The organism is Streptomyces buecherae (assembly GCF_014295035.1).
GTDB classification, from domain to species: domain Bacteria; phylum Actinomycetota; class Actinomycetes; order Streptomycetales; family Streptomycetaceae; genus Streptomyces; species Streptomyces youssoufiensis.
In genome coordinates, this window is record NZ_CP060404.1 from 113,839 (window position 1) to 171,509 (window position 57,671).

A 57,671-nucleotide genomic window follows, 5' to 3' on the forward strand; every position below is an offset into this window, starting at 1 on the left:
CCGATGATCGGCGACATCGTGCCGGCGGGGGTCGCCGTGGCGGACTCCTTCGGCGACCTCCCGGACGCCCGACTGTTTCCGGAGGAGGAGGCGGGGGTGCGCAGCGCCATCGACAGGCGACGTCGCGAGTACGCCACCGTTCGCCACCTCGCCCGGCAGGCCATGAAGGACCTGGGGATACCGGCCGTCGCCATCCTGTCCGGCGCTCGGCGTGAGCCGCTGTGGCCGTCCGGGGTCGTGGGCAGCATGACGCACTGCGCGGGCTACCGGGCCGCCGCGTTGAGCTTCGACGCCCACCACGCCTCGATCGGCATCGACGCCGAGCCGCATGCTCCGCTCCCCGAGGGGCTGCTCACGAAGGTCGCCCACCCCGACGAGGTGCCGCATCTGGCACAGCTCACGGCCGCGCGCCCCGAAGTCCACTGGGACCGACTGCTCTTCAGCGCCAAGGAGGCCGTCTACAAGGCGTGGTATCCGCTGGCGCGGCGCTGGCTCGGGTTCCAGGAGGCGCGGCTCGCGTTCGACCCGGCCTCCGACGGCTTCACCGCGGAGTTGCGGCAGGTCGGCCCCGTGGTAGCGGGCGTTCCACTCTCCCGGATGGCCGGGCGGTGGCACGTACGCGGCGGGCTGGTCGTCGCGGCCGTCACCATCAGCCAGGCGCTCGGCGAACCCGGGGCCGCCGCGCGCGGTCGGTAGCGCGCGCGACTGGCGGGCTCCTGGCCCGCCGCCACCACCTGGCGGGGCCTCACCACACCTCGCCACGTCGCCACGCCGCGAGAGCACCCTGCGCACTGTGCGTGCCCCCTGACGACACAATGCGGGCATGTCGCGTTCTTTTGAGGATCTTGTGGCCGAGGCGGCGACCGTGTCCGTGGACGGGTGGGACTTCTCCTGGTTGACGGGGCGGGCCAGCGAGGAGCGCCCGTCGTGGGGGTACCAGCGGTTGATGAGCCGGCGGCTGGCGACCGTGGCGGCGGGGTTGGACGTGCAGACCGGCGGCGGCGAAGTCCTGGCCGAGGCGGAGACGTTGCCACCCACGATGGCCGCCACGGAGTCCTGGCCTCCCAACGCGGTCAAGGCGACCAGGCTGCTGCACCCGCGCGGGGTGGTGGTCGTCGCCGGCCCGGACGAACCGCCGCTGCCGTTCGCCGACGACGCGTTCGACCTGGTGACCAGCCGCCATCCCACCACCGTTTGGTGGGAGGAGATCGCCCGGGTGCTGCGACCGGGCGGCACGTACCTCGCCCAGCACGTCGGGCCCGCCAGCGTGTGGGAGCTGGTGGAGTACTTCCTGGGGCCGCACCCCGAGGCGCGCCGCAAGCGTCATCCCGATGACGAGAGCGCCGCGGCCCGGGCCGCCGGCCTGGAGATCGTGGACGTGCGCGCGGAGCGGCTGCGGATGGAGTTCCTCGACGTCGGCGCCGTCGTCTACTTCCTCCGCAAGGTGGTCTGGACGGTGCCCGGCTTCACCGTCGACCGCTACCGCGACCAGTTGCGCGCCCTGCACGAGCGGATCGAGGCCGACGGCCCGTTCGTCGCCCACTCCTCCCGGACCCTCATCGAGGCCCGCAAGCCCGACCACGTCTGAGGCCCCGGGCCGACCACCTCGGGACCGGGAACGACGACGCAACCGGCGGGCCCCCGGGCCGAACGGGCACGTCGTGGCACTCCGGCCGTGATCCGTGTGGATCGGTACGGCAGGGTGGGGGCATGACGACGTACCAGACGATGCCGTTCCACCTGGAGACCGAGCGGCTGATACTGCGGCCGTGGGACGAGTCGGACGCCGCCGGACTCCGCGCCCTGCACTCCGAACGCGGCACGGGGACGCACACGGTGAAGTACGTGCGGGCGGACATCGCCGAGCAACTCGCCGCGACGACGACCACGGGCATCGCCCTGTTGCCCATCCAGCGCCGCGCCGAGGGCGACTTCATCGGCTACTGCGGGCTGATCATCGGCCGCACCACGCTGGAGGAGCCCGAGATCGCGTACGAGTTGTTCCAGCGGGTGCACGGGCACGGTTACGCCACCGAGGCGGCACGGGCGGTGCTCGACGCCGCAGCGGCGACCGGGCGGACAAGGCTCTGGGCGACCGTCGGCACGTGGAACACCCCCTCGCTCCGCGTGCTGGAGAAGCTCGGGTTCGCGCGGGACCGCGTCACCGTGGAGAAGAACGGCGAAGTGGCCTGGCTGACCCGCACGTTGCCGTGAGGGGGCCTGGGGCTCGGGGTGGCGGCTTGGCGGGTGGGCGCGTCGATGAGTTGCTGGGTTGGCGGGTTGGCGGGTTGGCCGTGGGGCGCGCCGCGCGCGGGGCCGACGCGGACACACCGCGTCGGCCCCGTGAGTCACCGACCACCCGGGCTCAGGCGCGGCCCGGTACCCGGCCCAGGGTGCGGATCGGGCGGGCCGCCAGCAGGGCCGCCGCGGTGAGGAGGGCGACCACGACGCCGACCAGGAGCACCTCGTCGGTGCCGAACGCCCCCACGGCCGGGCCGGCCAACGCGCTGCCGACCGGGAACATGCCGACGGAGCCCGCGACCTCGTAGGCGTGCACCCGGTTGAGCACCTCGCCCGGCACCTGGGTCTGCACGCTGGTGGCCCACATGACGCCCCAGAAGGTGATGCCGACACCGACCACGACCTGGGCGACGGCCAACAGCCAGACCGGCCAGTCGAGCACGATGCCGAGCGGGTAGAGCGGGTAGGCCAGCATCGCCACGGCGCCGGCGGCCAGCGGCCGGTCGGGCTTGTACCGCATCGCCAGCACGCCGCCGGCCACGGTGCCCGCGCCGAACGCGCAGTTGAGCAGGCCGAAGGCGGTGGCGCCGTGCTCGGGCACGATCACGCCGGCGGCGATGGAGAGTTGCGGGCCCCAGGAGAGCACGGCGAAGACCATCCAGATCGCGATCACGCCCCACAGCCAGTTACGCGAGCGGAACTCCTGCCAGCCGACCACCAGGTTGCGGACGAAGCTCTCGTCGGCCGGCGGGGCGGGCACCGCCCCGAGCCGTAGCGCGAACAGGCAGCAGGCGCTGGTGCCGTAGGAGACGGCGGAGATCACCATCACCCACTCGGTCGCGGCGGTGCCCACCAGCACGCCGGCCAGCGCCGGGCCGCCGAGTGCGGTGAACGCCTCGGATATGCGCAGCACGCCGTTGGCGCCCTGCACGTCGCGGGAGACCAGCGGGACGGTCGACGAGGCGCCCGGTTGGAACATCGCGTTGGCGACGCCGGCCACCACCAGCAGCGTGTACAGGTGCCACAGGTGGTCGATGCCGTAGGCGAAGAGGAGGGCGAGCAGCACGTGGGCGGTCAGGTTGAACAGGTCGGCGGCGATCATCATGCGGCGCGCGGTGAAGCGGTCGGCCAGCACCCCGCCGAAGATCACCAGGCCGGCGAACGGGCCGACCAGGAAGGCCATCGCGTATCCGGCGGTGCTCAGGCTGTAGCCGGAGCTGAGCAGCCCGGCCGTGACCGCGACGGGGAGCATGGCCCAGCCGAGGAGGCCCGCGCTGCGGGCGGTGAAGTAGAACTGGAAGTTACGGGTCCAGATCGCCGGTTCGCCGGCCTGCGGCGCCTCGGCGGGCCGGTCCTGGGTCTGCGAGGACGTAACCGCCGCAGTGTGGTCTGCCGAGCGATCTTCCATGGCTCTTCGGTTCTCCAGCCGTAGTTCGTGTCTCGTGGTCTTCGGGGTCGGGTGGGGCGGGCCGTCGGGCGGCGCTCCGGGGCGTGGTCGCCGTACGTCAGGCGCCGGCGGCCGCCGACGGGCGGCTGGCCTCGGCCTGGGTGGGCGGTGCGAGCAGGTCGTGCAGGGTGACCGGTTCCAGGCCGCGCTCCAGCAGGCCCTCGATGATCGACGGAAGGGCCCGTACGGTCTGGCTGCGGTCGCCGGCGCCCTCGTGCATGAGCACCACCGAGCCCGGCCGGGCGGTCGCCAGGACGGACGCGGCGATCCGCTCCGGCCCGGGCCTGGACCAGTCGCGGGAGTCCACGTCCCACAGCGTGAGGGTGGTCGGGTGGTCGGCCAGGGTGGCCAGCACCTCGGGGCTGAGGCCGCCGTACGGGGGTCGGAAGCGGGTGGGGGCCTCGCCGGTCACCCGGGCCACCTCGGTCGCCGTCCGGTCGAGTTGCTCGCGCAGTTGGTCCGGTGTGAGGTCCGGGAGGAAGGGGTGCGACCAGGAGTGGTTGCCCACCTCGTGGCCGGCCGCGGCGATGCGGCGCACCTCGTCGGGCAGCGCCGCGACGTGGTGCCCCACGCAGAAGAAGGTCGCCCGGGCGTCATAGCGGGCCAGGATCTCCAGGACCTGGCGGGTGTAGACCGGGTCGGGGCCGTCGTCGAAGGTGAGCGCGACCCGTGGGGCGTCCCGGCGGCCGTGCTCGACGCAGCGTCCGGAGGCCACCAGCGCCGCCCGCGTCGGCTCGCTGCGCCGCACGCCGTCGTCGTACTCCTCGGCGCGGCCGGTCAGGCTGCCGCCCTCCGCGGTCACCCGGGCCAGCGCGTCGGGTGCGCTGCGCGCCCGCTCGGCCAGTTCGCCGGCCGTGACGGAGCCGAACGGCGGCCGGGCCGGGAGCAGCCAGGGGTCGGCGCGGTAGACGTCGAGGCCGGCCGCCGTCATGGGCCCGTCGAGCAGGCCGTTGGTGCTCTCCAGGACCACGGCCACGGGCGCTTCCTCGCCCAGTTCCGTCAGCCAGGCCATGAGCCGCGCGACCTGGGCGGCTCCCCAGTCGCTCGGCTCCACCACCCGCTGCCCGGCCCCGTCCAGGACCTCGACCTGGTACCCCGTGCCCGTCCAGGCGATCCCCGCGTACCGCGTGCTCATCCCTCACCCCGCGCTGTCGCCTTGGCGACCACCAGTTCCTCGACCCCGCGCAGGAAGCGTTCCATGCCCTCGCGGGAGATGACCGCCGGGTCGGCGGTCATGGCGAGTTCCAGGGCGCCGGGGGCGGTCAGCGCGTCCACGGCGATCGAGACGTTCGCCCGGGGCAGGAACTCGGTCGGCCAGGTCAGTTCGGTCTGGTCGAGCAGTTCGCGCGGCGGGGCCGACGGGTGTTCCACCGTGTCGAACGGCCCGTCGCTCGGGTCCCGGGTGTCGTTCCACCAGCACGAGTGGTCGGCCGCCTCGCCCCGCTCGACCAGTCGCGCCACCTCGCGGTCCAGCGCCCACTTGTCGTACCCGGCGTGCCGGAACGCGCTGAACGAGACGGACCGCGTCCGCCGTACCGCCTCCTCGAAGTCCTTGTCCGCGTCGGTCAGCAGGAACACGGCCTCCTGTGCCATCGTGCTGACCGACTCGGCGGCGGCCGGCTGGAAGCGGTTGCTCACCACCACCTGGAACAGCACGTCGCTGCTCCCGGACATCCTGGCCAACTGGTGGGATGCCGCTCCCAGCAGCACGGCGGCGTCGCTCACGCCCAGCTCCGTCGCGACCCGCTCGGCGGCGACCGCCAGCGCGGGCGAGCGCAGCAGCGCGTTGGGGAACAGCCGGCCGGGTTCGGTCTCCGCCAGTTCCGGCGCCGCGGGGTTACGGAAGATTCGTCGGGGGCCGGCGGCCAGGCGCTCGCACCAGTAACGTCGGGCTCCCGCGTCCTTGCGCCGGCCGAGCGCGGACGTCTGGTGTGCCGCGGCCTCCAGCGGCTGGAGCGCGGGGCGGGCCTTGAGCAGGGCCTCGGCGGTCTCGCCCGCCGAGATCAGCTCCAGGTCGCGCAGCATGCGCCCCTCGCCCCACAGGTCCATCGCGGTGTGCGAGGCCGCCAGTACGAGCCGGTGGACCTGGTTCTCGCACTCCACGAGGCCGACCCGGAACGGCCACTCCCGCGCGTGGTCGAAGGAGCGTCCAGCCAACTCCTCCATCAGCGCCGCACCGACCGCGGGCGCCTGCTCCACCTGGCACGTCCGCACCGCCATGGGCAGTTCGCCGGCCCCGTCCACGACCTGTTCCAGGCCGTCCGCGCCGTCGGGCAGCAGCCTGGTGTGCAGGCTGTCGTGCATCCGCAGCAGCTCCGTCAGGTCCGCGAGGACCCGGGCGGCGGGGCGCGGCGGGTTGAGGGGGAGGTCGAGCCGCAGGTTGTACCGGGGGGCGTCGTCGCCGAGCCGGGTGACGACCCCCCAGATCGCCCGCTGCCCCCAGGTGGCCGGGCCCGTCCCCGCCCGCGCGGACTCCAGTGTGATGGTCCGCTCCTCGACCGTGGTCATCGTGTTCCCCACTTTCCCTTCGGTTGCCTCGTACGACGCCCGCGGCGATTCACCCTGCTGCCGCGGCGGATTGGCTAGTCCAGTCCCTGTGAGATGACCAGGCGTTGGATCTGGTTGGTGCCCTCGACGATCTGCAACAGCTTGGCCTCACGCATCCAGCGCTCGACCGGGTGGTCGGCGACGTAGCCGGCGCCGCCGAGCACCTGCACCGCGTCGGTGGTCACCTTCATCGCCATGTCGGTGGCGAACAGCTTGGCCTTCGCCGCCTCCAGCGAGTACGGCAGGCCGGCGTCCTTGAGCCGGGCGGCTGCCAGGGTGAGCGCACGGGCCGCGGCGATCTGGGTGGCCATGTCGGCCAGCAGGAAGCCGACGCCCTGGAAGGAGATGATCCGCTGGCCGAACTGACGGCGTTCCTTCGCGTACCGCACCGCGTAGTCGGCGGCGGCCTGGGCGATGCCGACCGCGCAGGCGGCGATGCCGAGCCGGCCGCAGTCGAGGGCGCCCATGGCGATCAGGAAGCCCTTGCCCTCGCGGCCGATCAGCCGCTCGGCCGGCACCCGGGCGTCCTCGAAGCCGACCTGCGCGGTGGGGTTGGACCAGACACCCAGTTTGCGCTCCGGCTCGTGCACCACCATGCCCGGCGTGCCGCTGGGGACCACCAGGCAGGACAGCCCGCGGGCGCCGGGCCCGCCGGTGCGGCTGAACACGTTGTAGAAGTCGGCGTGGCCGGCGTGGGTGACCCAGGACTTGGTGCCCGTGATGCGGTAGTCGTCGCCCTCGCGCACCGCGCGGGTGGTCAACGAGGCCGCGTCCGAGCCGGCCTCCGCCTCGGAGAGGCAGTACGCGCCGAGGAGTTCGCCACCCAGCATGCCCGGCAGCAACTCCTCGCGCTGGGCCGGGGTGCCGTAGGTGGCGGTCCCGAAGCAGGCCAGGTTGTGCACGTTGACGGCCTCGGCCACCGCGAACCAGTGGTAGGCGATCTCCTCCAGCGCCTGGAGGTAGACCTCGTACGGCTGGCCACCGCCGCCGTACTCCTCGGGGTAGGGCAGGCTCAGCAGCCCGGCCTTGCCCAGGGTGCGCACGACCTCCCGGGGGAACTCGTGGTCCGCCTCGAACTGGGCGACCCGGGGCGCGAGTTCGCCGGTCGCGATCTCGCGGACCAGGCCGAGCAGCTCGGCCGCCTCCTCCGTGGGCAGGATGCGCTGGACCTTCATCGGACGACCTCCGTGAGTGCGGTGGGGCTGGGTGGCGAGGGGTGTTCCGGTGCGCTGACCGCGCGGTGGGCGCGGTCAGCCGCGTCCCCACTCGGCGGCCTGCGGCCAGTTCCTCTCCACCCGGCGGACGGCGTAGTCCCAGTACGAGCGGACGGAGAGGTCGGCGTAGATGAAGTCCTGCTTGGCCGCCACGTCCTGGTCGGTGGACCAGGTGTACGGGACGCCGGTGCCCTCGGCCATGAGCTGGAGCCGGCAGGCCCGCTCCAGGACCTGGGCGAAGACGGCGGCGTGCCGCACGCTCTTGCCGACGATGACGCCGCCGTGGTTGCGCAGCAGGACGGCCGGGTGCTCGCCGAGGTCCTTGGCGATGTGCTCGCCGGTCTCGATGTCCAGCACGGTGTTGCTGGTCTCGGTGAACAGGCCGATCCGGTCGCGGAAGTAGGCGCCGTCGTGCGAGATCGGGCGCATCGGCAGGTCGGTGGCGCCGAACAGCAGGGTGTGCGGGGCGTGGCTGTGCACGATGCCGTTGACGTCCGGGCGGGCCCGGTAGATGGCCTGGTGCAGCGGCAGCTCCGGCGGCGCGAGCGACGGCGCGGGCAGGGTGTGGTCCACCGAGCAGCGGACCACGTCCGCCGGGGTCGCCTCGTCGAAGCCGACCAGCGCGCCCTTGATGAAGAACTCGTCGCGGCCGGGTATCCGGGCGGAGATCTGGCCCTGGTTGAAGTCGTCGTGCCCGTCGAGGGACAGCATCCGGGCGCCGATCGCCACCTGGAGCACGAGCCGGCGCTCGGCCGGGTTCAGCGGCTGCGCTTCGTCGGTACTCATGTCACTCTCCTCACAGTCAGGTCGTCGTAGACGGTCCGCATGGTGACCAGTCCGGGTGCCGCGGTACGGGCCCACTCGGCGGCTGCCAGCGCGCCACGGGCCGGCACCGCCCAACTGCCGACGTGGTGACGCACGTGCAGTGCCTCGCCGTCCCAGGTGTGGGTCACCTCGTGTTCGCTGACCGGCAGCCCGGCCCGCTCGTCGGCGATGTCGGCCACCGCCCGGCCGCTCGCCCGGTGCCAGGTGTCCGCCAGCGCCAGCGCGGTGGCGCTCGGGCGGTGTGCCTTGCCGAGCGGGTGCCGTTCGCGGACGGTGGTGGTCGCGTCGAACCGGCCGGTGGCGTGGGCGGCGGTGAACTCGGCGATGCGCACCTGGAGGTAGTGGGCGAAGGAGAGGTTGGTGGCGCGGACCACCGGCACCCCTTCCGCCAACTCTTCCAACGCCTTCCACTGGGTGTCCGACAGGTTGGAGACGCAGGCGACCAGCGGCAGCCGGTGTGTGGCGCAGTAGTCGAGGACGGCGGGGTGTGCCTCGGGCGCGCTGGTGTCGACGAGCACGTCGGGGACGGTGTCGACGGACCAGCCGCCGCGGCGGGAGGCGGTGAGGGTGACCTGCGTCCCGCTCGCCTGGCAGGCCGCCCGCACCGCCGAACCGAGGCGCCCGAGGCCGACGATCCCGATCGTCGGGCCGCCGCTGGTCGGCGCCTCAGGCATCGGCACCTATTCCGCTGGCGACCACCAGGGCCGTGACGGAGTCGATGGTCTCGTAGTGCTCGGTGGGGGCCTCCGGGTCCAGGTAGACGCCGACCTCGTTCTCGATGCTGTCGATCAGGCGCATGTAGGAGAGCGAGGAGTAGCCGACGTCGCGCAGCGAGTAGTTGGCGCCGGCGAGTTCGTCGGCCGTGACGCTGCCGTCGCCCGCCGCGATGGCCAGGTCGAGGATCTTGGTACGGAGTGCGCTGCTGTCCATGGGGAGTCCTGTGTCTCGAAGAGGGTCAGTTGCTCTGGGGGTCGCTGGTGCTCTGGGGCTCGCTGAGCAGGCGCCGCAGGCGTTCGATGGACGGCTTGCCGATCGAGTTCGCCGGAATCCGGTCCACCAGGCGGAGGATGCCGGGCACCTTGAACGACGGGAGTGTCGCCGCGCAGTGGGTGCGCAGGGACTGCGCGCTGACGCCGGCCTCGACGGCGACGACGGCGGCCAGGGTGGGATCGCCGTGTTGGTTGTCGGCCTCGAAGGCGACCGCGTCCAGCACTCCCGGGGCCGTGCGCAGCACGTCCGCGATCTCGATCGGGTCGATCTTGCGCCCGCCCACGTTGACCAGCCGGCTGGTGCGCCCGGTCAGGTGGAGCACGCCGTCGCGCAGGTGGCCCTGGTCACCGGTGTGGTAGTAGCCCTCGGCGTCGACGCGCTCCTCGAACACGCCGGGGGCGTTGAGGTAGCGCGAGCCCATCGACTCGCTCCGCACCCGGATGCCCTGCTCCGTGGCGAGCAGACGCACACCGGGCAGGGGGGCGCCGAGCCCGCTGCCGGCCCCTTCGGCGGCGTACGTCAGGGGTCCGGCCTCGGCGACGCCGTAGTAGTTGTGGATCGGCACGCCGGTGAGCCGGGTGAACTCCTCGCGCACCGTCTCGCGCAGGGGGGCGCCGGACGAGATGGCGGTCCGGACGGCGGCGAACCCTTCCTTCGGGGCGCGTCGCACGATCGACTCGTAGAGCGCCGGGAACGCCACGAGGCGGGTGGCTTCGGTGCTCTCCAGGAGCCGCACCACGCGGGTGGCGGTGGGCAGCCCGCTCGACAGGTGCAGGGACGCGCCGGGCAGGAAGGCGGCGAGCAGGGAGGTGTTGAAGGCCAGCCCGTTGGAGAGCGCGGCGAAGCAGGCGATGCGGTCGTCCGCCGAGAGCCCGGTGCCCTTGGCCCAGTTGGCAGCCGCGGCCGAGACGGCCGCGCCGGAGAACTCGATGCAGTTGGGCCGGCCGGTGGAGCCGGAGGTGAAGCGGCACACCTCGGTGGCGTCCAACAGGTGCGGGCGGGGTGGGTCGAACGGCCTTACCCGGCTGACGGCGAGGACGCCGAACTCGCCGCCCGCCGCGTGGACCTCGTCCGCGATGGCGTGCACCTCGGCGCCCGGGGCGTGGACCAGCAGGTCCAGCCCGCAGTCCTCGGCGATGCGGGAGAGGTCGAACGGGCTGAAGGCCGAGTCGACCAGGAAGGGCACCCCGCCGGCGAACAGCGTGGCCAGGTAACTGACGACGTAGTCCACGGAGTTGGTGGCGTACAGGGCCACCCGCGGCCGTTCGCCCGGCACCTCGTGGCGGGCCAGGGTGTCCGACGCGGCGCGGGCTCGCTGGAGGAGTTCGGCGTACCCGAGCGAACCGGCCGCGTCGCTGACCGCGAGGCGCTCGCCGTGTCGGGTGAGCACGTCGGTGAAGAGGTCGGGGAGGACAGCGCGCATCGGGCTCACCGCTCGTTCTGGGCGTGCGCCATGGCAAGCCGGTCGAACTTGATGCCCGAGTCGTCCGGGCGGCCGAGCAGCAGGGCGTACAGGGTCTCGTCACCCTCCGGCAGCCCTGCCAGCGTGCGCCACAGCGGCGAGTCGAAGCCGCCGATGGCGGTCACCCCGATGCCCGCGCGGTTCGCCCCCAGGTAGAGGAGTTGACCTAACGCGCCGCAGCGGAAGGCGAGTTCGCGCAGGCTCTCGGCGTCGCCGGCCGAGCCGGCCCCGGCGAGCGAGGCGCGCGGCACGTGCAGCAGCACGATGGCGGCGGCCCCGGCGAGGGGGCGCTGCTGCATGCAGGCACGGGCCACCTCGTCGGTGGACGGCAGTGGCACCGGTTGCCGTTCGCCGGTGCGCAGGCGGTAGACCGCGTCCTGTGCGGGCTCGGTGGTCGAGCGCAGGACCAGGGTGGCGGCCAGGGGCGAGGCGGCGGGGAGGTCGGTCTCCAGCGGTGTGCACAGGGCCGCGACCGCCTTCCAGACGGCGGCGGCGGGAACGGGTTCGCCCGTGAACGCCTTGCTGGACACGCGCGTCCCGATCAGCTCCGGCCAGCCGGACGGGTCTCCCAACCCCGCGCCTGCGGAGCCGATTTGGCGGTTGGCGTGCACGTGGGCGAGCGGCGCAGGCGCGGCCGGCAGGAAGGGTGAGCCGGAGGTGGCGGACCAGCCGGCGAGCGAGTCCCAGCAGGCGCCTTCCAGCCACGATCGCCAGGTGGCCCCGCGCCGCTCCCGGTCGGTGTCGTCGTGCACGGTCCAGCGGGCCCACGACTCGCCTGTCGAACTGGCCGGCACCTGGACGGCGGAGTGAATTTCCCGGCAATTCTCGCCGGCCTCCAGCAATTCTGACAGGGATTCCCGTGGGAAGCGCAGCCGTAGCGCCCCCGTGGCGCCACGGCCGGCGACGGCCAGCATGAGGTTCCCGGCCGCGTGTCCCGCGTCGAGCTGGGTGTAGAGATAGCCGCGGTCGCCGTACTTGCGCATCGAAAGCCAGGGGCGGGTGAGCGTGACCACGAGCGCTCCGCCGTCTTCCGGAATGGCCAACAGGGACGCGGTGAGGGCGGCGGCGACGCGGGGCCCGACGGCCAGTCGGGCGCAGGTGCGGCGATCGGCGTCGATGCGAAACGCCGTCGGCTGGCCGTCCTCCAGGGCGAGGACGGCGAATTCGTACGGGTACACGGCCCCGGCCGACGGCACCGCCCGCGCGGCGTACGACCCGCAGGACCGGTTGGCGCGGCTGGTCAGCACGCCCTCGTCCAGCAGGGACAGCGCGAGGCGGAGGCCGGGCGCGACCACGGGTCCGGCGGGCGGCTCGGGTAACGCCGCGGGCAGGGCCACGCGGGCCCACAGATCAACGGTGCGGCCCGAGGATTCGCGCTCGGGCGCGTATGCGACGGATGCGGCTTTCTGTTTTATCAGGTTTCCTGGCACGTCTGACGCAAACCTCCTATTCTCTGACAGCCCATGGAATACGCACGAAAGCAGGCAGCGCCCTCCGCACTGATGTTGCGGACCTTCATGCACCATGGGGGGAATGTGAGGGCACACCATGGGTGGTGATAAAGCTCCCCATACGGGGTTTGGAGCTTCCCTACAACCAGGGTTGATGCGTTCTCGTATCGCGAGACAAATGACGTGAACTACCGGCGCCAAGATGTGACACATACCCGGTGGAACGCCTCGCTCTACGAGAGCGCATTACCGGTTACGGCCATTGGAAGCATGCCAAGCCCGTTGGGCATTGGTCAAGACCATTAATGCAAAACCATTGGATAAACCCCAACCAACCGAGTGAATGCAATAAATCGGACATCAATCCGGAATGACCGATTCGGAGATCCGCGCGCACCGGCGCTACTAAGCGTCTCGTTAAGTGGACGCATTATTTACATGGTTATGGAGTGCCGCGAGGTTTGAGAGTGCCGACGGTTGCGATAAGGGCATACCTCTCCCCGGCCACCGGAGAGGAGGGCCGGAAGGCGGCGACCCCGACATTCCTCGCACCGCCCTCTCGGCGGACGCGCGCATCCCCTCCGGAGGGTGGGCGGGCGCCCCTGGCGCCGCTCCCCCAACGGCGTTCACCGCACGGCCACTTGACGCCGGAGGCACGGCGGGCCCGGCGTGACCGCGGTGGCGCGGGCGTCGCGGCCGGCGGCACCCAGGCCGCCACCCACCCCCGACGCCGGGCTCCGGACGAGCCCAGCGCGGCCGGGCAGTCGGGCCCCGGGCGGGCGGGCGAGCACCCCGGCCGACCGGCCGGGACCCCGGAGAACCCGACCGCGCACCGGCGGTCACACGAGAGAGCGCGCCACCCATCGCCGGAGAGAGCGGGACGGCGAAACGACGGACCCGGCAACCTTTACGGATCTTGAAGTGCGGAGAACTCCATGATCCAGAAGCCTGCCACCCGCCTCACATCAGAGCACCCACGCCACCCGATGAGCCCACGCAAGGCGCTCGCCCGCTCCCGAGCAGCCCGCCCGGAAAGACAGGGTTTTCCCGCATAAGGGAATGCGGGGCGAGAATTCGCGGCGTACCGGGAATCACATTCTGCTCACCTGAATCAACGGAGAACCCGACTCGCGGTCCCAGTGGTTCTGGCACGCGCATTACTGGGGAGGGGTCCCGAAGCGCCGGGTGTAGCCTGGTTTCCCGTCACTGCGAGTGGCGCATTCGGTTCGGGGGGACGCCATGACCGATTCGACATTTCCCGACGATCTGGGAGCCGACGAATTCGCCCGTGAATATCCGGTGGCTCTCGTTCCCGCCGGGCGAGGACAGTTGGCGATCGGGCTTCCGCTGCTGTTGCTCCAGGTGCCGGGGCGGCGACAGGGCACGGCCACGGTGGCGACCTACCGCGCGCAGGTCAAGCGCGTGGTGGCGGCGTTGCGGGCGCCGCTGGAGGGCCAAGGCGAGAAACTCATCCCCCACGCGGTGGCACACCCCACCGCCGACGACGACCTCGTCGCCGAGCAGGCGAGCCAGGAACTCGCCTTCGGTATCCCGTCCCGGATGACCCCGGACCGGTTCGCCGACGTCGCGCTCATGCTCGACCTGGTGACCGCGATCCGGGCGCGCGCCGAGTCGACGCCCGCCGACGGGCCATCGGCCGGGGCCCGTACGGAGGCCGCCGCCGCGGAGCCGGCGCCCCAGGGCCCGGCGGGCATGTCCGTACCCGTGCCCGACGACGCGGTGGGCCTGCGGAACCACGCGTACGAGCGGCGGGTGCACCGGGGTGGGTTGCCGAAGCTGCTGTGGGCGTTGGGTGGCAAGGGCGTGCCGGACAACGCGGGGTTCGGCGGCTGGCTGCTGCGCACGTTCTGGCTGTCCTTCACGCACACGCTGCCGCGCTGGTGGTGGTCCCGCCGGGTCACGCGCAGACTGATCCGGCGCTCGCGTCGGCGCGCCGGCGACCGACGAGGCTGGCTCGGTGCCGAGCTGAACGTCGCCCGGGGGCGGGAGGACCTGTTCCAGGTGATGGACGGGGTCGCGGACCGGCAGGTCAGCCGGCTCCGGCTGCGGGAGGGCAAGCAGCAGCGCGAGGACGCCCGCACGGTCCTGGAACAACTGCTGACCCTGGCCCTGCTGGCCGACCTCGCGCTGCCACGGGTGGGCGGTCTGCTGCCCAAGCGGCGCCGGCGCACGGCCCGTCCGGTGGTGCTCGTCCACGTACCGCATCCGGACGAGCCGGGAGCGCGGGCCGCGGAGCGCTTCCTGCGCGTGTACGCCAGGGCTCAGGCCCAGTCGCCCGCCCTCGGCCCGCTGGTGGTCGCCGTGGGGCGCTTCTCGGAGGCGCTCGTGGGCGAACTCGACCCGGAGCGCCTCGACGCGGCCCAGGCGGGGCGGGCGCTCCGGTTCGGCGCCGACCGACCGGTCCTGGTCGACCTCCAGGAGGAGCCGTTCGAACGGCGCGGGCTGCCCATCCGCTGCCGGCCGCCGCGCCGCTACCGGCTGCACTGGCGCACCCAGACGGCGCTGGCCTCCGGCACCACGGCCCTGGCCGTCACCCTGGGCGGCGTGTCGGGCGGCGCCACCTGGCTCGAACCCGCCCCGGAGACCGGCTGTGTGGCGGGGGACAGCACCGCGCCGAACCGCGCCGCGCCCGGCGAGGTGCACCCCGCGGAGTGGTACCGGTCCGCGCTGCGGGCGATCGAAGCGGAGAACCGGCGGGCGGAGGAACTCGCCGCGCGCGGCCGGACGGTGCGCACCATCGTCTACTTCGCCTCCGCCGGCCCGGAGAGCGCGGCGGGCACGCTGTTCGACGGGATCGTGCCGGAGCTGCGCGGTATCACCCTGTGGCAGCAGCGGCTCAACAGCGAGGCGTTCTCGGACGATTCGCGGGTGCCGTTGAGGGTGGAGGTGCGCAACACCGGGCGCGGCTTCGTCCGCGCCGCCGAGGAGGCCCGGAAGCTGGCCGCGGAGGTGGCGGCCGGCGACCGTACGGGCGCCCGGGAGGTCGTGGGCGTCTTGGGCTTCGCGCAGAGCCGCGACTCGACCCGCGAGGCCCTGCGCGTCCTGGCGCGGGCGCGTATCCCGGCCGTGGGGACGACGGCGACCGCCGACGAGATGCAGGTCGGTGACTACTACTGGCCCCTCACGCCGGTCAACAGCACCGAGGCGCGGGTGGTGGCCTCCTTCGCCCGCGCCAAGAGGCTGGTGGCGCGGCCGAGCGGCGCCGGGTGCGTCCCGGCCCGGCGCGCGATCGTGGTGCAGAGCCCGGACGACCTCTACAGCCGCAGCCTGGCCAGCCTGTTCAAGGGGGACTTCGTCAGCGGCGCGGAGGGCGACGGTCCGGACGGCGTGGCGGAGTTGGTCAACTTCTCCCAGGAGGGCGACTTCGACCGCTCCGATCCCGGTGTGTTCGGCTACTCGCGCCCACGCGACCTCGCCGACAAGGTGTGCGAGGTGCTGGGTACCGACAGCCGTACGGTGGTCTACTGGGCCGGCCGGACCCGGGACTTCGCGGCCTTCGTGGACGCGTTGGACGCGCGCAACGCCTGTGGCCAGCGCGCCGTCACCGTACTGGCCGGCAACGAACTGACGAACGTGGCCCAGACCGGCGAGTTCGAGGGCAGGGGCTGGCTGCGGCTGTACTACGTGGCGCACCGGCTGCCCGACGCGGACCCGCTGGCGAGCCGCAAGACCCAGCAGTTCGTGGCCGCCTACAACGCCTTCGTCGCGAGCGAGCGGGGCCGGGATCCGTGGCGCGACGACGGCCAGGCGGCCGTCACCTACGACGCCCTGCACGTCCTGTCCCAGGCGGTCGACCTGGCCCGGGCCGACCACAGCGTGGGCAGGAGCGCGGTCACCACCGCCCTCAGGTCCGGCGTCTCCTTCGACGGGGCGACCGGCTCGGTCACCTACGCCTCCGGCAGCAACGCCCCGCCCCGGGACAAGACCCTGGTGGTCCTGCGCCTCACGCCCAGAGGCCCTCGCACGGCCGCCGCCTGCGGGGCGTACGCGCAGGGCCAGCGGTACGCACTCCAGGGGCCACCCTGTGCGCCGTAGGGGGCTGGGGTGGTCGCGGGTGGGTGTGGGTGGCCGCGCGCGAGCTTCGGTGGCGGTCCCGCGTGACGAGCGCGGCCACGCTCCGGAGCCGGGCCGGCGGGGCCGCGCGCCCCGAGCGGGCCACCCCGCGACGCCGCCGCGCACCCGGGCCTACTCCCCCACCGCGCCGTCGATGGCTTCCCGCAGGAGGTCGGCGTGGCCGTTGTGGCGCGCGTATTCCTCCATCATGTGGGTGAGGACATAGCGCGGCGAGATGCTCTCGCCCCGGAATTCCACCCGGGCGTCCAGTGTCGGGAAGGCGTTCACCATCGCGCGGGAGTCCTCGCAAGTCGCGCGCCACAAGGTAAACGCCTCATCGACGTCGGCGTCCACTACCTGCCATTCGCCGAACGCGCCGTTCACGCGCGGCCACAGGGCGGGCAGGGATTTCCCGCCCAGCACCGTCTGGAACCAACTCCGCTCGACCTCGACGGCGTGCCGGACCAGCCCCAGCAGGGTCAGTGTCGAGGTGGGAATCGCCCGTTGTCTCAGTTGCGCACCGGTCAGGCCGGCGCACTTCATGGCCAACGTGGCGCGTTGGTAGTCGAGGAACGCCGTCAGCGACGCACGGTCGTCGGCCACCTTGGAAGGGTTGGTGCGCGGGTCATCGCTCATCCGACGATGGTGGCAGTTCCTCCGGGGCCGCCGCTGTTCAGGCGGGCGGGGGCCGGGGCACGGGCGTGGCGGGGCCGCCTTCCGCGCGGCGCGGAGCGCGCATCGGTGGGATGACCGATGCGCGAGGGGTGGCGGGGCGGACAGAGTCCGGGGAGATCGTTCGCGGGCGGCCGTGGCGCGCCCGGTTTCCGAGAGGACCTTGCAGTGGACATGTATGCGGACCTGGTGTTCGTCGGTGGGCGGGTGGTCACGGTGGACGCGGAGTTCTCCGTCGTCTCGGCCCTGGCGGTGACCGGCGGGACCATCAGTGCCGTGGGTGGGCGCGATGACGTCACGCCGCTCGTCGGCCCCGACACCCGGGTCATCGACCTGCGGGGAGCGACGTTGCTTCCCGGTATCAACGATTCCCACCTGCACGGATGCGCCTTCGGCATAGCGTCGCCGCCGCTCTCCCTGGACCTGGGCCATCCCGCCGTGGCCTCCCTCGCCGAGGTGGCGCGGGCGGTGGGCGAGGCCGTCGGGCGGGTGCCGGACGGGCAGTGGGTCACCGGGCACGGCTGGGACACCGGGTACCTGGACGAGTGCCTGCGGGACACGTCGCGGCTGCCGTCGCGGCACGACCTCGACGCCGTCAGCCCCGACCACCCCGTCGTCCTGTACTCCTTCTCCGGGCACGCCACCTGGGTCAACTCCAGGGCACTGGAACTCATCGGCATCGACCGGCACACCGTCGCGCCGCCCGGCGGATCCATCGTCGTGGACGAGGCCGGGGAGCCGACCGGGTTGCTCCACGAGGGGGCCCAGGCCCTGGTCCAGAACGCGCTGCCGCCGCTCAGCCGGCAGGAGCGGGCCGACGCCATCAGGTCCACCCTCGCCACGCTCGCCCGCCTCGGCGTGACCAGCTACACCGAGCCCGGGCTCGGCCCCGGCGGGGACGGCATCATGCGCGGCGCGCTCGGGGCACTCACCCTCGACGTCTACCGCGAACTGCTGGCTGACGGCGAACTCACCGCCCGGGTCGGCGTCCTGCTGCTGCCCACGGGAATGGCGAGCACCGCCGAGGAGTTCGCCCGCAACCTCACCGCCGTCGACGGTCCGCGTACCGCCGACCCGCGCCGCCTGGCGATCCACGGGGTCAAGCTCTTCGCCGACGGCATCGTCCCCAACAAGACGGCCTGGATGAACGAGCCGTACGTCGGCGGCGGCTGCGGCTCCCTGTGCGTCGGTGGCGACACCGACCACGAGCGGGCCGCCGAACTCGGCGTCATGATTCGGCACGCCCACGCCGCCGGACACCAGGTGGGTGTGCACGTCACCGGTGACCGGGCCATCGACACCGTCGCGGACGCCTTCTCCGCGGCCGTCGCCGAACACCCGCGGCCCGACGCCCGGCACTACCTCATCCACGGCGACTTCCTCACCGACCACAGCATGCGGGTGCTGGCCGCGCACGGTTTCGGCGTCAACATGAACCCGACCATCAAGTGGACCGTCGCCGACCTGGAGGAGGAGTTCGTCGGCGCGGAGCGGGCCGCGTACGCGTGGCCCTACCGCGCGGCCCTCGACGCCGGCGTGCGGGTCGCGAGCGGGTCCGACGCCCCCGTCACGGCCCCGGACTGGCGCCAGGGCATCGCCACCATGGTGTTGCGCGAGTCGAAGGCCGCCGGTCGGGTCAGCGGTCCGGAGCAGCGCATCAGCCTGGCCGAGGCGATCCGTACGTACACCATCGACGCCGCCTGGCAGGACTTCGCCGACGGTTGGAAGGGTTCCCTGGAGACAGGCAAGGTCGCCGACCTGTGCGTGCTCGACGGGGACCTGCTCACCGTCGACCCGCACGACATCCCCCACCTCCCAGTCACCCTCACCGTGGTGGACGGGCGAGTCGTGCACGACACCCTCGGCGATTGACGTGACGCCGGGGGCGTGATCATGCTTGCGGGGTGGCAGCGGAGCGGAGCACGGCGGACATCCTGAACGCGGCCGTCCAGGTACGCCAGGCGGCCAGGAGCGCGGCGCGGGGCGCGACCGGTGTCGAGGCGGTGCTCGCGGCGCTGTCGGAGGTCGCGGAGTACGACCACGCGTCGCTGGCCCGGTGGGACCCGCTCCGCGAACGCCACACCACCCTGGCCGGCTGCTACCCGGCCGACGCCACGGCGTACATCGAGACCCGCCTCCACCGCGACCCGGTCTTCGCCGTCCTGCGCGACCCGAACCGGGGCGGACTGTGGCTCGGGGAGGTGCCCTGGCCCCTGCTGGCTGCCTCCCCGGGCTTCCGGGAGGTGCTGCGTCCGCTCGGCATCGCGGGTGGCGTGGCCCAGTGCCTGTTCGCCGCCGACGGTCGCTACGTCGGCATGCTCAACCTGAGCACCCGCCGGCCTCGGCCCGCGCCCGACGCGGCGCGCGCCGCGGTCACCCTGCTCACCGAGGCACTGGCCGCTGCCGTCGCCGTCCCCCACGCCGACGAGCCGTCGGAGCGGGGCGCGGCGCGTCCGCGGCGCCCCGGTGGCCTCTCGCCACGGGAGCTCGAAGTGCTGGCCCACCTCACCACCGGCCGCACCAACCGGGAGATCGCCGAGCGGCTGTACGTCACCCCGCGCACGGTCGGCACGCACATCGAGCACATCCTCGCCAAGCTCGACCTCCCCAACCGCGCCGCCGCCGCGGCCCGGGCCGTGGCCTGGGGCATCACACCCTCCGACTGAGTCAGCCTGTCGGGGTGACCCAGCCGCTTTCGCGCGACACCCGCCCTCCCGAACTCTCCGTGAGGCCCGTCGGCCCGAAGGGTTGCGGCGCGTCGGGCCAGCCCTCCCACCACTGTGTCGGCCGGCCCACAGGCTGACGCCAGCGCCGGCCGGGCCGGCCCCGCCACGGCGCGCGTCGTACGGCCGGCCCGGGCCGGCGCGTCCGTGGCGAGGAGCCGGGACTCCGGCAAACGGGTGACGGACGGGGGCCGCGGGGCGCTCAGGGCCGGGGATCGACGTCCGGGTCCTCGTCGGCGTACTCCTCCGGCTCCACGAGGTGCACGGCGGCCTCCTCGGCCCCGGCCGCGCCGCCGTCGATGCCCACGTCGCGGGCGGTCAGGTCCTTGGTCCGGTCGGGGTGGGCGCCCTCGTCGGGGGCCAGCAGGCGCCCCGCGCGGTCGTCGCCCACCTCGTCGTCGATCAGCTCGCCGTCGCCGCCGGCCAGGTCACCGCGGCCGTCGCCCTCCGGGACGCCGACGTCGGCGACCTCCTGCCGCAGCCGCTCGTCCAGGGTCTCCCCGTGGTACTGCTCCTCGGCCGTCGTGCCGACCTTGTTGACGCCCAGCGGTTTCTCGGGCGGCGAGTACCCCTCGTCGAGGGTCTCGTCGTAGCTCCGCCCGCCGAGCGCGTTCTGCGTGTCCAGCGGCGCCGCGTCCTCCTGCTCCTCGTTGCCGCCCGTGGGCTGGTACACGTCATCCGCCATCTCGTCGCTCATGCTTCCTCCACGTGTGCTGTCGGATTGCTGTCGCGCTCGCCGGTGGGGATGGGGACCCGCTCCCTCCATCATGCGCCCGAGCCGCGCCGCGGCACGTCGCGGTCGCACGGCACGCCGCCGTGGCGCGCGCCGCGAGCGCCGTCCCCGTACGCCACGCCCGTGGCCCGGAGATCATCGAACTGATCGGAACTGTCATTCTGGGTTCATGTCTCTTTACGACGAGCGGCTGAGCGTGCCCCCCGCCTGGTGGCTGTGGGTGCCGTTGCCCGGCCTTGCTCTGGCGTTGGTGCTGCTCCCCTTCGGAGTGCCGGCAGCGCTCGGCGCGCTGCTGCTGGTCTCGTGCGCGGCGGCGGCCGGGACGTACGCGTACGGCCGCTCCCGCATCAAGGTGACCATCGGGTCCCTCACCGCGGGCAAGATCCGGCTACCCATCGACGTGCTGGGCATGCCCGAGATCCTGGACCCCGAGGAGGCGCTGGCCTGGCGTACCCGGCGGGCCGACGCCCACGCGCTGATGCTGCTGCGCAGCCACGTGCCGACGGCGCTGCGTATCGAGATCACCGCGCCCGACTACCGCGCCCCGTACCTGTACCTCTCGACCCGCCAGCCACACACCCTCGTCGCCGTGCTCGCCTTCGCCAAGCGCTGAGCCGCGCCCGCGTAGCCGTCGCCGCCCGCGCGCGTGGCCGTCGCCACCCGCGTCCACGCGTGGTGCCCGGCTCGAGGTGGCACCTGGCGTGGCGGCCGGGGTGTGGCGCGCGCCGGCCCCGGGCCGGATGCGGCAGCGCCCGCTCCGGGGTCCGCGCGCCGGGCGGCCGGGCCGGCCGCTGCCCGACGGCGTCGGGCCCGCCCGGCGTCAACGGCGCGTCGCGCGTGGGACGTTCGTCGCTGACGTGGCCGTGCCGGGGGTGCCGGTCGCGGGGCCGTGAAACTCGCGGAAACGCGCGCCGCTCGGCGTCTTGTCAGTGCGACGGAGCTTACTTACTCTCTAGTAAGCCAAAGAGAAGTTGGCATGCACGGGTCATGCATGCGGGGCGTCAGGCCGAGCCGCTGGGGACCCCGAGCCCGTTCCTCTCCCGCACATCGCCGTGCGCGCCGCCCTGCTCTTCAAAGGGATATATCGCCATGAGAGATGAGCAAGGAAGACATGTAGTAGGCCGGGTGAGATGGCGAAGATTCGCCGTGCTGTCGGTGCCGGGGTTCGCCACGACGGCCGCGTTGGCCGTCGCCCTGGCCAACGGCGCGCTCGCCGCGTCCTTCGCCGTCTCCGGCCAGCAGTTCAAGGTGGCGGCCGACGACCTCAAGGGGGACGGCTTCGCCCAGTACGGCAGCGTGGACACCAACGCGCGCGGCGACCTGCTGCCGGTGGCGGTGACGGCCATCAAGAAGGCCGAGATCAGCAACCTGTGCCAGTCGGTGGTCACCAAGCTGCCGATCGTCGGGTCGATCTCGCTCAAGCTGTCGGCTGGCACGGGCTCCAAGCCGGTCCAGGCCACGGACCTGTACATGGACGCCACCGACATCGCCGGAGACGCGAGCTTCAACAACATCGAGATCGGTCGCGACGCCTCCACGCTCGACAAGGGGCCGGACGGCGCGCAGGGCATGCAGGACGCGTTCTCCCAGCAGGCCGACGACATCCGCATCGCCAAGCTCCGCACGGTCGCCTGGGCCACCACCGCGGGCACCTTCAAGCTCAACGGGCTGAGCATGAAGATCAGCAAGGGCAAGAAGGAATGCTTCTGACCTTCCGGAGGTGGCGCAGGGGCCGGCCGTTCTGGGGCGGACTGATCACCATCGGCGCGGGGGCGGAGATCGCCGCGATTCCGCTGGCGCCCCTCAAGGTCATGGTGCTCCAGGGCGTCACCGGCGTGGTGTCCGTCATGATGGGGCTCGTCCTGGTGCTGATGGGACTCAGCGCCTGGTTCGCGCCCTACTACCGCGGGCTCGCGGGCGTGCTGGCCGTGCTGGTCGCGGCCGGCGCCCTGGTCCTGTCCAACCTCGGTGGGTTCTTCGTCGGCACGATCGGCGGCGTCGTGGGTGGCAGCCTCATCTTCGCGTGGCAGCCCCTGCCGCCCGCGGCGCGGTCGGACCCGCCGGCCGAGCCCGACGTCGCGCCGGACGGCGATCCCGATGCCGGACCCGACGTCGAACCCGACGGGACGACCTCACCCCGTACGTACGACGTTCCCGCCAGCCGCGACGCGGACGCCGCACCTCCGCGTGGAGCGGACCGGCTGGCGGGGGCGGGCGGCGCGACCGGCGCCCAGGGACCGACCACCGACCCGTCGACGCCGTAACGCGACACGTCGCCGCCGCACCGCGCATCACGCGCACCGCACCCGCACCCGCACCCGCACCCGCACCCGCACCCGCACCCGCACCCGCACCCGCACCCGCACCCGCACGACCACGGTCGCCGGTTCTCCCACCCCAACCCGCAACTCCCGTACCCAGCGCCGTGGTTCGTGGTGCACAGCACACGCACGATGTCATCGATTCCTCCCACACAAGGAGCCGCACGATGTCTCGATCCATGTCTCTGCGCGCCGTCCTCGCGGCGAGCGCCGGGCTCGCCAGCGTCGCCGCCCTCTCGCTCGCCGGAACGGCGAACGCCCGCCCCGACGTCGCGGCGGGCCCGACGACGGTGACCCCGGCCGGTCACTACTTCAAGGCCACCCTCTCCGGCAAGGCCACCTTCAAGGCCGGGTCCGTGACGGTCACCTGTGCGGTCTCCACCACACAGCCGACGAACCCGGCGAGTGGCGCCGCCAACCAGGTGCCGGCCGCGCCCAACAACACCAACCCCGCCGGGCCGGTCGGCGGACCGCTCAACCCGCCCACCTACAGCTCCTGCACCACCAGCATGCCCGGGGTCAGCGCGACCATCGCCACCTCCGGGTCCTGGGGCATCGCCGTGCAGCACGGGGACGCGGTGAGCGCCAAGCTCACCATGCCGACCAGTGGTTTCGTCCTCAAGACCAGCGGCCTGGCCACGTGCACGGTCACCGCGGCGCCCACCGCCGAGGCGTCGATCTCCGGCGCGTGGACCAACGGCGCACCCTCCCGGCTGGCGTTCACCAACGCGGCCGTGCCGGTCAAGGTGGAGGGCGGGTTCGGCTGCCCGACCAGCTCCACCAGCTCCACGTTCAACGCGACCTACCTGGTCACCGACGTGACCGACCCCGGGTCGCAGATCACCGTGAGCGGCTGATCCCGTCTCGCCCGCGGCAAGCGGCGCCCCCGCCACGACACACCCGTGGCGGGGGCGCCAGCCCACCCGAGGCGGGCGCGGGCACGCGCTCGGTGCTACCGGTTCCTGGGGAGACGGTGCAGCTCCACGTCGGTGAGCCGGCCCGCCGCCGCGGTCGCCGTCAGGTAGGTGCAGTACGGCTGTCGTCGTCGATCGGTCGGTGAGCCCGGGTTGAGCAACCGCAGCCGACCGTCCGGACTCACGGTGTCCCACGGGATGTGGCTGTGCCCGAAGACCAGCACGTCGAGGTCGGGAAAGCGCTCGGCGCAGCGGCGCTCGCGCCCCTGGGCCGGCCCGGTCTCGTGCACCACCCCGAACCGCAACCCGCCGAGTTCCGCGTACGCCACCTCGGGCAGCCGCTCCCGCAGCGCCGGCCCGTCGTTGTTGCCCCAGACGCCGATCAGCCGCTCGGCCCGCTCCTCCAACAGGTCGAGCGTCGCGACGTCGACCCAGTCCCCCGCGTGGATGACGACGTCCGCCCGTTCCACCTCAGCGAGCAGCGGCGGCGGCAGCGCCTTGGCGCGGCGGGGCAGATGGGTGTCCGAGGTCAGCAACAGTCGCACCCGAGCACCGTAGCCGGCCCGCGCCCCCACACCGAGCAGCCGACCCCCGCGCCGCGCCCGCCCGTTCGCGACGGGTCGCCCTCGGAGTCGCCCGTCGCGCCCGCGTAGGGTGCGGCCATGGCTGGCTCACCCCATCTGCGGGAGATCACTCCGGACAACATCGAGGCCGCGCTCGGCCTGCGGGTTCGCCCCGACCAGGAGCGTCTGGTGGCCCCGGTGGTGAAGTCCCTCGCCGAGGCGTACGTCCATCCCGGCATCGCCTGGCCTCGGCTCATCTGCGCGGGGGACGAGGCCGTCGGCTTCCTCATGGGCTTCTTCGACGTGGACTGGACCGGCGACGGCACGGACCTGCGCTCCGGGCTCTGGCGGCTCAACATATCGGCCAACCAGCAGGGGCGGGGGTACGGGCGCTTCGCGGTGGAGTCCGTGGCCGCCGAGGTCCGGCGTCGCGGCGGCACCCGCGTGACGACCACCTGGCACCCCGGGGCGGACGGACCGGCGGCCTTCTACCTGGGGCTCGGCTTCCGTCCCACCGGCGAGACCAGCGGGGACCAGACGGTGGGAGTGCTGGAGCTGTGACCTCGCTGAGCGACGCCGCCACCGTACGACGTACCACCCCGCGCGGCGCTCGGAGCGCCGGCGCGGGGTGGTGACCCGTTCGCGGGAACGCGGCTGTCAGCTCTCCGGCGCCGCCGCGTCGGCCTCGCTCGGGGTGGCCGCCGCCGCGTTCTCCAGCGGGACGCGCAGGGTGTCCGGGTCGCAGCCGACGGTGCCGGCGATGATGCGGGCCGCCGCCTTGGAGAGCGGCACCAGGCTCGGCTCGTCCACCTTGTCGGGGGTGTCCCGCGGGTCGAAGATGTAGATCGGGGTGCAGATGTACTGCACGAGCGGGACGCCCGTGTAGTAGAAGTACGCGCCGTCCGTCGCCGGGTTGGGGGCGAGCGCGGTCGGGGACAGCAGCCAGGAGCGCTTGATGTCCTCCGCGGCGAGCGAGTCGAGGACCAGGTGCTCCAGCGCGGGCGCCTGGGTCGCGAACCACCAGCGCACCTCGGGGTCGTCGCTGGCAACGACCTCTCCGTCGATCACGTCTGCGCGGCGGGCGACGTGCTCCAGGTGCATCTCCAGGACGACCTTCGGGAACAGCTCCTGGTGGTCCGCGATGAACGCCTGGGTTCCCGCCGCCCCGGCCATGTGGCCGGACGTCAGCAGGAACAGCATGTTGTGCGGGCGCAGTTCCCGCGGCACCGAGGCCCAGAACCTGGCCTGCGCCAGGACGAGTGAGACGCCGGAGGCGTCCTCGACCGCCGAGGCCCACGGGCCGTCGTGGTGCGAGCCGATGATCACCCAGTGATCGGAGGCGCCGGGCAGGGTGCCGACGACGTTGTGGGTGGTCTCCTCGGTGAGGGTGGCGTCGGAGACGATGCGGCCCTCGCACTCACCGGAGGCCATCAGCTCGCGGACCTTGCGGCCGTCGTTGCCGCTGAGCCAGATGCCGGGGATGGGGCGCCGCTCCGCGTCGTAGGGCCAGTAGAAGTCGCTGGTCTCCCAGGGCACGCCGGTCAGCAGGCCGACGTAGGCCGTGGCGCCGTTCTTGGCCGCCACGTCGAAGTCGAGCACGTGCGGCAGGTCGAAGGGCACGGTCTGCACGAGCTCGGGCAGCACGCCCTCCGGGTCGTACGAGTCCGTGGCGCGCTCGGCCATCTGCGACTGCGGCACCTGCGAGAAGGTGATCTCCTGAACCGCGATCCCGCCGCTCACCTCGCCGTCCTCCATGCGCGCCAGCCGCCCCTCGGTCCCCTCGGTGGGGGTCGAGTACGGCAGGGCCAGGCCGGAGAAGCGGGTGACCTCGTCGGGCTTGCCGGTGGGCCAGATCTCGAAGTGCGCGGACTTGGGGCGCCAGATGGGGGTGTTCAGCGGTTCGAGCCGGACGTCCTCGAGCCCCGTCTGCCGGAACTGTTCGGCGGCCCATTCCTCGATCCAGCTATCGGCGGGATATCCGGCCCGTCGAATTCCCTGGTTGTAGATGTCCTCGATCCAGCCCATCATCTCCCGCGAGGTGGGCGCCTGCTCGAAATACTTCTCCACCGCGGACCAGTTGCTCGTGAGAGAGGACTCCCCAACTCCGTCAACCTCGCCCATCATCATCCTCCTTGTCACGAACATCCACTGGAAAGCACCGGCACCACGCACGCTGCCGAGCGCGCCGACTCCGCGTTCGGCTCATGGTGCGCGATGCGACTAAAGCTGAACTAAGGCGGCTGGGCTGCCCGAAAAGGCCCTGGACGCAAAGGAGTCGGTGCTACGTTTCAGATGGGACCACTCCATGGAAAGTGCGGCGCACCGCCGCGTGAGGAGCGCGGAGGGGTGCGCAATACGCCAAAGGCGGCGCGCACGCTTTCGAACAACGACGAATGGGAGGCGGGCCAGGCGCCCGCTCCCGTCGCGGAAGCTGGTGCTGGACCGGAAGCGCCACCAGAACCGGAACCAGAACCGAAAGCGAGGGTCGGCGGAGCGTCGACCGGCAGGCGAGGCCGAGCGGCCGAAGGGATGGCACAGCGCGATGACAGCACCGACGACCGACCCGCGGACCTGGATCAGGCAATTCCACCCGGCGGCGGACGACGCCGTTCGACTCGTGTGCTTTCCGCACGCGGGTGGCTCGGCGAGCTTCTACTTCCCGGTCTCGGCGCGGCTCTCCCCCGCCGTGGACGTACGCGCCGTGCAGTACCCGGGGCGGCAGGACCGCCGTGCCGAGCCCACCATCGACGACCTGCACCGACTGGCCGACGCGCTCGTTCCCGCACTGCGCCCGCTGGCCGACCGTCCGTTGGCGTTCTTCGGACACAGCATGGGTGCGGTCGTCGCGTACGAGGTGGCCCTGCGGCTGGCCGCGGCCGGTGCGCCGCCGCTGGTCAGGCTGTTCGTCTCGGGGCGGCGGGCGCCCTCGCGGGTGCGCGCCGAGTCGGTGCACGAGCGGGACGACCAGGGGATCGTGGCCGAACTTCAGCGGTTGAGCGGGACGGACGCGGGGCTGTTGGACGATCCGGAGACGCGGGCGATGATCCTGCCCGCGATCCGTGGCGACTACCGCGCCATCGAGACCTACCGCGTCACCCCGGGCTCCACGGTGCACGCCCCGCTCAGCGTGCTCGTCGGCGACAGCGACCCGCAGGTGACACTGGACGAGGCAAGGGCCTGGTCCGAGCACACCACCGGCCCGGTTGATCTGCGCGTCTTTCCTGGCGGGCACTTCTATCTCAGCGAGCGCAGCGGCGAGGTCATCCGGCTCGTCGCGGACGAGTTGGCCAACGCGGCGCGGCCCGACGCGACGCCGCGCACCTGACGTACGCCCCGGCCCCGTACGCTCCCGCCGACGACACGCGTACGCCACCCGCCCGCCGGCCGCGCCATCCGGTCTGGGCCTCGGGGCCCGCGCTCTCGGGCCAGGGCCCGCGGCAGCGCATGGTTCGCGCCACGCCTTAGCCCACCTTTAGCGTCGACGCGAACGATGGGCGGCACCTGCCTGCCCGGAGGGTGGCGCACACGGCCGGTCCGGACGCCCAGCCCGCAGCGGTTTCGGCGCCCGGCAACCACCGCGTCGCCGCGCCGGCCGGTGGGCCGCCCGCTGCGTGAGCCGCGGGTCACCGTACGAATCGCAGGAGTTGAGTGTGAGTACCCAGAAACCAGAGGGGCGGGAGCGGCGCAGGCTGGTCCCGGTGCGGTGGCGAGGCGCACCGCTCGGCATAGCGGGCGCGTCGGCCCTGGGCCTGGCCCTGTTCGCCGTGGCACCGGTGGGCGCGGAGCCGGCCCCCCGGAGCGCGGCCGACTCCGCGTCGCAGCACACCAGGCCGCACAAGCCGCGCACCCTGCCCGCGCCTCCGCAGATCCGGGGCCTTGACTTCCTGCTCGGCACGTTCACGTGCGACTACGCGCCGCCGCCCGGCTCCAAGCCGGCGACGATGACCATGACCACGAAGCGTGCCATGGGCGGGCACTACCTCTACACCGACGCCAGGATGCAGCCCGGTGACGTGGTCGGCCGAGCGACGTTCGGCTGGGACCCGGTGGCGAAGAAGTTCATCAACCAGTACCACGACAACTGGGGAAGCAACGGGAATTACGCCGCCGCTCCCTGGAAGGACGGGCACCTCATCTTCACCGGCTCACTCAGCCAGGTGGTGAAGCCCGACCCCAGCGGGGAGACCACGGGCGTCCCGATCAGCCTGCACGACGATTACCAGGTGGTGAACAAGAACCACTTCACCAACCATCAGACCATGACATTCTCGGATGGCACGGTTTTGAAGGGCACGTACGACTGTCGCCGCGCATAAACCGCTGCGGCGCTTTGTGAGGCGTACCGGTCCGGCCACCCCATAACGGCCGGTCCGGTACGCCGCGTTGTGCGTCCGGACCGTATGCGCATTGCGTGCGGTGGCCGAAACGCGCGCAGATCGACTTATGGGGTCGGCCGGCCGCGCGTTGTCGTGGCAGGGCGCGTAATCGGCGCGTCGCTGGATTAGGTCGACTTTAGGGTCGTCCACGACGCTGGCAACCAGGCGGGGCCAGCGAACGAAGCCCAGCACGATCTTCTGGATTGGGCGAAGCCGCCCTTCTCCTCACCCACAGCCGTTCGCACCTGGTGCCCGTCGTGTTCAGCGAAAGCAGGCCGCCGGTGATCGCCGAGGGAAGTGGGTACGCCGCCAATGGCGAACAATGAAGAGAAACTTCTCGACTACCTCAAGCGCGTGACGGCGGATCTGCGACAGACCCAGCGCCGCCTCAAGGACGTGGAGTCCGCCAGCCACGAACCGGTGGCGATCGTGGGCATGGCCTGCCGCTTCCCGGGCGGTGTGCGCTCCCCCGAGGAGCTGTGGGAGCTGGTGGCCGAGGGTCGGGACGCCGTCTCGGAGGTGCCGACCGACCGTAACTGGGACCTCGACCACTTCTACGACCCCGACCCGGAGCACCCGGGCACCAGCTACGCGCGCGAGGGTGGGTTCCTGGACGACCCGGCCGGGTTCGACGCCGCGTTCTTCGGCATCAGCCCCCGCGAGGCCCTGGGCATGGCGCCGCAGCAGCGGTTGGCGCTTGAGGCATCGTGGGAGGCCATCGAGCACGCCGGGATCAACCCCGAGTCGCTGCGCGGCAGCCAGACCGGCACGTTCATCGGCTGCGACCACCTGGACTACGTCTCGGACGAGTCGCAGGTCCCCGAGGGTTCGGCCGGGTACTTCACCATCGGCAACTCGGCGAGCGTCGTCTCCGGTCGCGTCGCCTACACGCTGGGGCTTGAGGGCGCCGCCGTCACGGTGGACACGGCGTGCTCCTCGTCGCTTGTGGCCATGCACCTGGCCTGCCAGGCGATCCGGCAGGGTGAGTGCGACATGGCGCTGGCGGGCGGGGCGGCCGTCATGTCGTCCACGGCGCCGTTCATCGGCTTCAGCGAGCTGCGCGGGCTGGCTCCCGACGGCCGGTCCAAGCCGTTCTCCCAGAGCGCCGACGGCATCTCGATGGCCGAGGGCGTCGGCGTGCTGCTGCTGGAGCGGCTGTCGGACGCGCGGCGCAACGGGCACCAGGTGCTCGCGGTCATCCGGGGCACGGCGGTCAACCAAGACGGCGCGAGCAACGGCCTGACCGCACCGAACGGACCCGCACAGCAGCGCGTGATCCGGCAGGCGCTGGCCAACGCCCGACTCACGGCGGCCGACGTGGACGCGGTGGAGGCGCACGGCACCGGCACCGCGCTCGGCGACCCGATCGAGGCGCAGGCCCTGCTCGCCACGTACGGCCAGGACCGGCCCGAAGACCGGCCGCTGTGGCTGGGCTCCATCAAGTCGAACATCGGGCACTCGCAGATGGCGGCGGGTGCGGCCGGCGTCATCAAGATGGTGCTGGCGATGCGGCACCAGACGCTGCCGGCCTCGCTCCACATCGGCCAGCCGACGCAGCACGTCGACTGGTCGTCGGGGGCCATCCAACTCCTGACCGAGGCGGTCGCCTGGCCAGAGGCGGACCGCCCGCGCCGGGCGGGCGTGTCCTCGTTCGGCATCAGCGGCACCAACGCCCACGTGGTCCTGGAACAGGCCCCGCTGGCGGCGGAGTTCCCACCCGACGACCTCGACGCGGCGGACGGCGAGCCGGCCGGAGACCGGGCGGCCGACGCGGAACCCGCGGCGGTGACGGCCGAGCCGGCCGCCGGGCCCGCGGTGGGCGGGCCCGTGCCCTGGCTCGTTTCGGCCCGTAGCGCGGCGGCACTGCGCGGGCAGGCCAAGGCCCTGGCCGAACGCGTCACGGCCGACCCCGACCTGTCACCCTTGGACGTCGGCTGGTCACTGGCCACCACCCGCACGCTCTTCGAGCACCGGGCCGTTGTCGTGGGTGAGGACCGCGATGCGCTCCTGGCCAGCCTGCACGCGCTCGCCGAGGGCGACACCCACCCCGCGCTCATCACGCCCACCCCCCGGCCCACCACCGGCGACACGGTGTTCCTGTTCAGTGGCCAGGGCAGCCAGCGCCCGGGCATGGGACGCGAACTCTACGACCGCTTCCCCGTCTACGCCCAAACCTTCGACCAGGTCTGCGACCTCCTCGACCCCCACCTGGACCACCCCCTACGGGAGGTGGTCTTCACCGGCGGACCCGACGACCTGCTGAACCACACCACCTACGCACAGGCGGGACTGTTCGCCCTCCAGGTCGCCATGGCACGACTGCTGGAGACGCTGGGCGTACGACCAGACGCGGTAATCGGACACTCCATCGGCGAAGTCGCCGCGGCCCACATCGCCGGCATCCTCAACCTCCCCGACGCCTGCCACCTGGTGGCTCAGCGGGCCACCCTCATGGGCAGCCTCCCGCCCGGTGGCGCCATGGCCACCCTCAACGCCACCCCGGAAGAACTCCAACCCCACCTCACCGCGTACGAGAATCAGGTCAGCATCGCGGCCCTGAACACCCCGGGGAACACGGTCATCTCCGGGCCCACCGAAGCCGTCGAGACCATCCGCACCCACTGGGCCGAACAAGGACGCAAAGCACGGTCCCTGACCGTCAGCCATGCCTTCCACTCAGCCCAGATGGACCCCATCCTCGACGCCTTCACCCAAGCCCTCAGCACGTTGACCTTCCACGCGCCCACCATCCCCCTGATCAGCAACCTCACCGGTCAACCCGCTGACCCGGACTTCATCACCACCCCCACCTACTGGGCCCAACACATCCGCCAACCCGTCCACTTCCACCAAGCCATCACCCACACCGCCCCCACCACCCACACCTACCTCGAACTCGGACCCGACCCCACCCTCACCACCGCCACCCAACACACCCTCCACCACCTCCAAACCCACCCCACCACCCAGCCCACCCACAGCCCCGATGGCCAGGCCACCGGGGACGCAGCGGAGGTCGTGGCTGAGGCGGGGCACTCTGAGGGTGAGGCGGGGCAGGAGCGGCCCGAGCCGCTGGTGGTGGCGGCCCTCCAGCGCAAGCAGGGTGACGTGCACGCGTTCACGCGCGCGCTGGCCCAACTCCACGCGGCGGGCGCGCCGTTGAACTGGTCCGGTTGGTTCCCGGCCGACCCGGCGCCGCGGGTGGTCGGGCTGCCGACGTACGCCTTCCAGCACCAGCGGTTCTGGCTGGAGTCCCCGGTGCCGCGACGTGCGGGCGGTGCCGGGGTGGATGCCGCGGAGAGCCAGTTGTGGCACGCGATCGAGGAACTGGACGTCGAGGCGCTCTCCAGCACTCTCAAGCTGGACCAGGGCAGTCCGGGCTTCGACGCGCTGCTGCCCGCGCTGCCGGTGTTGTCCGCCTGGCGGCGGCAGCACCGTGAGCGGTCCGTGGTGGATTCCTGGCGTTACGAGGTCAGGTGGAAGCGGCTCGCCGACGCGGCTCCGGCCGCACTGTCTGGCGCCTGGCTGCTGGTGGTGCCCGCCGGGTTCGCGGACCATCCTGCCGTACAGACCGCCACGCAGGCCCTGACGGGGCACGGTGTCAGCGCCGTTGACCACCTGGTGGTGGAGGCGGGCGGCGCGGATCGTTCGGGGTTGGCCGGCGAGATCGGAGAGCGGGTAGCGGGTGGCCAACCAGCCGGCGTACTGAGCCTGTTGGCCCTTGACGAAACGGCTCACCCGGCACACCCTGGCGTGCCGGCCGGGTTGGCGGCGACCATCGCGTTGGTGCGGGCGCTCGGGGACGCGGCGGTGTCGGCTCCGCTGTGGTGCCTGACGCAGGGCGCGGTGGCCACCGGCGCCGCTGACCCGCTCCCCCACCCGAGGCAGGCGCAGGTGTGGGGGCTCGGGCGAGTCGCGGCCCTGGAGCACGCCGATCGCTGGGGCGGGCTCATCGACCTCCCGACGACCATCGATCACCACACCGCACGCCATCTCGCCACCCTCCTCGCACCGGGTCAGGCCGAGGACCAGGCGGCCATCCGTGGCGCGGTGTTCGCACGCCGGCTTCGCCAGGCGCCCGGAGCCGCCGACGATGCCCCCTGGCGGCCCGCCGGCACCACCCTGATCACCGGCGGCACGGGGGGCCTCGGGGCCCGGGTCGCCCGCTGGCTCGCCGAGAACGGCGCGCCACGGCTGCTGCTGGCCAGCCGCAGCGGACCGGACGCCGCCGGGGCCGGCGAACTCGCCGCGCAGCTCACGGCCCTCGGCGCGGCGGTCGACATCGTCTCCTGTGACGTCGCGGACCGTGACCAGCTCCAACGCCTGCTCGCCGACATCCCCACGGACCAGCCGCTGTCCGCCGTCGTGCACACGGCCGGCGTCCTGGAGGTGGACACGCTCGCGGAGCTGGACCTGGCGGCGTTGGACCGGACCCTCGACGCCAAGGCCGTGGCCGCGGCACACCTGCACGAGCTGACCCGTGACCTGGACCTGAGCGCGTTCGTGCTGTTCTCGTCCAACGCGGCCACCTGGGGCAGCGGGCGGCAGGCCGGGTACGCCGCCGCCAACGCCTACCTCGACGCCCTGGCCGAACACCGCCGCGCCCACGGCCTGCCCGCCACCAGCATCGCCTGGGGCCCGTGGGGTGGCACCGGGATGGCCGCCGACGAGGCCGGGATCGCCTACCTCAAGCGGCGTGGCCTCTCCCCGCTCGACCCGCATCTCGGCATCGCGTCGCTCCAGGCCGCGCTGGGACGCGGCGACACGACCATCACGGTGGCCGACGTCGACTGGGAGAGGTTCACCACCGGGTTCACGGCCCAGCGGCCGAGCCCCCTGCTGAGTGACGTGGCCCCCGTGGCGCCGGCGGTGGCCGAAGCCGTGGACGCCATGGCCGCCAGCCCGCTGCGGCAGCAACTCGCGGAGGGGACGCCGGCCGGCCAGCACCGGGTCCTGCTGGAGCACGTGCAACGCCATGCCGCGACGATCCTCGGGCATGCGAGCCCGGACGCGGTCTCCCCCACGGTGCCCTTCCAGGAGCTCGGGTTCGACTCGATCACCGCCGTCGAGCTGCGCAACCAGCTCGCCACGAGCACCGGCATCACCATCGCGCCGACGCTGGTCTTCGACCACCCGACCCCGCACGCCGTCGCGACGTACCTGCGCGGTCAGCTCACCGGGCAGCGCGCGACGGCCGCCGCACGGCCGGCGAGTGTGGTCGGCAGCGACGAGCCGATCGCCATCGTCGGCATGGCCTGCCGGTATCCCGGTGGTGTCCGCTCCCCGCGGGACCTGTGGGAGCTGGTCGTCGAGGGCCGGGACGCCATCGCGGGCATGCCGACCGACCGGAACTGGGACCTCGACGCCCTGTTCCACCCCGACCCGGAGCACCTGGGCACCAGCTACGCCAACGAGGGCGGGTTCCTCTACGAGGCGGCCGAGTTCGACGCGGCCTTCTTCGGGATCAGCCCGCGCGAGGCGCTGGCCATGGACCCGCAACAACGACTGCTCCTCGAAACAGCCTGGGAGACCTTCGAGAGCGCCGGCCTCGATCGCGAAGCGCTCAACGGCAGCGACACAGGCGTGTTCGCCGGGGGTACGTTCCAGGGTTACGGGGCCACCGGCACCGCCTCCGCGCAGGAGGTCGAGGGGTACCTGTTGGCGGGCGGCACGCCAAGCGTGCTGTCCGGCCGGCTCGCGTACTCCTTCGGGCTTGAGGGCCCGGCGATGACGGTGGACACGGCGTGCTCGTCGTCGCTGGTGGCCATGCACCTCGCGGCCCAGGCCCTGCGCCAGGGTGAGTGCGGCCTGGCCCTCGCCGGCGGCGTCACCGTCATGGCCACGCCCACGACGTTCGTGGAGTTCTCCCGTCAGCGCGGCCTGGCCGCCGACGGGCGCTGCAAGCCGTTCGCCGCCGCCGCCGACGGCACCGGCTGGGGCGAGGGCGCGGGCCTGGTGCTGCTGGAGCGGCTGTCGGACGCGCGACGCAACGGTCGCCGGGTCCTCGCGGTGCTGCGCGGCTCGGCGATCAACCAGGACGGTACGAGCAACGGGCTGACGGCGCCGAACGGCCCGTCGCAGCAGCGCGTCATCGGCCAGGCGCTGGCCAACGCCCGGCTCTCTCCCGCCGAGGTGGACGTGGTAGAGGCGCACGGCACCGGTACGACCCTGGGCGATCCGATCGAGGCACAGGCCCTGCTCGCGACGTACGGCCAGGACCGGCCCGAGGGCCAGCCGCTGTTGCTGGGTTCCATCAAGTCCAACATCGGGCACACCCAGGCCGCCTCCGGGGTGGCGGGTGTCATCAAGATGGTCGAGGCCATGCGGCACGGGGTGCTGCCCGCCTCGCTGCACATCGACGCGCCGACGCCGCACGTCGACTGGGACGCGGGCGAGGTGCGGCTGCTGACCGAGCGGGCCGCGTGGCCGCAGGCCGACCGTCCGCGCCGGGCCGGCGTCTCTTCGTTCGGCATCAGCGGCACCAACGCGCACCTGATCCTGGAGCAGCCGCCGGCCGCGCTGGAACCGGCCCCGGTCGCGTCACCCGCGCCCGTCACGGCCGAGTCGGCCACCGGGTCCGCGGTGGGCGGGCCCGTGCCCTGGCTCGTTTCGGCCCGTAGCGCGGCGGCACTGCGCGGGCAGGCCAAGGCCCTGGCCGAACGCGTCACGGCCGACCCCGACCTGTCGCCCCTGGACATCGGCTGGTCACTGGCCACCACCCGGGCCCACTTCGAACACCGAGCCGTCGCCGTCGGCGAGAACCACGAACAACTGCTGGCCGCCCTCACCGCACTGGCCAACGGCGAGACCCACCCCCACCTCACCCACCCGGACACGGAAGCCACCGCCGGTACGGGTGACACGGTGTTCCTGTTCAGTGGCCAGGGCAGCCAGCGCCCAGGCATGGGGCGCGAGCTGTACGACCGCTTCCCCGTCTACGCCCAAACCTTCGACCAGGTCTGCGACCTCCTCAACCCCTACCTGGGCCACCCCCTGCGGGAGGTGGTCTTCACCGGCGGACCTGACGATCTGCTGGACCACACCATCTACGCACAGGCGGGCCTGTTCGCGCTCCAGGTCGCCATGGCACGACTGCTGGAGACGCTGGGCGTACGACCGGACGCGGTGATCGGGCACTCTATCGGTGAGGTCGCCGCAGCCCACATCGCCGGCATCCTCGACCTCCCCGACGCCTGCCACCTGGTGGCTCAGCGGGCCACCCTCATGGGCAGCCTCCCGCCCGGCGGCGCCATGGCCACCCTCAACGCCACCCCCGAAGAACTCCAACCCCACCTCACCGCGTACGAGAATCAGGTCAGCATCGCGGCCCTGAACACCCCGGGGAACACGGTCATCTCCGGGCCCACCGAAGCCGTCGAAACCATCCGCACCCACTGGGCCGAACAAGGACGCAAAGCACGGTCCCTGACCGTCAGCCATGCCTTCCACTCACCCCAGATGGACCCCATCCTCGACGCCTTCACCCAAGCCCTCAGCACCCTCACCTTCCACGCGCCCACCATCCCGCTCATCAGCAACCTCACCGGCCAACCCGCCGACCCGGACTTCATCACCACCCCCACCTACTGGGCCCAACACATCCGCCAACCCGTCCACTTCCACCAAGCCATCACCCACACCGCCCCCACCACCCACACCTACCTCGAACTCGGACCCGACCCCACCCTCACCACCGCCACCCAACACACCCTCCACCACCTCCAGAGCCTCACCGTCGATGACGAGGACGCCGAGCGGCCCGCGGTGGTGGTCGCCGCGACGCTGTCCCGTAAGAAGCCCGAGGCGCAGGCGTTCGCCCAGGCGCTGGGGGCACTGCACGCCCATGGCGTACGGGTGGACTGGACGGGCTGGTTCCCGGTGAGCCCGGCGCCTCGGGTGGTGGAGCTGCCGACGTACGCCTTCCAGCACCAGCGGTTCTGGCTGGCCGCGGCCGACCCGGTCGAAGCCGTGGGTGGGGCTGGGCAGAGTGCGGCCGAGGTGGAGCTGTGGGACGCGGTGGAGCGCGGGGACCTGGCGGCGCTGGCCAGGACGCTGGACTCGCCCGAAGAGCAGCGACCGATGCTCGATGCCGTGCTGCCGACGCTGTCGGCCTGGCGACGGCAGCACCGCGAGCGGTCGGTCATCGACTCCTGGCGGTACCGGGCCGTGTGGACGCCGATCACGGATCTGCCCCCAGCCGCGTTGCACGGCTCGTGGCTGCTCGTGGTGCCTGTTGGCTTCGAGGAGCACCCAGTCACGCACATCGCCACCCAGGCCCTGTCCGGGTACGGCGCCAGTGTGATGCGCTACCTCGTGACGGGCACGAGCGAGCGCGACGAAGTGACCGACGGGCTCGATGAGTTGGCCGTGAGCGTGACGTTCTCCGGCGTGGTGAGTTTGTTGGCGTTGGACGAGAACCCCCACCCCGACTACCCCGCCGTACCCACCGGACTCGCCACCACCACCACCCTCATCCAAGCACTGAACAACACCACCATCACCGCACCCCTATGGACCCTCACCCAAGGAGCCACCACCACCCACACCACCGACCCACTCCCCAACCCCCACCAAGCACACACCTGGGGACTCACACGCGTCGCAGCCCTCGAACACCCCCACCACATCGCCGGACTCATCGACCTCCCTACCAACCCCAACCACCACACCACCCACCACCTCGCCACCCTCCTCACCCAAACCCCCAACCAAACACACCCCACCCACGACCAAACAGCCATCCGCAACACACCCCTCACCCGCCGCCTCCACCACACACCCACCCCCACCCCAACCCCCAACAACACACCCCCCACACCCTGGAAACCCACCGGAACCACCCTCATCACCGGCGGCACCGGCGCCCTCGCCACCCACATCACCCGCTGGCTCGCCCACCAAAACGCACCCCACATCATCCTCACCAGCCGCACCGGACCCAACGCACCCCACACCCAAACCCTCACCCAGGAACTCAACCACCTCAACACCACCATCACCATCACCACCTGCGACATCACCAACCGCAACCAACTCCAACAACTCCTCAACACCATCCCCACCCACCAACCACTCACCACCATCATCCACACCGCAGGGGCGACGGACACCGAGTACATCGCTGACCTGGGACTGGATCGGTTGCAGCACGTGTTGCGACCCAAGGCGCTCGGCGCACTGCATTTGCACGAGCTGACGCGAGAGATGAGCAGCCTCAGCGCCTTCGTCCTCTTCTCCTCCGGCGCCGCCACCTGGGGCGGCAGCCACCAGGGTGCCTACGCCGCCGCCAACACCTACCTCGACGCCCTCGCCGAACACCGCCGCGCCCACGGCCTCCCCGCCACCAGCATCGCCTGGGGCCCGTGGGGTGAGGCCGGCATGGCGGCCGACGACACGGCGGTCGACTTCTACAGCCGCCGCGGCATGAACCCGCTGCCCCCTGAGCTGGCCGTCAAGGCCCTGCACCAGGCACTCACCCACAACGACACCACCATCACCATCGCCGACATCGACTGGCACAAGTTCCCCGCCAGCTTCACCGCCCAACGCCCCAGTCCCCTGCTGGCCGACCTCACCCCAGCCGACACGGCCGACACGCCCGGTGACCAGCCCGCTTCCGCCGGCAGCGCCCTGGCACGGCAGCTCGCCGACACGCCACCGAGCGAGCAACAGCAGGTGCTCGTCCAGCACGTGCAAGCGCTGGCCGCGGCCATCCTGGGACACCCGCACGCGGAGGCCATCCCGGCGGCCCAGCCGTTCCAGGAGATGGGGTTCGACTCGTTGACGGCCGTCGAGCTGAGGAACCAGCTCGCCAGCTCCACCGGCCTCAACCTGCCCCCCTCACTCGTCTTCGACCACCCGACGCCGACTGCCCTCGCCCGGTACCTGCGGGCCGAACTCACCGGGCGCCAGGAGGCGGCGGACGCGCCGGCGGTCACGGCGGTGGCACAGGACGAGCCGATCGCGATCGTGGGCATGGCCTGCCGTTACCCGGGTGACGTCGACACTCCGCAGGGGCTGTGGGATCTCGTGATGGCACAGCGGGACGCCATCAGCGAGATGCCGACCAACCGCAACTGGGACCTGGGGGCCCTCTTCCACCCGGACCCCGACCACCAGGGCACCAGCTACGTACGCGAGGGTGGCTTCCTGCACGACGCGCCCGAGTTCGACGCGGCCTTCTTCGGGATCAGCCCGCGCGAGGCGCTGGCCATGGACCCGCAACAACGACTGTTGCTGGAAACAGCCTGGGAGACCTTCGAGAGCGCCGGCCTCGACCGCGAAGCGCTCAACGGCAGCGACACGGGCGTGTTCGCCGGTGTGACGTCACAGGACTACCTGTCGCTGACCGGCGACACGGCCAGCGACGTCGAGGGATACGTGGCCACGGGCAACATCGGCAGCGTCGTCTCGGGGCGCGTCGCGTACTCCTTCGGGCTTGAGGGCCCGGCGATGACGGTGGACACCGCGTGCTCGTCGTCGCTGGTGGCCATGCACCTCGCGGCCCAGGCCCTGCGCCAGGGTGAGTGCAGTCTGGCCCTCGCCGGTGGCGTCACCGTCATGGCCACGCCCGGTGCCTTCATCGAGTTCTCGCGGCAGCGCGGGCTGGCGGCCAACGCCCGGTGCAAACCGTTCGCGGACGCCGCCGACGGCATGGTGTGGGGCGAGGGCGCGGGCCTGGTGCTGCTGGAGCGGCTGTCGGACGCGCGACGCAACGGTCGCCGGGTCCTCGCGGTGGTACGTGGCTCCGCCGTCAACCAGGACGGTACGAGCAACGGGCTCTCCGCACCGAACGGCCCGTCGCAGCAGCGGGTGATCCGGCAGGCGCTGGCCAACGCGCGGCTTGCCGCGTCCGACGTGGACGCGGTGGAGGCGCACGGCACCGGCACCACGCTCGGCGATCCGATCGAGGCACAGGCCCTCCTCGCGACGTACGGCCAGGACCGGCCCGACGACCGGCCGCTGTTGCTGGGTTCCATCAAGTCCAACATCGGACACACCCAGGCCGCCGCCGGCGTCGCCAGCGTCATCAAGATGGTGCAGGCCATGCGCCACGGCGTACTGCCCGCCTCGCTCCACATCGACGCGCCGTCCACGAAGGTGGACTGGGGTCTCGGGGACGTCCGCCTGCTCGCCGAGCCAACCGCCTGGCCCCAGGCGGACCGCCCGCGCCGGGCCGGTGTCTCCTCGTTCGGCATCAGCGGCACCAACGCGCACCTGATCCTGGAGCAACCGCCGCAGCCACCCGAGCCGGCCCGGCACCAGGTGGGTGGCGCCGTGCCGTGGCTGGTGTCGGCCCGCGGTGACGCGGCGCTGCGCGGACAGGCCAAGGCCCTGGCCGAACGCGTCACGGCCGACCCCGACCTGTCACCCGTCGACGTCGGCTGGACGCTCCTCACCGCACGTACGTCGTTCGAGCACCGGGCCGTGGTGGTGGGCGAGGACCGCGAGGAGCTGCTCGCCGGGCTCACCGCGCTGGCCCACGGCGAGACTCACCGCGCACTGGTCAGCCCCGCGCCAGCGACCACGACCACTGGTACGGGTGACACGGTGTTCCTCTTCAGCGGCCAGGGCAGTCAGCGCCCGGGCATGGGACGCGAGCTGTACGACCGCTTCCCCGTCTACGCCGAGACCTTCGACCAGGTCTGCGACCTCCTCGACCCCCACCTGGACCACTCCCTACGGGATGCGGTCTTCACCGGTGGGCCTGACGATCTGCTGAACCACACCACCTATGCGCAGGCGGGCCTGTTCGCGCTCCAGGTCGCGATGGCACGACTGCTGGAGACGCTGGGCGTACGACCAGACGCGGTGATCGGGCACTCCATCGGCGAAGTCGCCGCAGCCCACATCGCCGGCATCCTCGACCTCCCCGATGCCTGCCACCTGGTGGCTCAGCGCGCCACCCTCATGGGCAGCCTCCCGCCCGGTGGCGCCATGGCCACCCTCAACGCCACCCCCGAAGAACTCCAACCCCGCCTCGACCAACACCAAGGCCAAGTCAGCATCGCGGCCATGAACACCCCCGGCAACACCGTCATTTCAGGGCCCACCGAAGCCGTCGAGACTATCCGCACCCACTGGGCCGAACAAGGACGCAAAGCACGGTCCCTGACCGTCAGCCACGCCTTCCACTCACCCCAGATGGACCCCATCCTCGACGCCTTCACCCAAGCTCTCAGCACGCTGACCTTCCACGCGCCCACCATCCCGCTGATCAGCAACCTCACCGGCCAACCCGCCGACCCGGACTTCATCACCACCCCCACCTACTGGGCCCAACACATCCGCCGACCCGTCCACTTCCACCAAGCCATCACCCACACCGCCCCCACCACCCACACCTACCTCGAACTCGGACCCGACCCCACCCTCACCACCGCCACCCAACACACCCTCCACCACCTCGCCACCGAGGCGGAGCCGGCGCTCGGGGCCCAGCCGCTGACCATCGCGACGCTGTCCCGCAAGCAGTCGGACGTGCAGGGCTTCGGGCGTGCGCTGGGGCAGTTGCACGCGAGCGGGTTGGGGGTGGAATGGGCCGAGTGGTTCCCGGCCGCTCCGCAGCCACGGGTGGTCGCGCTGCCGACGTACGCCTTCCAGCGGCAGCGGTTCTGGGTCGAGCCGCCGGCGCCACGAGCGGGCGGCGGACACGGTGGGGATGTGGTCGAGGAGCGGCTGTGGCAGGCGATCGAGGAGCTTGACGTTGACACGTTGAGCAGCACCCTGAACGTGCAGCGGGACAGTCCCACCGTCGAGGCCCTGATGCCCGCGCTCCCCGTGCTCTCCACCTGGCGGCGTGAGCACCGTGAGCAGTCGGCCATCGGCTCCTGGCGGTACGGCATCACTTGGGAGCCGATCCCGGAATCCACTTCCCCTGTCCTGGCCGGTCCGTGGTTGCTGGTGCTGCCGGCGGGATACGAGGAGCATCCGGCCGTACGGCTGGCACGCGAGGCGCTGGACGACCACGGGGCGTTGCGTACCGATGTGGTGATCGACTGTGCGGTGGCCGAACGGCAGGTGGTCGCCGAACAGTTGGAGCGGGCGGCTGATTCCGCGGGGTCGCTGGACGGCGTGGTGAGTTTGTTGGCGTTGGACGAGAACCCCCACCCCGACTACCCCGCCGTGCCCACCGGACTCGCCACCACCACCACCCTCATCCAAGCACTCAACAACACCACCATCACCGCACCCCTATGGACCCTCACCCAAGGAGCCACCACCACCCACACCACCGACCCACTCCCCAACCCCCACCAAGCACACACCTGGGGACTCGCACGCGTCGCAGCCCTCGAACACCCCCACCAAATCGCCGGACTCATCGACCTCCCCACCAACCCCAACCACCACACCACCCACCACCTCGCCACCCTCCTCACCCAAACCCCCAACCAAACACACCCCACCCACGACCAAACAGCCATCCGCAACACACCCCTCACCCGCCGCCTCCACCACACACCCACCCCCTCAACCCCCACACCCACACCCTGGAAACCCACCGGAACCACCCTCATCACCGGCGGCACCGGCGCCCTCGCCACCCACATCACCCGCTGGCTCGCCCACCAAAACGCACCCCACATCATCCTCACCAGCCGCACCGGACCCAACGCACCCCACACCCAAACCCTCACCCAAGAACTCAACCACCTCAACACCACCATCACCATCACCACCTGCGACATCACCAACCGCAACCAACTCCAACAACTCCTCAACACCATCCCCACCCACCAACCACTCACCACCATCATCCACACCGCGGGGATCGCGGAGAACACACCGTTCGAGGAGTTGGACCTGCCGCACCTCGACGCCGTGTTGCGGCCGAAGTCCCTGGGGGCCCTGCACCTTCACGAGTTGACGCGGGAGATGAAGGACGTCAGCGCGTTCGTCCTCTTCTCCTCCGGCGCCGCCACCTGGGGCGGCAGCCGCCAAGGTGCCTACGCCGCCGCCAACACCTACCTCGACGCCCTCGCCGAACACCGCCGCGCCCACGGCCTCCCCGCCACCAGCATCGCCTGGGCTCCCTGGGCGGAATCCGGCATGGCGGCGGACGACGCCGCCAGCGCGTACTACAGCCGCCGTGGCATGAACCCGCTGCCTCCTGAGCTGGCCGTCAAGGCCCTACACCAGGCACTCACCCACAACGACACCACCATCACCATCGCCGACATCGACTGGCACAAGTTCCCCGCCAGCTTCACCGCCCAACGCCCCAGCCCCCTCCTCGCCCACCTCACCCCCGCCCCCGCCGCGACGGCCGAGGTGACCAGCGGCCAACCCGTCGCGACCAGCGCCCTGGCACAACAGCTCGCCGACAGCACGCCGGGCCAACAGCAGCAGATCGTGCTGCACCACATCCAGACCACGGCCGCGCAGATCCTCGGCCACGCCAGCATCGACGCCGTCCCGGCCACCCAGCCCTTCCAGGACCTCGGGTTCGACTCGCTGACGGCGGTGGAACTCCGGAACCAGCTCGCCAGCTCCACGGGGCTCGACCTGACCCCGGCGCTCATTTTCGACCACCCCACGCCCAAGGAGCTGGCCGACTTCCTCCGCGAGCAGCTCGCCGACGAGGACGTGGCGTCCGAGGGCCGGTTGCTGACGGAGCTCGACCGCTGGGACGCGGCGTCCGAATCGGCCGACGTGGACGAGGCCGCCAGGCGGCGCATCACCGGCCGGCTGCAACTGCTGCTGGCGAAGTGGAGCGACACCGGGCGGGAGACGGACCGCTCGGCGGCACACAGCGATCTGGAGGCCGCGTCCGCGGAAGACATTTTCGACCTCATCTCCGACGAGTTCGGAAAGTCGTGAGCCCGATGACCCCCTTCTCCGTGCCGTGCCAAGGAGCCTGAGTCAGATGTCGAACGAGGAAAAGCTGCTCGATCACCTCAAGTGGGTGACCGCGGAACTGCGCGAGACGCGCCAGCGGCTACGCGCGGCGGAGTCCGCGGAGCCGGAGCCCATCGCCATCGTGGGCATGGCCTGCCGCTACCCGGGCGGCGTGCGGTCGCCCGAGGATCTGTGGGACCTCGTGCGAGGCGGCGGCGACGCCATCTCCGGCTTCCCCACCGACCGTGGCTGGAACACCGACGAGCTGTTCGACCCGGACCCGGACGCGTACGGCAAGTCGTATGTGGACCAAGGGAGTTTCTGCTACGACGCGACCACCTTCGACGCGGCGTTCTTCGACATCAGCCCGCGCGAGGCGCTGGCCATGGACCCGCAACAGCGACTGCTCCTGGAAACAGCCTGGGAGGCGTTCGAGCGCGCCGGACTCAGCCGCGCGGCGCTGAGCGGTAGCAACACGGGAGTCTTCGCCGGGGTCGGCGCGCACGACTACCTGTCGGTCATCGGGAACATCACCAGCGACGTGGAGGGGTACGTCGGCGCCGGCAACCTGGGCAGCGTCGTGTCGGGCCGCGTGGCGTACACCCTGGGGCTCGAAGGGCCGGCCGTCACGGTGGACACGGCGTGTTCGTCGTCGCTGGTGGCGATGCACCTCGCGGCCCAGGCCCTGCGGCAGAACGAGTGTGACCTCGCGCTCGCGGGTGGGGTCGCGGTGATGGCCACGCCCGGCGCGTTCATCGAGTTCTCCCGACAGCGCGGGATCGCGCCGAACGGGCGGTGCAAGCCGTTCGCCGCAGCCGCCGACGGCACGGGCTGGGGCGAGGGCGCGGGGCTTGTGGTGCTGGAGCGGCTGTCGGAGGCACAGCGCAACGGCCGTACGATCCTCGGCGTCATCCGTGGCTCGGCCATCAACCAGGACGGCGCGAGCAACGGGCTCACCGCCCCCAACGGGCCGTCCCAGCAGCGCGTCATCCGGCAGGCGCTCGCCAACTCCCGGCTGTCCACGGCGGACGTGGACGTGGTGGAGGGGCACGGCACCGGCACCACCCTCGGCGACCCGATCGAGGCGCAGGCCCTGCTCGCCACCTACGGCCAGGGGCGGCCCGAAGGCCGACCGCTGTGGCTGGGCTCCATCAAGTCCAACATCGGCCACACCCAGGCCGCCGCCGGCGCCGCGAGCGTCATCAAGATGGTGATGGCCATGCGGCACGGGGAACTGCCGGAGTCCCTGCACATCGACGAGCCGAGCCCGCACGTCGACTGGACCGCCGGCGAGGTGCGGCTGCTCACCGAGACGACCGCGTGGCCGCGTCCGGACCGACCGCGCCGGGCGGGCGTCTCCGCGTTCGGCATCTCCGGGACCAACGCCCACCTGGTGCTGGAGGAGGCGCCCGAGACCGAGGCCGCCCCGCCCACACCGGACTCCGCCGGCCTGCTGCCCTGGGTGGTGTCGGCCCGTACGCCCCAGGCCCTGCGCGCCCAGGCCCAGGCCCTGACCGACCACCTCGCCGAACACCCCGGCCTCTCGCCCGTCGACGTGGGCTGGTCCCTGGCCACCACGCGCACCACCTTCGACCACCGCGCCGTCATCACCGCCGCCTGCCCTGACACCCTCCACACCGCCCTGAAAGCCCTCGCCACCTCCCAGCCCCACCCCGCCCTCACCCACACCACCAACCCCCTCAGCAACCCCCACCCCACCCTTGTCTTCCCGGGTCAGGGGTCGCAGTGGGTGGGTATGGGCGCGGGGTTGTTGGAAGCCTCGCCGGTGTTCGCGGCGCGGGTGGGTGAGTGTGAGCGGGCGCTCGCTCCGTACGTGGACTGGTCGCTGACCGAGGTGCTGCGCGGTGGGGTGGACGCCGCCGACCTGGGCCGGGTGGACGTGGTGCAGCCGGTGTTGTGGGCCGTGATGGTCTCCCTCGCTGCGGTGTGGGCGGACCAGGGAGTCAAGCCGGCGGCCGTGGTAGGCCACAGTCAGGGTGAGATCGCCGCCGCTGTCGTCGCCGGCGCGCTGTCCCTGGAGGACGGTGCGAAGGTGGTGGCGCTGCGGAGCAGGGCGCTGCGCCGACTTGCCGGCGGTGGCGCGATGGCTTCGTTGGCGTTGAGTCAGGACAAGGCCGAGGAGTTCCTGGCCGGTCTTGGCGACAGCGCGGCAGGCGTGGGCATCGCAGCGGTCAACGGACCCGGTTCCGCCGTGGTCTCCGGCCCGCCTGAGCAGGTCCAGCACGCCGTCTCCACGCTGGAGGAATCAGGTGGCAGGGCCCGGCTGATCGACGTGGACTACGCCTCCCACAGCGCACAGGTTGACGAGATCGCCGACGAACTGCACGAGGTGTTGGCCGGTATCAGTCCGACCCAGGGTGAGGTGGCGTTCTACTCCACCGTCACCGCCGAACGCATCGACACCAGCCTCCTGGACACCGCGTACTGGGTGACCAACCTGCGCGAACAAGTCCGCTTCGCCGACGCCGTACGCCAACTCCTGGCCGATGGCCACCGCGTGTTCATCGAAGCCAGCACCCACCCCGTCCTGACCGTCGGACTCCAAGAAGCCTTCGACGAAGCCGGGATCGAAGCTGCCGCGGTACCAACCCTCCGCCGCGAACACGGCGGATTGGAACAGTTGGCCCAGTCCGTAGCCCAGGCGTTCACCGCCGGCGTGAACGTGGACTGGACCCGCTGGTACCCCAACGACCCCACACCCCACACCGTGGACCTCCCCACCTACGCCTTCCAACGCCAGCGCTACTGGGTCGAGGGCAACGGTGGACAGGATGGCGATCCGGCCGGGTTGGGGCTCGTGGCTGCTGGGCATCCGCTGCTCGGGGCGGCCGTGGAGCTGGCCGAGGGGGGCTCGTACCTGCTGACCGGGCGACTCTCGTCGCGTACACAGGGGTGGTTGGCGGATCACACGGTCTTGGACACCGTGTTGCTGCCGGGTACCGCCTTCGCCGAGTGGGCGCTGCACGCGGCGCGGCGGGTGGGCTGTGACCACGTGGCCGAGCTGACCCTGCACGCGCCGCTGGTCATTCCGGATGGCGTGGCCGTGGACGTGCAGATCGCCGTCGCGGGGCCCGATGCCACGGGGCAGCGGCCCGTGACGGTCCACTCGCGCCCGGCCGGTGACGTGGACGCTGCCTGGACGCGGCACGCCACCGGTGCGCTGGAGATGTCCGCCGCACCCGAGGCCGAGACGCTGCGCGGTACGTGGCCGCCGCCCGGCGCCAGCAGCCTGCCGGTCAAGGGCTTCTACGCGCAGTTGTCCGAGCATGGCTACCGGTACGGCCCGGCCTTCCAGGGGCTCACCGCCGCGTGGCGGCTCGGCGACGCGATCTACGCCGAGGTGGTGCTGCCCGAGCAGGAGCGGGAGCGGGCGGCCGACTACGGCGTTCACCCCGCGTTGCTCGACGCCGCCCTGCACGCCCGTGCGCTGGCGGTGGCTCCCGGATCGGACGAGGCTGAGCAGGTGTTGTTGCCGTTCGCCTGGGCGGGGGTGCGGTTGCACGCGACGGGTGCGAGCGCGCTGCGCGTGCGGATCGTGCCCACCGCCGCCGACCGGTTGGCGTTGACGGTGGCCGACCCGACGGGTACCCCGGTGGCCACGGTGGCGGACCTGACCCTGCGGCCCGTCGCGGGCGACCAGCTCGGCCGGGCCCGCTCCGCCGGGCGGAACGCGCTGTTCCAGCTCGCGTGGCCGCAGGTCGCGCTGGAGCGGGAGGTGTCGCCTGCCGAGCGGGCGATCGTCGCGCTGGGCGATGAGATGGGAGCCGCCGCGCTGGCCGACGCGTTGCCCGGGGCCGATCAGTACGTGGGCTTGGTGGGGTTGCGGGCCATGGTGGCCTCCGGGGGTGTCGCCCCCGATACGGTGCTCGCCTGCTTCACCTCGCTCGTCGGCGCGGAATCGGGCGGGGTGACAGGCGACGACCCGGGTGACACGGTGGCGGCGACGCACGAGGCGACCGGCGCCCTGCTCGCGCTGTTGCAGGAGTTCCTGGCCGCCCCGGAGTTCGCCGACAGCCGGCTGGTCGTGGTCACGCGGCGGGCCGTCGCCGCCTCCGGCCACGAGGACATCGCATCGCTGCCGGGCGCGGCCGTGTGGGGCCTGGCGCGGAGCGCGCAGTCCGAGAACCCCGGGCGGTGTGTGCTGCTGGACGTCGATGGGCGGGACGCCGCGTTCGGAGCCGTGGCGGCGGCGCTCGCGCTGGACGAGCCGCAGGTGGCGTTGCGCGACGGGCAGGCATACGTGCCACGGCTCGCGCACGAGGACGGTGCCGGGCAGCTCACTCCGCCGGCGGGCGCGGGGGACGCGTGGCGGCTGGGCCTGGTGGGCAGCGGCAGCCTGGAGAACCTGGCCCTGGTCGAGTCGCCGGAGAACGGGCGGCCGTTGGGCCCGGGCGAAGTGCGGGTGCGGCTGCGGGCCGGTGGCGTGAACTTCCACGACGTGGTGGTGGCCCTCGGCATGGTCGAGGACCCGCGCCCGCTCGGCGGCGACGGCGCCGGCGTGGTCACCGAGGTGGGTGCCGGCGTGTCCGGGTACGCGGTGGGTGATCGGGTGCTCGGCCTCTTCAACGGCACCGGGCCGCAGGTCATCACGGATCAGCGCATGATCACCAGGATTCCGGACGGGTGGTCGTTCGCGCAGGCGGCGACCGTGCCGTCGGCGTTCCTGACCGCGTACTACGGCCTCACCGACCTGGCGGGGCTGCGGGCCGGCGAGCGGTTGCTGTTGCACGCGGCGACGGGTGGCGTCGGGTTGGCGGCCGTGCAGTTGGCCCGGCACTGGGGCGCGGAGGTGTACGCGACGGCGAGCCCCGGCAAGTGGCACGCGCTGCGCGAGCGGGGCTTCGACGAGCGGCACATCGCGTCCTCGCGCTCGCTGGACTTCGAGGAGCGTGTGCGGGCGGCGGCCGGTTCGGTCGACGTGGTGCTCAACTCGCTGGCCGCCGACTTCGTGGACGCCTCGCTGCGGCTGCTGACGCCGGGCGGTCGCCTCATCGACATGGGCCGGACCGACGTCCGCGACCCCGACGAGGTCGGCGCCGCGCACCCCGGCGTGACGTACCGGGCCTTCGACCTGGTCACCGGCGCGGGCCCGGATCGTATCGGGGAGATGCTGGCCGACCTGTCGGCGCTGTTCGACAGCGGGGCGCTACAGCCGCTGCCGACCACCGTCTGGGACATCCGGCGCGCGCCCGAGGCGTTCCGGTTCTTCAGCCAGGCCCGCCACATCGGCAAGATCGTCCTGTCCCTTCCGGCCGCGCTCGATCCCGACGGCACGGTCCTGATCACCGGCGGCACCGGGACGCTGGGCGCTGCCACCGCCCGCCACCTGGTCACCGCGCACGGCGTACGGCGGTTGCTGCTGGTGAGCCGGCGCGGCGCGGAGGCGCCCGGGGCGGATCGGTTGGTCGATGAGCTGACCGCGCTCGGGGCGCGCGTGCACGTCGCCGCGTGTGACGCGGGCGACCGGGACGCGCTGGCCGAGCTGCTGCGCTCCGTACCGGCCGAGCACCCGCTGACGGCCGTGGTGCACGCGGCGGGGTTGTTGCGGGACGCGACGGTACAGGCGCTCACCCCGGAGCAGGTCGCCGAGGTGCTGCGGGCCAAGGCCGACGCGGCCTGGCACCTGCACGAGCTGACCCGCGACGCGGAGCTGTCGGCGTTCGTGCTGTTCTCCGCGGCGGCCGGGTTGCTCGGTGGCGCGGGCCAGGGCAACTACGCGGCGGGCAACGCGTTCCTGGACGCGCTGGCCCAGCACCGGCAGGCGCACGGGCTGCCCGCCACGTCGCTGGCCTGGGGTTACTGGGCGCAGGCGACCGGCATGACGGGGTCGATGACCGACGCCGACCGGGCCCGGGTGGAGCGCGCCGGCATGGTGGCCCTGGAGACCGAGCAGGGCATGGCACTGCTCGACATCGCGCTGGGCAGCGGGCAGCCGCTGCTGGCGCCGATGCCGCTCGACCTGGCGTCGATGCGACGCCGGGCCCGGGCTGGCGACGCGGACCCACCCGCCCTCCTGCGCGGCCTGGTGCGCGCGGCCGCGCCGCAGGCCGCGGCCGGCGTGCCCGACGCGTCGGCGCCCGCGCTGGCCGCCACCCTGGCCGAGCTCACCGAGGAGGACCGGCAGCAGGCGCTGCTCGACCTGGTGCGCTCCCACGTGGGGACGGTCCTCGGGCACGAGGCGGGCGACGCGGTGCAGGCCACGCAGAACTTCCGCGAGCTGGGGTTCGACTCGCTGACCGCGGTCGAGCTACGCAACCGGCTCTCGGCCGCGACCGGCGTACGGCTTCCCGCCACGTTGGTCTTCGACCACCCGACGCCGGCGGCGGTCGTCCACCTGCTGCGGGAGTTGCTCGTACCGGAGGGCGCCGCGGGGGGCGCGACGCCGTCCGGCGCGGTCCTCGCCGACCTCGACCGGGTGGGAGCCGCCCTGCCCGCGGCCATCGCGGACCGCGAGCAGCGCGCGCGGATCGCCTCGCGGCTCCAGGAACTGCTGCGCGCGGTGGGCGGCGCGGACGCGGCGGACGACGCCGGGGACCTGGAATCGGCGACCGACGAGGAGTTGTTCGACGTGCTCGACAACGAGTTGCACGTCCCCACGGACGGCGGGCTCCGGTGAGCGCCCCCGCGCGGGCCCCGCGCCCGGCGCGCCCCCTGCCCGCCGGCACGGCTGGCACCGCCGGACCCGCTGGCGTCACCGGCGCCGCCGGACCCCTTGAGCCCACAGAGTCCGCTGGGCACCCCGCGCACTCCGTACGCCCTGTGAACCACGAAGGCCGCAACGATCGGGTGGATGTGACATGACGGATGACGAGAAGCTACGCAGCTATCTAAAGCGCGCGACCGCCGATCTGCGTTCGGCGAAGCGGCAGTTGCGCGAGGTGACGGACCGCGCGCGGGAGCCCATCGCCATCGTCGCCATGGCCTGTGACTTCCCCGGCCACGCGACGACCCCGGAGCGCCTGTGGCAACTGGTCAGCGACGGCGCGGACGTCATCTCCGGCTTCCCCGACGACCGTGGCTGGGACCTGGAGAAGCTCTACCACCCGGACCCGGGCAACGCGGGTACCAGCAGCGCCCGCGAGGGCGGTTTCCTGGAGAACGTCGCCGACTTCGACGCCGACTTCTTCGGGATCAGCCCACGCGAGGCGCTGGCGATGGACCCGCAGCAGCGGCTGCTCCTGGAGAACGCCTGGGAGGCGTTCGAGCGGGCCGGCATCGACCGCGAGTCCCTGGTCGGCAGCGCAACGGGCGTGTTCGCCGGCGTGGACTCCTACCACTACCTGTCGCTGATCGGTGAGACGACCGACGAGTCGGCAGGGTATGTGGCCACCGGCAACCTGGGCAGCGTGGTCTCCGGCCGGATCTCGTACTCGTTCGGCCTTGAGGGGCCTGCGGTGACGGTGGACACGGCCTGCTCCTCGTCCCTGGTCGCCATGCACCTGGCCTGCCAGGCGCTACGGCAGGACGAGTGCTCGCTGGCGTTGGCCGGCGGGGTGACGGTGATGGCCACACCCGGCGGGTTCACCGAGTTCTCGCGGCAGGGCGCGCTGTCGCCGGACGGGCGCTGCAAGGCGTTCGCGGCGGCGGCCGACGGCACCGGCTTCTCCGAGGGGTCGGGGCTCGTCCTGCTGGAGCGGCTGTCGGACGCGCAGCGCAACGGCCGCCGGGTGCTCGCCGTGATCCGTGGCTCGGCGGTCAACCAGGACGGCGCCAGCAACGGGCTCACCGCCCCCAACGGTCCGTCCCAACAGCGCGTCATCCGGCAGGCACTGGCCAACGCGCGGCTCACCCCGGCCGAGGTGGACGCCGTCGAGGCGCACGGCACCGGTACGTCGTTGGGTGACCCGATCGAGGCACAGGCCCTGCTCGCCACGTACGGTCAGGACCGGCCCGACGACCGCCCGCTGTGGCTGGGCTCCGTCAAGTCCAACATCGGCCACACCCAGGCCGCCGCCGGCGTCGCCAGCGTCATCAAGATGGTGCAGGCCATGCAGCACGGTGTGCTGCCCGCCTCGCTCCACATCGACGCGCCGACGCCGCACGTGGACTGGGACGCGGGCGCGGTGCGGCTGCTGACCGAACAGATCGACTGGGTACCCGACGGGCATCCGCTGCGCGCCGGCGTCTCCTCCTTCGGCGTCTCGGGCACCAACGCCCACCTCATCCTGGAGCAGGCGCCGGAGGCTCCTGTCGAGGAGTCGGCGCCTGTCGCTCCCGGGCCGGTGATGGTCACCGGTGGCTACGTCCCGTGGGTGCTGTCGGCCCGCAGCCACGCCGCGCTGCGGGGTCAGGCCCAGGCCCTGCTCGAACACCTGGCAACAGCCCCGGCCGCCTCGATCACCGACATCGGCTGGTCCCTGACCACCACCCGCACCACCTTCGACCACCGAGCAGTCCTCACAGGCCAAGACCACGACACGCTCCTCGCCGGCCTCCAAGCACTGGCCACCGACACAACTCACCCCACCCTCACCAACCCCAGCACCCCGACCCTGACCGGCGACCTCGGCCCAGTACTGGTCTTCCCAGGCCAGGGCTCGCAGTGGGTGGGGATGGGCGCGGGATTGCTGGAAACCTCGCCGGTGTTCGCCACGCGGGTGGCGGAGTGCGAGCGGGCGCTCGCGCCGTACGTGGACTGGTCGCTTGCCGAGGTGCTGCGGGGCGGGGTGGACGCCGCCGACCTGGGCCGGGTGGATGTGGTCCAGCCGGTGCTGTGGGCCGTGATGGTCTCCCTCGCTGCGGTGTGGGCTGATCAAGGGGTCAAGCCGGCGGCCGTGGTAGGCCACAGCCAAGGTGAGATCGCCGCCGCTGTCGTCGCCGGCGCGCTGTCCTTGGAGGACGGTGCGAAGGTGGTGGCGTTGCGGAGCAGGGCGCTGCGCCGACTTGCCGGCGGCGGCGCCATGGCTTCGCTCGCGTTGAGTCAGGACAAGGCCGAAGAGTTCCTGGCCGGGCTTGGCGACAGCGCAGCGGGTGTGGGTATCGCGGCCGTCAACGGGCCCGGCTCCGCCGTGGTCTCCGGGCCGCCCGAGCAGGTTCAGCACGCCGTCTCCGCGCTGGAGGAAAGTGGCGGCAGGGCTCGGTTGATCGACGTGGACTACGCCTCCCACAGCGCACAGGTTGACGAGATCGCTGACGAGTTGCACGAGGTGTTGGCCGGTATCAGTGCGACCCAGGGCGAGGTGGCGTTCTACTCCACCGTCACCGCCGAACGTATCGACACCAGCACTTTGGACACCGCGTACTGGGTGACCAACCTGCGCGAGCAGGTCCGCTTTGCCGAGGCCGTACGCCAGCTCCTGGCTGATGGCCACCGCGTGTTCATCGAAGCCAGCACCCACCCCGTCCTGACCGTCGGACTCCAAGAAGCCTTCGACGAAGCCGGAATCGAAGCTGCCGCGGTACCCACCCTTCGCCGCGAGCACGGCGGGTTGGAGCAGTTGGCGCAGTCCGTGGCCCAGGCGTTCACCGCCGGCGTGAGCGTCGACTGGACCCGCTGGTACCCCAACGACCCCACACCCCACACCGTGGACCTACCCACCTACGCCTTCCAGCGTGAGCGGTACTGGTTGGAGGACACCAGTGGGCGGGGTGGCGATGCCACGCAGCTCGGGTTGACGGCCGCGGGGCATCCGCTGCTCGGGGCGGCCGTGGAGCTGGCTGGTGACGGGGGCCGGTTGTTGACGGGGCGGTTGTCCGTCGCCTCTCAGTCGTGGCTGGCCGAGCACGTCGTGGCGGGTACGGCGCTGCTGCCGGGCGCCGCGCTGGTGGAGTGGGCGTTGCGGGCGGCCGACGAGGTGGGCTGTGGTGGCGTCGAGGAGCTGGCGCTCCAGGCGCCGCTGGTGTTGCCCGCCTCCGGTGGATTGCGGGTGCAGGTGGCGGTGACCGCCGCGGGTGCGGATGGTCGGCGCGAGGTGCGGGTCTTCTCGCGGCCCGAGCAGGAGGACGACGCCCCGTGGGTGACACACGCCGTCGGGGTGCTCAGCCCGCCGTCGGCGGGTGACGAGCCGGGCGCCGGGCTCGCGGGCGCCTGGCCGCCGGCCGGTGCGGAGCCGGTGGACGTCACGGAGTTCTACGCCCAGGCCGAGGCGGCCGGGTACGGCTACGGGCCCGCGTTCCAGGGGCTGGAGGCGGCGTGGCGGCGGGGGTCCGAGGTGTTCGCGGAGATCACGCTGCCGGAGGCGGCTGGCAAGCGCGACGGGTACGGCATCCATCCGGCCCTGCTGGACGCCGCGTTGCAGCCCTCGCTGCTGATGGAGCAGCCCGAGGGGGACGACGGCGGGCTTCGGCTGCCGTTCGCGTGGACCGGGGTGCGCCTGTGGGCGGCCGAGGCCAGCACGGTGCGGGTCCGGGTCGGGCGGGACGCGGAGCGGGATGCCCTACACGTGACGGTGGCCGATGCCGTGGGCGCGCCGGTGCTCACCGTGGACTCATTGGTGACCCGGCCCGCCGAGAGCGGGCAGCTCCAGGCGGCGACCGCCGCGCGGGGCGTGGACGGGTTGTTCGCTCCGGAGTGGACCGCGTTGCCGGCCCCCACCGCCGCGCAGTCGGCGCAGGCCGTGCTCGGCGACGGCAGTTGGGCCGTGCTGGGTGCCGACACGCTCGCCCTCGGCGACCTGTCGGTGCCGGGCCCGGGGCCTGACGGGTCGCGGCCGGTGCGGTACGCGGATCTGGAGGCGCTGGTCACCGCCTTGGACGGGGGTGAGCCCGCTCCGTCGGTGGTGCTAGCCGAGGCGGTGGGCTCGGCCGACGACGGGTTGCGGGTGGCGCAGGAGTTGCTGGGCCTGGTGCAGAGTTGGTTGCTGCGTCCGGCGCTGGCCGATGCCCATCTCGTGGTCGTCACTCGGGGCGCCGTACACACCGGTGGTGGGGCGGCCGAGCTGGATCTCGCCGGGGCCGGTGCCTGGGGATTGCTGCGCAGCGCGCAGTCGGAGAACCCGGGGCGCTTCCTCCTGCTCGACGTGGACGCGGACGTGGCGGAGTTGCCGCAGGCCGTGGCCCGGGGCGTGGAGCTGGGTGAGCCGCAGCTCGCGCTGCGGGCGGGACGCGTGTGGGCGCCGAGGCTCGCGCGGGCACGGGGCGGGGTCGCGGCGGGCGAGGGTGTCGCGGGGCGGCTCGATCCCGAGGGCACGGTTCTCATCACGGGTGGCACCGGCACGCTGGGGGCCCTGGTGGCCGAGCACCTGGTGCGGACGGGGCAGAGCGCGCACCTGCTGCTGGTCAGTCGCAGCGGTCCGCGGGCGGCGGGTGCGGACGAACTCGCCGCTCGACTCATGGAGTTGGGCGCGCGGGTGCGGATCGTGGCGGCCGACGTGGCCGATCCCGAGGCCGTCGCCACCGTGCTCGCGGGGGTGGCTCCCGAGCATCCGTTGACCGGCGTGGTGCACGCGGCCGGCGTGTTGGAGGACGCGGTGCTCACCTCGCAGTCCGCGGATCGGCTGGCGCGGGTGTGGGGTCCGAAGGCGGGGGCCGCGGCGGTGTTGCACGCGGCGACCGAGGGGCTCGATCTGGGGCTGTTCGCGCTGTTCTCCTCGACGGCGGCCACGCTGGGCTCGTCGGGGCAGGCCAACTACGCGGCGGCGAACTCCTTCTGTGACGCGCTGGCGGCGCACCGGCAGGCGCTCGGGTTGCCCGGGGTGTCCATCGCGTGGGGCCTGTGGGGCGACGCGAGTGGCATGACCGGACACCTGGACGAGGCGGCACTGGAGCGCATGGCCCGCTCGGGCATCCATCCGATGTCGGCCGAGCGGGGACTTGGCCTGCTGGACGCCGCCGTACGCCACGGGGCGCCGCACCTGGTCGCCATGGACCTGGACGTGCGCGCGCTGGCCGGCCAGCCGGCGCTGACGCTGCCCGCTCCGCTGCGCGGCCTCACCGCGAGCGGGCCCGCGCGCCGTACGGCGGCGGCCGGCCAGCCGCTGACGGACTGGGCCGGGCACCTGGCGGCGTTGCCGTCGGACGAGCAGCACCGGGTGTTGCTCAACCTGGTGCTCACGCACGCGGCTGCCGCGCTCGGCCACGCCGATCCCGGTCGGCTGCACGTCGAGCGCGGCTTCCTCGAGGTGGGGTTCGACTCGCTGACCGCGATCGAGCTGCGCAACCGATTGGGCAGTGTGACCGGGCTGCGGCTGCCGACCACGCTCATCTTCGACCACCCGAATCCGGTGGCGCTGGCCGCGCACCTGCACGCCGAGCTGGCGCCGCCCGCCGCGGACCCGCTGCCACCGCTGCTCGGCGAGTTGGAGCGGATGGAGGGCGCGCTGCTGGCCCTCGCGCAGGACGCGGCGGCGCGCGAGGCGCTGCACGAGCGGCTGCGCACCACGCTGACCAGGCTGGAGGCGCTGGGCGGCGGTTCGCCGGAGCCGACGGAGCCCGCGGCGGAGGCGGCCGTCAGCGGCAAGATCCAGGAGGCCACCGCTGACGAGATCTTCCAGTTCATCGACCAGGACCTGGGCCGGAGCGACAACGGAGAGCACATGGGGAGCACGCGTTGATTGACGAGCGAAGCCGCAAGAAGCTGATGGTGGAGCACAGCCGCCTGCTGAACGCCGCGGACGTCGACGGGCTCCTTGGCCTGTACGCGGACGAGGTCACCTTCGAGGACCCGGTCGGCGCCGACCAGCGTTCGGGCCGCGACGCGCTGCGGGCGCACTTCGAGGAGTTCGTCCGGGCCGGGGTGCGGGAGACCCTCGGCGACCCGGTGGCGGGACAGGACGGCAAGCACGTACTGGCCCCGGCCAGCGCCGTCATGGACTACCTGCCCAAGGGCCCGGGGTTCGCCGAACGGGGCTGGATCACGGCCCCGGACGACCCCACGGGCAAGCGCATCACCTGGAACTACGTGCTGATGCTGCGTACCGGCAAGGGCGGGGCCATCACGGAGCTGAAGGCCCTGTGGGGGAGGTCGGACCTTGCCGTCACGGACTGACCCCCCCACCCGCCCGCACCCCGCGAGGAGACACCCATGGCCGATGAGGCGACCCTGAAACACCTGGCGCTGGAGTACGCCCGGCGCATGAACGACGGCGACGTCGAAGCCGTGCTGGAACTCTTCTCGGACGACATCGTCTTCGAGGACCCGGTGGGCGCGCCGCCGTTGATCGGCAAGGAGGCGCTGCGCGGGCACATCGCCTGGTCCATCGAGTGCCAGGTGCACGAGGAGCCGGGCCGGCCCGTGGTCTCGATGGACGGCAGGAGCGTGGCCGTGCCGACGACGGTGACGGTGTACGCGCCGACCAAGCTGACGTTCCAGATCGTCGGCATCATCGAGCTGGGTGACGACGATCTGGTGCGACACGCGCGGGCCTACTGGGGCATCACCGACACCAAGGTCGGCGATGGTCCGGAGCTGTCCGGCGTGGCGCACTTCATGGCCGTGACGCAGAACCTCGCCAAGATGGTGCAGGCCAAGGGCAGCCCTAGCCCGACTTAAGCGGTGCCGGACATCATCGCAGCGTCGCCGCGTCGTGCCTGGCGCGGTGCCGGGCGGACCGGCAGCCGGCCCGCGTCGATCGTCAGGGAAGCCGGGGACTTCCGCGTCGTACCAACGGCCCGGGGCCTACCGCCGGCCGGGGTCCGCGCGTAGCGGACGCCGGCCGGGCAGGGTGCCGGGGTCCCTCCCCCACGTGTTCGCCGCCCTCACAACTCTCCCGTCGGCCGCTCGCGCCGTGGCCCCCTCGCGCATCGCGCGGGCGGGTCACCGCGGGCCGGGCGCGGGGAAGGGACGAAAGCATCACCATGACCACACCGAAACATGGAATCGTTCTGGGCGGCGGCTGGGCCGGAATGCTGGCGGCCCACGTACTGGCCCGCCACGCGGAGACCGTCACCGTCATAGAGCGCGACGTGCTGCCCGACGCGCCGCGGCACCGCAAGGGCTCGCCACAGGGGCGCCACGTGCACGTGCTGTGGTCCAGCGGGGCGCGGCTCATCGACGGGCTGTTGCCCGGCATGGTCGAGCGGCTGCTCAAGGCGGGGGCCCGCAAGGTCAACTTCCACCAGGACCTGGTGACGTTGACCTCGCACGGCTGGCAGCACCGTTTCCCGCCCCGGCAGTACGCCCTCATGTGCACCAGGCCGTTCCTGGACTGGCACGTGCGTGACCAGATCCTGGCCGGTGGCCGGGTCACGGTGCGCCAGCGCACGGAGATCCTCGACCTGGTCGGTGACGGCACCCGGATCAGCGGGGTGCGGGTGCGTGACATGGACAGCGGCGACACCGAGACGCTGGGCGCCGATCTGGTGGTGGACGCCTCGGGG

At 72.4% G+C, this 57,671-nt stretch carries 33 protein-coding genes (1 of these 33 running past the window's edge); 19 read left to right on the forward strand and 14 right to left on the reverse strand.

What is annotated here, in order from left to right:
* Positions 1 to 3 precede the first annotated feature (3 nt).
* The 3 genes from H7H31_RS00480 to H7H31_RS00490 all read left to right on the forward strand — a co-directional run bounded on the left by H7H31_RS00480 (position 4) and on the right by H7H31_RS00490 (position 2,214).
* Positions 4 to 696: a 4'-phosphopantetheinyl transferase family protein gene (locus tag H7H31_RS00480; RefSeq protein ID WP_187064402.1), complete on the forward strand. Its 693-nt coding sequence runs from the start codon at positions 4 to 6 to the stop codon at positions 694 to 696.
* 127 nt (positions 697 to 823) lie between these two features.
* Complete coding sequence (locus tag H7H31_RS00485; RefSeq protein ID WP_187064403.1) at positions 824 to 1,588, forward strand: class I SAM-dependent methyltransferase; 765 nt, start codon at positions 824 to 826, stop codon at positions 1,586 to 1,588.
* A 122-nt stretch (positions 1,589 to 1,710) separates the two neighbouring features.
* Complete coding sequence (locus H7H31_RS00490; RefSeq protein ID WP_187064404.1) at positions 1,711 to 2,214, forward strand: GNAT family N-acetyltransferase; 504 nt, start codon at positions 1,711 to 1,713, stop codon at positions 2,212 to 2,214.
* 151 nt (positions 2,215 to 2,365) lie between these two features.
* Here H7H31_RS00490 and H7H31_RS00495 read toward each other — a convergent pair whose 3' ends face one another.
* From H7H31_RS00495 to H7H31_RS00535, 9 genes are all read right to left on the reverse strand, one after another.
* Positions 2,366 to 3,649, reverse strand: coding sequence for an MFS transporter (locus H7H31_RS00495; protein ID WP_187064405.1), 1,284 nt, complete (start codon positions 3,647 to 3,649; stop codon positions 2,366 to 2,368).
* A 97-nt stretch (positions 3,650 to 3,746) separates the two neighbouring features.
* Positions 3,747 to 4,823 carry a polysaccharide deacetylase family protein gene (locus H7H31_RS00500; RefSeq protein ID WP_187064406.1) on the reverse strand — a complete coding sequence of 359 codons (1,077 nt, stop codon included), beginning with the start codon at positions 4,821 to 4,823 and terminating at the stop codon, positions 3,747 to 3,749.
* Complete coding sequence (locus tag H7H31_RS00505) at positions 4,820 to 6,196, reverse strand: condensation domain-containing protein (protein WP_187064407.1); 1,377 nt, start codon at positions 6,194 to 6,196, stop codon at positions 4,820 to 4,822. Before H7H31_RS00505 ends, H7H31_RS00500 begins: the two co-directional genes overlap by 4 nt.
* 74 nt (positions 6,197 to 6,270) lie before the next feature.
* Positions 6,271 to 7,410, reverse strand: coding sequence for an acyl-CoA dehydrogenase family protein (locus tag H7H31_RS00510; protein ID WP_187064408.1), 1,140 nt, complete (start codon positions 7,408 to 7,410; stop codon positions 6,271 to 6,273).
* 75 nt (positions 7,411 to 7,485) lie between these two features.
* Entirely contained in the window at positions 7,486 to 8,235 is a 750-nt protein-coding gene (locus H7H31_RS00515; RefSeq protein WP_187064409.1) for a class II aldolase/adducin family protein, read from the reverse strand.
* Positions 8,232 to 8,948 (reverse strand): dihydrodipicolinate reductase C-terminal domain-containing protein, encoded by a 717-nt coding sequence (locus tag H7H31_RS00520; protein WP_187064410.1) that lies wholly within the window; start codon positions 8,946 to 8,948, stop codon positions 8,232 to 8,234. The genes H7H31_RS00515 and H7H31_RS00520 overlap by 4 nt, the downstream gene beginning before the upstream one ends.
* Positions 8,941 to 9,204 carry a phosphopantetheine-binding protein gene (locus H7H31_RS00525; protein WP_176165680.1) on the reverse strand — a complete coding sequence of 88 codons (264 nt, stop codon included), beginning with the start codon at positions 9,202 to 9,204 and terminating at the stop codon, positions 8,941 to 8,943. The genes H7H31_RS00520 and H7H31_RS00525 overlap by 8 nt, the downstream gene beginning before the upstream one ends.
* A gap of 25 nt (positions 9,205 to 9,229) precedes the next feature.
* A complete protein-coding gene (locus tag H7H31_RS00530) occupies positions 9,230 to 10,687 on the reverse strand; it encodes a class I adenylate-forming enzyme family protein (RefSeq protein WP_187064411.1) in 1,458 nt (485 codons plus the stop codon).
* Positions 10,688 to 10,692: 5 nt separating this feature from the next.
* Positions 10,693 to 12,063, reverse strand: a complete 1,371-nt coding sequence (locus tag H7H31_RS00535) for a nitroreductase family protein (protein WP_187064412.1) — start codon at positions 12,061 to 12,063, stop codon at positions 10,693 to 10,695.
* A gap of 1,353 nt (positions 12,064 to 13,416) precedes the next feature.
* Between H7H31_RS00535 and H7H31_RS00540 the strand changes: the two genes are divergently transcribed.
* The gene (locus tag H7H31_RS00540; protein WP_187064413.1) at positions 13,417 to 16,233 is read left to right on the forward strand and encodes a type 1 periplasmic-binding domain-containing protein; all 2,817 of its coding nucleotides are present in this window, start codon (positions 13,417 to 13,419) and stop codon (positions 16,231 to 16,233) included.
* A 150-nt stretch (positions 16,234 to 16,383) separates the two neighbouring features.
* Here the strand turns inward: H7H31_RS00540 and H7H31_RS00545 are convergent, their stop codons facing one another.
* Positions 16,384 to 16,887, reverse strand: a complete 504-nt coding sequence (locus H7H31_RS00545; protein WP_187064414.1) for a DinB family protein — start codon at positions 16,885 to 16,887, stop codon at positions 16,384 to 16,386.
* A gap of 210 nt (positions 16,888 to 17,097) precedes the next feature.
* Between H7H31_RS00545 and H7H31_RS00550 the strand changes: the two genes are divergently transcribed.
* The gene (locus H7H31_RS00550) at positions 17,098 to 18,795 is read left to right on the forward strand and encodes an amidohydrolase (RefSeq protein WP_187064427.1); all 1,698 of its coding nucleotides are present in this window, start codon (positions 17,098 to 17,100) and stop codon (positions 18,793 to 18,795) included.
* A gap of 32 nt (positions 18,796 to 18,827) precedes the next feature.
* The gene (locus tag H7H31_RS00555) at positions 18,828 to 19,589 is read left to right on the forward strand and encodes a helix-turn-helix transcriptional regulator (RefSeq protein WP_187064415.1); all 762 of its coding nucleotides are present in this window, start codon (positions 18,828 to 18,830) and stop codon (positions 19,587 to 19,589) included.
* 259 nt (positions 19,590 to 19,848) lie between these two features.
* On the opposite strand, the gene H7H31_RS00560 is transcribed toward H7H31_RS00555, so the two are convergent.
* Positions 19,849 to 20,343 (reverse strand): DUF5709 domain-containing protein, encoded by a 495-nt coding sequence (locus tag H7H31_RS00560; protein ID WP_187064416.1) that lies wholly within the window; start codon positions 20,341 to 20,343, stop codon positions 19,849 to 19,851.
* A gap of 205 nt (positions 20,344 to 20,548) precedes the next feature.
* On the opposite strand from H7H31_RS00560, the gene H7H31_RS00565 reads away from it, so the two are divergent.
* From H7H31_RS00565 to H7H31_RS33550, 3 genes are all read left to right on the forward strand, one after another.
* Positions 20,549 to 20,992: a DUF3093 domain-containing protein gene (locus tag H7H31_RS00565; RefSeq protein ID WP_176165673.1), complete on the forward strand. Its 444-nt coding sequence runs from the start codon at positions 20,549 to 20,551 to the stop codon at positions 20,990 to 20,992.
* Between the two features lie 476 nt (positions 20,993 to 21,468).
* Positions 21,469 to 22,089 carry a DUF6230 family protein gene (locus H7H31_RS00570; RefSeq protein WP_187064417.1) on the forward strand — a complete coding sequence of 207 codons (621 nt, stop codon included), beginning with the start codon at positions 21,469 to 21,471 and terminating at the stop codon, positions 22,087 to 22,089.
* Positions 22,080 to 22,643, forward strand: coding sequence for a DUF6114 domain-containing protein (locus H7H31_RS33550; protein ID WP_222625495.1), 564 nt, complete (start codon positions 22,080 to 22,082; stop codon positions 22,641 to 22,643). The genes H7H31_RS00570 and H7H31_RS33550 overlap by 10 nt, the downstream gene beginning before the upstream one ends.
* Positions 22,644 to 22,670: 27 nt before the next feature.
* Here the strand turns inward: H7H31_RS33550 and H7H31_RS00580 are convergent, their stop codons facing one another.
* Positions 22,671 to 22,820 (reverse strand): hypothetical protein, encoded by a 150-nt coding sequence (locus H7H31_RS00580; protein ID WP_187064418.1) that lies wholly within the window; start codon positions 22,818 to 22,820, stop codon positions 22,671 to 22,673.
* A gap of 47 nt (positions 22,821 to 22,867) precedes the next feature.
* Between H7H31_RS00580 and H7H31_RS00585 the strand changes: the two genes are divergently transcribed.
* On the forward strand, positions 22,868 to 23,557 hold the full coding sequence (locus H7H31_RS00585) for a hypothetical protein (protein WP_187064419.1): 690 nt from the start codon (positions 22,868 to 22,870) through the stop codon (positions 23,555 to 23,557).
* Positions 23,558 to 23,652: 95 nt separating this feature from the next.
* On the opposite strand, the gene H7H31_RS00590 is transcribed toward H7H31_RS00585, so the two are convergent.
* Positions 23,653 to 24,159, reverse strand: a complete 507-nt coding sequence (locus tag H7H31_RS00590) for a metallophosphoesterase family protein (protein WP_187064420.1) — start codon at positions 24,157 to 24,159, stop codon at positions 23,653 to 23,655.
* 117 nt (positions 24,160 to 24,276) lie between these two features.
* Between H7H31_RS00590 and H7H31_RS00595 the strand changes: the two genes are divergently transcribed.
* Positions 24,277 to 24,738 (forward strand): GNAT family N-acetyltransferase, encoded by a 462-nt coding sequence (locus H7H31_RS00595; RefSeq protein WP_187064421.1) that lies wholly within the window; start codon positions 24,277 to 24,279, stop codon positions 24,736 to 24,738.
* Between the two features lie 96 nt (positions 24,739 to 24,834).
* On the opposite strand, the gene H7H31_RS00600 is transcribed toward H7H31_RS00595, so the two are convergent.
* On the reverse strand, positions 24,835 to 26,298 hold the full coding sequence (locus tag H7H31_RS00600) for a M28 family peptidase (protein ID WP_187064422.1): 1,464 nt from the start codon (positions 26,296 to 26,298) through the stop codon (positions 24,835 to 24,837).
* Between the two features lie 421 nt (positions 26,299 to 26,719).
* Here H7H31_RS00600 and H7H31_RS00605 point away from each other — a divergent pair, with 421 nt between their 5' ends.
* The 8 genes from H7H31_RS00605 to H7H31_RS00640 all read left to right on the forward strand — a co-directional run.
* On the forward strand, positions 26,720 to 27,502 hold the full coding sequence (locus H7H31_RS00605; RefSeq protein WP_187064423.1) for a thioesterase II family protein: 783 nt from the start codon (positions 26,720 to 26,722) through the stop codon (positions 27,500 to 27,502).
* A gap of 325 nt (positions 27,503 to 27,827) precedes the next feature.
* Complete coding sequence (locus H7H31_RS00610; protein ID WP_187064424.1) at positions 27,828 to 28,493, forward strand: DUF1579 family protein; 666 nt, start codon at positions 27,828 to 27,830, stop codon at positions 28,491 to 28,493.
* Between the two features lie 372 nt (positions 28,494 to 28,865).
* On the forward strand, positions 28,866 to 43,376 hold the full coding sequence (locus tag H7H31_RS00615) for a type I polyketide synthase (RefSeq protein WP_187117705.1): 14,511 nt from the start codon (positions 28,866 to 28,868) through the stop codon (positions 43,374 to 43,376).
* A gap of 37 nt (positions 43,377 to 43,413) precedes the next feature.
* Positions 43,414 to 50,031 (forward strand): SDR family NAD(P)-dependent oxidoreductase, encoded by a 6,618-nt coding sequence (locus H7H31_RS00620; protein WP_372456064.1) that lies wholly within the window; start codon positions 43,414 to 43,416, stop codon positions 50,029 to 50,031.
* A 181-nt stretch (positions 50,032 to 50,212) separates the two neighbouring features.
* On the forward strand, positions 50,213 to 55,906 hold the full coding sequence (locus H7H31_RS00625; protein WP_187061680.1) for a type I polyketide synthase: 5,694 nt from the start codon (positions 50,213 to 50,215) through the stop codon (positions 55,904 to 55,906).
* The gene (locus tag H7H31_RS00630) at positions 55,903 to 56,340 is read left to right on the forward strand and encodes a nuclear transport factor 2 family protein (RefSeq protein WP_176165662.1); all 438 of its coding nucleotides are present in this window, start codon (positions 55,903 to 55,905) and stop codon (positions 56,338 to 56,340) included. Before H7H31_RS00625 ends, H7H31_RS00630 begins: the two co-directional genes overlap by 4 nt.
* Positions 56,341 to 56,376: 36 nt before the next feature.
* Complete coding sequence (locus H7H31_RS00635) at positions 56,377 to 56,844, forward strand: nuclear transport factor 2 family protein (protein WP_176165661.1); 468 nt, start codon at positions 56,377 to 56,379, stop codon at positions 56,842 to 56,844.
* A gap of 305 nt (positions 56,845 to 57,149) precedes the next feature.
* Positions 57,150 to 57,671 carry the start of an NAD(P)/FAD-dependent oxidoreductase gene (locus H7H31_RS00640; protein WP_187064009.1) on the forward strand. It continues 915 nt past the right edge of the window, so only the first 522 of its 1,437 coding nucleotides appear in the window; the start codon lies at positions 57,150 to 57,152; the stop codon falls past the right edge of the window.

What these genes read in the sequence shown, in the direction of transcription:
- H7H31_RS00550 (WP_187064427.1), top strand. Translation starts at nt 17,098, where the DNA reads ATGTATGCGGACCTGGTGTTCGTCGGTGGGCGGGTGGTCACGGTGGAC.
- H7H31_RS00485 (WP_187064403.1), top strand. Translation starts at nt 824, where the DNA reads ATGTCGCGTTCTTTTGAGGATCTTGTGGCCGAGGCGGCGACCGTGTCC.
- H7H31_RS00490 (WP_187064404.1), top strand. Translation starts at nt 1,711, where the DNA reads ATGACGACGTACCAGACGATGCCGTTCCACCTGGAGACCGAGCGGCTG.
- H7H31_RS00530 (WP_187064411.1), bottom strand. Translation starts at nt 10,687, where the DNA reads ATGCGCGCTGTCCTCCCCGACCTCTTCACCGACGTGCTCACCCGACAC.
- H7H31_RS00615 (WP_187117705.1), top strand. Translation starts at nt 28,866, where the DNA reads ATGGCGAACAATGAAGAGAAACTTCTCGACTACCTCAAGCGCGTGACG.
- H7H31_RS00525 (WP_176165680.1), bottom strand. Translation starts at nt 9,204, where the DNA reads ATGGACAGCAGCGCACTCCGTACCAAGATCCTCGACCTGGCCATCGCG.
- H7H31_RS33550 (WP_222625495.1), top strand. Translation starts at nt 22,080, where the DNA reads ATGCTTCTGACCTTCCGGAGGTGGCGCAGGGGCCGGCCGTTCTGGGGC.
- H7H31_RS00625 (WP_187061680.1), top strand. Translation starts at nt 50,213, where the DNA reads ATGACGGATGACGAGAAGCTACGCAGCTATCTAAAGCGCGCGACCGCC.
- H7H31_RS00515 (WP_187064409.1), bottom strand. Translation starts at nt 8,235, where the DNA reads ATGAGTACCGACGAAGCGCAGCCGCTGAACCCGGCCGAGCGCCGGCTC.
- H7H31_RS00600 (WP_187064422.1), bottom strand. Translation starts at nt 26,298, where the DNA reads ATGGGCGAGGTTGACGGAGTTGGGGAGTCCTCTCTCACGAGCAACTGG.
- H7H31_RS00545 (WP_187064414.1), bottom strand. Translation starts at nt 16,887, where the DNA reads ATGAGCGATGACCCGCGCACCAACCCTTCCAAGGTGGCCGACGACCGT.
- H7H31_RS00520 (WP_187064410.1), bottom strand. Translation starts at nt 8,948, where the DNA reads ATGCCTGAGGCGCCGACCAGCGGCGGCCCGACGATCGGGATCGTCGGC.
- H7H31_RS00570 (WP_187064417.1), top strand. Translation starts at nt 21,469, where the DNA reads ATGAGAGATGAGCAAGGAAGACATGTAGTAGGCCGGGTGAGATGGCGA.
- H7H31_RS00565 (WP_176165673.1), top strand. Translation starts at nt 20,549, where the DNA reads ATGTCTCTTTACGACGAGCGGCTGAGCGTGCCCCCCGCCTGGTGGCTG.
- H7H31_RS00505 (WP_187064407.1), bottom strand. Translation starts at nt 6,196, where the DNA reads ATGACCACGGTCGAGGAGCGGACCATCACACTGGAGTCCGCGCGGGCG.
- H7H31_RS00585 (WP_187064419.1), top strand. Translation starts at nt 22,868, where the DNA reads ATGTCTCGATCCATGTCTCTGCGCGCCGTCCTCGCGGCGAGCGCCGGG.
- H7H31_RS00635 (WP_176165661.1), top strand. Translation starts at nt 56,377, where the DNA reads ATGGCCGATGAGGCGACCCTGAAACACCTGGCGCTGGAGTACGCCCGG.
- H7H31_RS00595 (WP_187064421.1), top strand. Translation starts at nt 24,277, where the DNA reads ATGGCTGGCTCACCCCATCTGCGGGAGATCACTCCGGACAACATCGAG.
- H7H31_RS00560 (WP_187064416.1), bottom strand. Translation starts at nt 20,343, where the DNA reads ATGAGCGACGAGATGGCGGATGACGTGTACCAGCCCACGGGCGGCAAC.
- H7H31_RS00510 (WP_187064408.1), bottom strand. Translation starts at nt 7,410, where the DNA reads ATGAAGGTCCAGCGCATCCTGCCCACGGAGGAGGCGGCCGAGCTGCTC.
- H7H31_RS00480 (WP_187064402.1), top strand. Translation starts at nt 4, where the DNA reads ATGATCGGCGACATCGTGCCGGCGGGGGTCGCCGTGGCGGACTCCTTC.
- H7H31_RS00540 (WP_187064413.1), top strand. Translation starts at nt 13,417, where the DNA reads ATGACCGATTCGACATTTCCCGACGATCTGGGAGCCGACGAATTCGCC.
- H7H31_RS00500 (WP_187064406.1), bottom strand. Translation starts at nt 4,823, where the DNA reads ATGAGCACGCGGTACGCGGGGATCGCCTGGACGGGCACGGGGTACCAG.
- H7H31_RS00495 (WP_187064405.1), bottom strand. Translation starts at nt 3,649, where the DNA reads ATGGAAGATCGCTCGGCAGACCACACTGCGGCGGTTACGTCCTCGCAG.
- H7H31_RS00605 (WP_187064423.1), top strand. Translation starts at nt 26,720, where the DNA reads ATGACAGCACCGACGACCGACCCGCGGACCTGGATCAGGCAATTCCAC.